45 protein-coding genes and 1 pseudogene are annotated in these 57,433 nt (G+C 74.1%); 26 read left to right on the top strand and 20 right to left on the bottom strand.

Features of this window, described 5'->3' with window-relative positions; all coding sequences use genetic code 11:
* Nucleotides 1-7: 7 nt before the first annotated feature.
* Together ACIGXE_RS18185 and ACIGXE_RS18180 are read right to left on the bottom strand one after the other, a co-directional pair.
* A complete protein-coding gene (locus ACIGXE_RS18185; protein WP_399748442.1) occupies nt 8-1,495 on the bottom strand; it encodes a serine/threonine-protein kinase in 1,488 nt (495 codons plus the stop codon).
* Entirely contained in the window at nt 1,492-2,280 is a 789-nt protein-coding gene (locus ACIGXE_RS18180) for a serine/threonine protein kinase (protein ID WP_399748440.1), read from the bottom strand. The genes ACIGXE_RS18185 and ACIGXE_RS18180 overlap by 4 nt, the downstream gene beginning before the upstream one ends.
* A 267-nt stretch (nt 2,281-2,547) precedes the next feature.
* Between ACIGXE_RS18180 and ACIGXE_RS18175 the strand changes: the two are divergent.
* Nucleotides 2,548-2,952: pseudogene (locus ACIGXE_RS18175) on the top strand (ATP-binding protein); the annotation flags it as partial.
* Between the two features lie 20 nt (nt 2,953-2,972).
* Nucleotides 2,973-3,722, top strand: coding sequence for a ZIP family metal transporter (locus ACIGXE_RS18170; protein WP_399748438.1), 750 nt, complete (start codon nt 2,973-2,975; stop codon nt 3,720-3,722).
* A 280-nt stretch (nt 3,723-4,002) separates the two neighbouring features.
* Here the strand turns inward: ACIGXE_RS18170 and ACIGXE_RS18165 are convergent, their stop codons facing one another.
* Entirely contained in the window at nt 4,003-4,269 is a 267-nt protein-coding gene (locus ACIGXE_RS18165) for a DUF4235 domain-containing protein (protein WP_399748436.1), read from the bottom strand.
* A gap of 202 nt (nt 4,270-4,471) precedes the next feature.
* Between ACIGXE_RS18165 and ACIGXE_RS18160 the strand changes: the two genes are divergently transcribed.
* From ACIGXE_RS18160 to ACIGXE_RS18135, 6 genes are all read left to right on the top strand, one after another.
* Nucleotides 4,472-6,154, top strand: a complete 1,683-nt coding sequence (locus tag ACIGXE_RS18160) for a SpoIIE family protein phosphatase (protein WP_399748434.1) — start codon at nt 4,472-4,474, stop codon at nt 6,152-6,154.
* A gap of 442 nt (nt 6,155-6,596) precedes the next feature.
* Nucleotides 6,597-8,021, top strand: a complete 1,425-nt coding sequence (locus ACIGXE_RS18155) for an ATP-binding protein (protein ID WP_399748432.1) — start codon at nt 6,597-6,599, stop codon at nt 8,019-8,021.
* A gap of 28 nt (nt 8,022-8,049) precedes the next feature.
* Nucleotides 8,050-8,430: a roadblock/LC7 domain-containing protein gene (locus tag ACIGXE_RS18150; RefSeq protein WP_399748430.1), complete on the top strand. Its 381-nt coding sequence runs from the start codon at nt 8,050-8,052 to the stop codon at nt 8,428-8,430.
* Nucleotides 8,427-8,783, top strand: a complete 357-nt coding sequence (locus tag ACIGXE_RS18145; protein WP_399748428.1) for a DUF742 domain-containing protein — start codon at nt 8,427-8,429, stop codon at nt 8,781-8,783. The genes ACIGXE_RS18150 and ACIGXE_RS18145 overlap by 4 nt, the downstream gene beginning before the upstream one ends.
* Nucleotides 8,764-9,384 (top strand): GTP-binding protein, encoded by a 621-nt coding sequence (locus ACIGXE_RS18140; protein ID WP_399748426.1) that lies wholly within the window; start codon nt 8,764-8,766, stop codon nt 9,382-9,384. Before ACIGXE_RS18145 ends, ACIGXE_RS18140 begins: the two co-directional genes overlap by 20 nt.
* A complete protein-coding gene (locus tag ACIGXE_RS18135; protein ID WP_399748424.1) occupies nt 9,381-10,844 on the top strand; it encodes a cytochrome P450 in 1,464 nt (487 codons plus the stop codon). The genes ACIGXE_RS18140 and ACIGXE_RS18135 overlap by 4 nt, the downstream gene beginning before the upstream one ends.
* Nucleotides 10,845-10,849: 5 nt before the next feature.
* Here the strand turns inward: ACIGXE_RS18135 and ACIGXE_RS18130 are convergent, their stop codons facing one another.
* Both ACIGXE_RS18130 and ACIGXE_RS18125 read right to left on the bottom strand, forming a co-directional pair.
* The gene (locus ACIGXE_RS18130) at nt 10,850-11,956 is read right to left on the bottom strand and encodes a hypothetical protein (RefSeq protein WP_399748422.1); all 1,107 of its coding nucleotides are present in this window, start codon (nt 11,954-11,956) and stop codon (nt 10,850-10,852) included.
* A gap of 377 nt (nt 11,957-12,333) precedes the next feature.
* A complete protein-coding gene (locus ACIGXE_RS18125; protein WP_399748420.1) occupies nt 12,334-14,595 on the bottom strand; it encodes an FUSC family protein in 2,262 nt (753 codons plus the stop codon).
* A gap of 174 nt (nt 14,596-14,769) precedes the next feature.
* Here ACIGXE_RS18125 and ACIGXE_RS18120 point away from each other — a divergent pair, with 174 nt between their 5' ends.
* Nucleotides 14,770-15,282: a GNAT family N-acetyltransferase gene (locus ACIGXE_RS18120; protein ID WP_399748418.1), complete on the top strand. Its 513-nt coding sequence runs from the start codon at nt 14,770-14,772 to the stop codon at nt 15,280-15,282.
* Nucleotides 15,283-15,335: 53 nt separating this feature from the next.
* Here the strand turns inward: ACIGXE_RS18120 and ACIGXE_RS18115 are convergent, their stop codons facing one another.
* From ACIGXE_RS18115 to ACIGXE_RS18105, 3 genes are read right to left on the bottom strand one after another with little or no spacing between them, the layout of a single operon-like run.
* Complete coding sequence (locus ACIGXE_RS18115) at nt 15,336-15,749, bottom strand: STAS domain-containing protein (RefSeq protein ID WP_399748416.1); 414 nt, start codon at nt 15,747-15,749, stop codon at nt 15,336-15,338.
* Entirely contained in the window at nt 15,746-16,873 is a 1,128-nt protein-coding gene (locus ACIGXE_RS18110; protein WP_399748414.1) for a B12-binding domain-containing protein, read from the bottom strand. The genes ACIGXE_RS18115 and ACIGXE_RS18110 overlap by 4 nt, the downstream gene beginning before the upstream one ends.
* Nucleotides 16,870-18,558 (bottom strand): SpoIIE family protein phosphatase, encoded by a 1,689-nt coding sequence (locus tag ACIGXE_RS18105; protein WP_399748412.1) that lies wholly within the window; start codon nt 18,556-18,558, stop codon nt 16,870-16,872. The genes ACIGXE_RS18110 and ACIGXE_RS18105 overlap by 4 nt, the downstream gene beginning before the upstream one ends.
* 273 nt (nt 18,559-18,831) lie before the next feature.
* Here ACIGXE_RS18105 and ACIGXE_RS18100 point away from each other — a divergent pair, with 273 nt between their 5' ends.
* Nucleotides 18,832-19,635, top strand: coding sequence for a restriction endonuclease (locus ACIGXE_RS18100; RefSeq protein WP_399748410.1), 804 nt, complete (start codon nt 18,832-18,834; stop codon nt 19,633-19,635).
* 31 nt (nt 19,636-19,666) lie between these two features.
* Here the strand turns inward: ACIGXE_RS18100 and ACIGXE_RS18095 are convergent, their stop codons facing one another.
* Nucleotides 19,667-20,497 carry a DUF1206 domain-containing protein gene (locus tag ACIGXE_RS18095; RefSeq protein ID WP_399748408.1) on the bottom strand — a complete coding sequence of 277 codons (831 nt, stop codon included), beginning with the start codon at nt 20,495-20,497 and terminating at the stop codon, nt 19,667-19,669.
* Nucleotides 20,498-20,648: 151 nt separating this feature from the next.
* Here ACIGXE_RS18095 and ACIGXE_RS18090 point away from each other — a divergent pair, with 151 nt between their 5' ends.
* On the top strand, nt 20,649-20,906 hold the full coding sequence (locus ACIGXE_RS18090) for a WhiB family transcriptional regulator (protein WP_399748406.1): 258 nt from the start codon (nt 20,649-20,651) through the stop codon (nt 20,904-20,906).
* 170 nt (nt 20,907-21,076) lie between these two features.
* On the opposite strand, the gene ACIGXE_RS18085 is transcribed toward ACIGXE_RS18090, so the two are convergent.
* Nucleotides 21,077-21,586 (bottom strand): ATP-binding protein, encoded by a 510-nt coding sequence (locus ACIGXE_RS18085; protein WP_399748404.1) that lies wholly within the window; start codon nt 21,584-21,586, stop codon nt 21,077-21,079.
* Nucleotides 21,587-21,704: 118 nt separating this feature from the next.
* Nucleotides 21,705-22,919, bottom strand: coding sequence for a PP2C family protein-serine/threonine phosphatase (locus ACIGXE_RS18080; protein ID WP_399748402.1), 1,215 nt, complete (start codon nt 22,917-22,919; stop codon nt 21,705-21,707).
* Nucleotides 22,920-23,026: 107 nt separating this feature from the next.
* Here ACIGXE_RS18080 and ACIGXE_RS18075 point away from each other — a divergent pair, with 107 nt between their 5' ends.
* Nucleotides 23,027-23,539 (top strand): MarR family winged helix-turn-helix transcriptional regulator, encoded by a 513-nt coding sequence (locus ACIGXE_RS18075; protein WP_399748400.1) that lies wholly within the window; start codon nt 23,027-23,029, stop codon nt 23,537-23,539.
* A 118-nt stretch (nt 23,540-23,657) separates the two neighbouring features.
* On the opposite strand, the gene ACIGXE_RS18070 is transcribed toward ACIGXE_RS18075, so the two are convergent.
* From ACIGXE_RS18070 to ACIGXE_RS18055, 4 genes are all read right to left on the bottom strand, one after another.
* On the bottom strand, nt 23,658-24,833 hold the full coding sequence (locus ACIGXE_RS18070; protein ID WP_399748398.1) for a PP2C family protein-serine/threonine phosphatase: 1,176 nt from the start codon (nt 24,831-24,833) through the stop codon (nt 23,658-23,660).
* A 60-nt stretch (nt 24,834-24,893) separates the two neighbouring features.
* On the bottom strand, nt 24,894-25,262 hold the full coding sequence (locus tag ACIGXE_RS18065) for an STAS domain-containing protein (RefSeq protein ID WP_399748396.1): 369 nt from the start codon (nt 25,260-25,262) through the stop codon (nt 24,894-24,896).
* A gap of 46 nt (nt 25,263-25,308) precedes the next feature.
* A complete protein-coding gene (locus tag ACIGXE_RS18060) occupies nt 25,309-27,723 on the bottom strand; it encodes a SpoIIE family protein phosphatase (protein WP_399748502.1) in 2,415 nt (804 codons plus the stop codon).
* Nucleotides 27,724-28,140: 417 nt separating this feature from the next.
* On the bottom strand, nt 28,141-32,172 hold the full coding sequence (locus ACIGXE_RS18055) for a HAMP domain-containing protein (RefSeq protein ID WP_399748394.1): 4,032 nt from the start codon (nt 32,170-32,172) through the stop codon (nt 28,141-28,143).
* Between the two features lie 362 nt (nt 32,173-32,534).
* Here ACIGXE_RS18055 and ACIGXE_RS18050 point away from each other — a divergent pair, with 362 nt between their 5' ends.
* Complete coding sequence (locus ACIGXE_RS18050) at nt 32,535-32,762, top strand: DUF5133 domain-containing protein (RefSeq protein ID WP_399748392.1); 228 nt, start codon at nt 32,535-32,537, stop codon at nt 32,760-32,762.
* A 72-nt stretch (nt 32,763-32,834) separates the two neighbouring features.
* Here ACIGXE_RS18050 and ACIGXE_RS18045 read toward each other — a convergent pair whose 3' ends face one another.
* Nucleotides 32,835-32,996, bottom strand: a complete 162-nt coding sequence (locus ACIGXE_RS18045) for a DUF5670 family protein (protein ID WP_399748390.1) — start codon at nt 32,994-32,996, stop codon at nt 32,835-32,837.
* Between the two features lie 216 nt (nt 32,997-33,212).
* Nucleotides 33,213-33,602 (bottom strand): hypothetical protein, encoded by a 390-nt coding sequence (locus ACIGXE_RS18040; protein WP_399748388.1) that lies wholly within the window; start codon nt 33,600-33,602, stop codon nt 33,213-33,215.
* A 217-nt stretch (nt 33,603-33,819) separates the two neighbouring features.
* Between ACIGXE_RS18040 and ACIGXE_RS18035 the strand changes: the two genes are divergently transcribed.
* Nucleotides 33,820-35,412, top strand: a complete 1,593-nt coding sequence (locus ACIGXE_RS18035) for an FMN-binding glutamate synthase family protein (RefSeq protein WP_399748386.1) — start codon at nt 33,820-33,822, stop codon at nt 35,410-35,412.
* Nucleotides 35,413-35,528: 116 nt separating this feature from the next.
* Here the strand turns inward: ACIGXE_RS18035 and ACIGXE_RS18030 are convergent, their stop codons facing one another.
* Complete coding sequence (locus ACIGXE_RS18030; protein WP_399748384.1) at nt 35,529-35,906, bottom strand: PRC-barrel domain containing protein; 378 nt, start codon at nt 35,904-35,906, stop codon at nt 35,529-35,531.
* A gap of 62 nt (nt 35,907-35,968) precedes the next feature.
* On the bottom strand, nt 35,969-36,193 hold the full coding sequence (locus ACIGXE_RS18025; RefSeq protein ID WP_399748381.1) for a DUF6458 family protein: 225 nt from the start codon (nt 36,191-36,193) through the stop codon (nt 35,969-35,971).
* A 302-nt stretch (nt 36,194-36,495) separates the two neighbouring features.
* Here ACIGXE_RS18025 and ACIGXE_RS18020 point away from each other — a divergent pair, with 302 nt between their 5' ends.
* Nucleotides 36,496-37,503, top strand: coding sequence for a serine/threonine-protein kinase (locus tag ACIGXE_RS18020; RefSeq protein ID WP_399748379.1), 1,008 nt, complete (start codon nt 36,496-36,498; stop codon nt 37,501-37,503).
* 212 nt (nt 37,504-37,715) lie between these two features.
* Here the strand turns inward: ACIGXE_RS18020 and ACIGXE_RS18015 are convergent, their stop codons facing one another.
* Entirely contained in the window at nt 37,716-38,318 is a 603-nt protein-coding gene (locus ACIGXE_RS18015) for a TIGR03086 family metal-binding protein (RefSeq protein WP_399748376.1), read from the bottom strand.
* Nucleotides 38,319-38,619: 301 nt separating this feature from the next.
* Here ACIGXE_RS18015 and ACIGXE_RS18010 point away from each other — a divergent pair, with 301 nt between their 5' ends.
* The 11 genes from ACIGXE_RS18010 to ACIGXE_RS17960 all read left to right on the top strand — a co-directional run bounded on the left by ACIGXE_RS18010 (nt 38,620) and on the right by ACIGXE_RS17960 (nt 57,314).
* On the top strand, nt 38,620-40,119 hold the full coding sequence (locus tag ACIGXE_RS18010) for an MFS transporter (protein WP_399748374.1): 1,500 nt from the start codon (nt 38,620-38,622) through the stop codon (nt 40,117-40,119).
* Entirely contained in the window at nt 40,116-40,757 is a 642-nt protein-coding gene (locus tag ACIGXE_RS18005) for a TetR family transcriptional regulator (protein ID WP_399748372.1), read from the top strand. The genes ACIGXE_RS18010 and ACIGXE_RS18005 overlap by 4 nt, the downstream gene beginning before the upstream one ends.
* 111 nt (nt 40,758-40,868) lie before the next feature.
* Nucleotides 40,869-41,015, top strand: a complete 147-nt coding sequence (locus ACIGXE_RS18000) for a hypothetical protein (RefSeq protein WP_399748370.1) — start codon at nt 40,869-40,871, stop codon at nt 41,013-41,015.
* Between the two features lie 188 nt (nt 41,016-41,203).
* On the top strand, nt 41,204-41,437 hold the full coding sequence (locus ACIGXE_RS17995) for a hypothetical protein (protein ID WP_399748368.1): 234 nt from the start codon (nt 41,204-41,206) through the stop codon (nt 41,435-41,437).
* 202 nt (nt 41,438-41,639) lie between these two features.
* On the top strand, nt 41,640-41,981 hold the full coding sequence (locus ACIGXE_RS17990; RefSeq protein WP_399748366.1) for a YkvA family protein: 342 nt from the start codon (nt 41,640-41,642) through the stop codon (nt 41,979-41,981).
* Nucleotides 41,982-42,246: 265 nt separating this feature from the next.
* Nucleotides 42,247-43,524 carry an extracellular solute-binding protein gene (locus tag ACIGXE_RS17985; RefSeq protein WP_399748364.1) on the top strand — a complete coding sequence of 426 codons (1,278 nt, stop codon included), beginning with the start codon at nt 42,247-42,249 and terminating at the stop codon, nt 43,522-43,524.
* A gap of 315 nt (nt 43,525-43,839) precedes the next feature.
* Nucleotides 43,840-44,706: a DUF4132 domain-containing protein gene (locus ACIGXE_RS17980; RefSeq protein WP_399748362.1), complete on the top strand. Its 867-nt coding sequence runs from the start codon at nt 43,840-43,842 to the stop codon at nt 44,704-44,706.
* Nucleotides 44,703-49,616: a DNA-binding protein gene (locus ACIGXE_RS17975; RefSeq protein ID WP_399748361.1), complete on the top strand. Its 4,914-nt coding sequence runs from the start codon at nt 44,703-44,705 to the stop codon at nt 49,614-49,616. Before ACIGXE_RS17980 ends, ACIGXE_RS17975 begins: the two co-directional genes overlap by 4 nt.
* Before the next feature lie 284 nt (nt 49,617-49,900).
* On the top strand, nt 49,901-51,055 hold the full coding sequence (locus ACIGXE_RS17970; protein ID WP_399748359.1) for an AAA family ATPase: 1,155 nt from the start codon (nt 49,901-49,903) through the stop codon (nt 51,053-51,055).
* Entirely contained in the window at nt 51,052-55,257 is a 4,206-nt protein-coding gene (locus ACIGXE_RS17965) for a DUF5682 family protein (RefSeq protein WP_399748357.1), read from the top strand. Before ACIGXE_RS17970 ends, ACIGXE_RS17965 begins: the two co-directional genes overlap by 4 nt.
* Nucleotides 55,254-57,314 carry a hypothetical protein gene (locus ACIGXE_RS17960; RefSeq protein ID WP_399748355.1) on the top strand — a complete coding sequence of 687 codons (2,061 nt, stop codon included), beginning with the start codon at nt 55,254-55,256 and terminating at the stop codon, nt 57,312-57,314. Before ACIGXE_RS17965 ends, ACIGXE_RS17960 begins: the two co-directional genes overlap by 4 nt.
* Nucleotides 57,315-57,433 lie beyond the last annotated feature (119 nt).

Here is a 57,433-nt window from a genome sequence, read left to right as displayed (position 1 = left end):
CGGCCCCTCAGCGCGTCCCCGCGGGGACCGCGGTCGTGGTGGGTGCGCGGGGCGGGCAGTCCGGGAGCGACGGGCGGTCCTGCGTCCGTACGGCCGGCAGCCATGCCTCTCCCCCGCCGCCCTGGTCGGGGCGGCCCGGAAGCCGGACCCGGTACCAGTCGACCGACCGGCGCCCGGCCTCGTCCGTGATCGCCTCCCCGTTAGGGAGGCGGCAGAACGCGGGCAGGACGTCGCCGTGCCACACCCGGGTGGGGACCACGTTGTCCAGCGTGTACGCCTTGGCGGGGTCGATGGCGAGGCCGAGGCTGCACAAACGGTCGCGGTCGGTGCGGTCCCTGCAGTGCGCCTCGGCGTTGTACACCCGTACCGGCGCGGACGTGGCGGAGGGCGTGGTCCGGGCCGTCGTCCGCCCGGCACCGTCCTGCGCCGCGCCCGGCTCGTCCGCGGAACGGAGCAGCCAGGCGCCCAGTGCACCGCACACCGCCGCGAGCGCCAGCGCGGCCGCGGTGAGCCGGGCGGTCTTCGTCCGCCGGGGCCGCCCTCCGGTGGCGGGAAGGCGGTCGAGCTCCGTGCGGATCCGCGCCAGGAGCGCCTCGGCCGGATGGGCCAGCCGTTGCTCGTGCGTGGCGGACAGGCAGTCCGCGGCCAGTTCCCGCCAGAACGGGGGGAGCGCCGGGTCGAGCCGGAGGGCGGCCCGGCCCTCCGCGTACTCCTGAACGGCCGCGGCCCGGGCCGCCGGTGTGGCCCCGGCGAAGGGTGACGCGCCACCGGTGAAGACCTGGTGGACCAGGATGCCGAAGGCCCAGATGTCGGCGGTCGGCCGCACCCGCACTCCCTGCTCGGCGAGCGGTGCCCGCCAGCGTTCGGGCGGCAGACAGTCCGGGGTGCCCATGGGGGCGGTGTAGCCGTGCGTTCCGTCCAGCTGCACCGCGAGGCCGAAGTCCGACAGGCGCGCCGAACCGTCGTGCGCCACCAGGACGTTGCCGGGCTTGAGGTCGCCGTGCACCCAGCCGATGGCGTGGAGCTGGGCCAGCCCCTCGCAGATCTCGGCCAGCAGCCGCCCCGCCTCGGCCTCGGTGCGCTCCCGGGTGAGGACGCCGGCGAGGCTGGACTCGGCCCGTTCCATGACGAGCACCACGGCACCGTCCAACGCGGGGTGCCGCGGGTCGTGGATCACGACGGAGTCCAGCATCCGCACCAGGCGGGGATGGCGTACCAGGCGGCCGAGTTCGGCCTCGCGGCGGGCGCTGTCCACCAGGTCCCGGGCCTGCCGGGGAGCCAGTCCGACCGTCGGCAGGAACTTCAGCGCCACGTCGTCCGGCGCGCCGTGCGCCGCCACGGCGTCCGGTACGTCGTCCGTACGGCTGCCCGGCGGGCCGACCGCGCGGGCCGCGTACACCGTGCCCCAACCGCCCTGGCCGAGCAGCTCGGTGACCTCCCAGCAGCCCACCCGGTAGCCGCGAGGGACCGTCACCGACGACCCGTCGTGGCTCACCGTGCCGTTCCCGGGGCGGGGCAGGACCTGCCGCGGCGCGGCAGCAGCGCCAGGTGCTCCTCCCGGACCAGACCGAACCGCAGCGCCACGCCGACCACGGCCTCGCGCTTCCCGGTGCGGCGGGACGCGGTGTCCGGGAGCCGGACCCGGAGCTTCTCCTCGGCGAGGTAGTCCAGGTGCGCCGTGACCGCGCGGGTGGTCAGTCCCCCGCACGCCGGGTGTCCGGCGAGCCGTTCCACGACCTGCGGAGTGGTCGGTACCCCGACCGCCGACTCGTCCCGCAGCCGCGGTTCGCACAGGGCGACGAGCACCAGGAAGTAGGTCGCGGCCTCGTCCAGGGAGTACGCGGTGAGGGTGCGGGTCCCCCGGCGTCCCTCGTGCAGGGACGAGGGATCGGCGTACACGTGGTCGGGCGCGTAGACCTGGAAGGACACTCCGGCTCCGCGGGACGGCAGCACCACGCGGGCGAACTCGAACGGGACCGGCGTGCCCATCCGGCGCGGCGCCACCCGCAGATACTCGCCGGCGCCCTCGGGATTCTCGACGAGATAGCTGTGGGTGGTGCTGTAGTTGGTCAACTGCCAGTGGTCGTCGGTCGCTCTGATCTCCCCCGCGACCCGTGACACCGCCGGATCGTCGAACCGCAGCTCGACCCTTTCCGCCTCCTTGCCGCCCCCGCGCCCGAACCGGACCACCTCTCCCGGTCCCAGCCGGAACGACGTTCCCCTGCCCGCGCCGCCCCCTGCACCGCCTTCCGACGGCACATGGACCACCACGCCACTCATATCCCCTCCGCCTCACATGCGACCGGACCACGGGGACCACCGCGCGGGCCACGGTGGTCGACCCGCCACCCGCGGCACGTGATCCCTCCTCACATCCCACATCCCGTACAGTCCGCGCGGGGTGACCTGGTTCCCGCGCGGATCGGGAGGCCAGGATGGCACGCCCGGGCGGGGCGGCCGGACCGTGAACTTCCGGGTTCCTCCGCCGATCGGGGGGCAGACGGGACCTGCATGCGGGACGTGCATGTGATCGGTCGGAGGAGAGACATGGCGCGAGATCCCTCACTGAGAGCTGTCGGATGGGCGCGACGGCTGCCCGTCGACAGCGGCGTGAAGACGGCCCGGGACTGGACCCGCGGGCATTTGGCGTCACTCGGCTGGGACCGTACGGCGCCGGAACTGGTGGATTCCGTCGTGCTGACCGTCTCCGAGCTGGTGACCAACGCCCACGTCCACGCCCACAGCGACGCGCAACTCATCCTCACGTGGGACGAGGAGTGCCTGCACGTGACCGTGCACGACGCGTCGTCCCATGTCCCCGAGCCGCGCCACCCCGACGACGGAGCCCTCGGCGGACGCGGTCTGCTCCTGATCGGAGCCCTCGCCGACGACTGGGAGACCCGCCCCTGCCCCCGCGGCAAGGACGTCGTCGCGTGCTTCCGCCCGCCCGCTACGAACGCATAGGAGTTGCCGTGGCAGGAGCATGGGCGGCGGGTGGTTGGGGGCTGTTCGCGGGCGCGGCGCTGCTGGTGGGGGCTGCCGTCGGTTCGTCGGTACGGGTCCCGCCACGGCTGATCGCCCTGGTCATGGCCTTCGGCAGCGGGGTCCTGATGGCGGCGGTGTCGTTCGAGCTGATCGCGGAGGCGTACGAGCGCTCGGGCATGCCGCCGGTGGTGGTCGGTTCGGTCCTCGGGGCGGCCGTGTACTCGGGAGCCAACGCCCTGTTGGCGCGGCACGGCGCCCGGCACCGTAAGCGTTCCGGGCGGCAGCAGCCGTCCGAGGCCGACGAGCCCGGGTCGGGAAACGCCATCGCGCTCGGTGCGCTGCTGGACGGCGTCCCCGAATCCGTGGTCATCGGCACCAGTCTGCTGGGAGGCGGACAGCTCGGGGTGGCGACGGTGGGGGCGGTGTTCATCAGCAACCTTCCCGAGGGACTGGCCAGCTCGGCCGGGATGCGCGAGGCCGGGCGCAGCCGCCGCTACGTGTTCACGCTGTGGGGAGGCATCGCCGTCCTCAGCGGACTGGCGGCGCTGGCCGGGTACGTGCTGCTGGGCGGCGCGTCCGACCGGGTGATGGCGGTGATCACGGCGGTGGCCGCCGGCGCGATTCTGGCGATGATCGCCGACACGATGATCCCGGAGGCCTACGGCAGGGTGCACCTGCTGACCGGGTTGGTCACCGTGGTCGGGTTCCTGTCCGCGTTCGCCCTGTCGCACCTGTGACGGCGGGACCTGCCGCACCTGTGACGGCGGGACCTGCCGCAGCTGTGGCGGCGGGGCGGGCGGGGCGTTCTTCTCGGCCGCCGCCGCACGGCAGGGCTCGGTCGCCGGCTCCGAGTCGGATACGAGCGTGGTGCCGCGAACGGAGAAGGGGTGCCACGAACGGGGAATGCCGCGAACGAAGGGCGGCGCCGCCCCTGTGCCGGGTCGGCGCCGCCCTGACGGCCCTGATGACAGCCCTGACAGCCCCAACGGCCTGCCGGCCCTGTCGGGACGGCGCCCGTCAACCGGGCCAAGTGCCCGTCAGGCGCCGCGTAGTGACGGCTCCACCACGCTGCACCATGGCTTTGACGACGGCGAAGATCGCGCCCTGTACAGCTGCGGCGAGCAGGATCTCGCGCCAGGTGCGGTCCTCGTCCATGGCGTCGGGGGCGTCGCTCTCGTGCCCGATCACCTTCCACGCCTGCTTGAAGGCCACCCCCGCGAGCATGCCGCCGGTGGTGCCGAGCACGAGGCCGATCGGCTTGTAGGCGATCTTGGATTTCTTCATCGGCACCTCCGGAGAACCTCCTGTGCGTCATCCCGCTGTCCTGGCGCGCCTACCCCGCGCCCCGCCGCTCACTCGCCGGCCGGTGGGGGCAGCAGGTGGCACGACGCCGTCCCCCGCCGGGCGCCGGGCATCATCCCGGGCCGAGGGGGCACTCGCGGGAGCTGAGGAAAGCCCCCAGGAGGCTCCGACGACGGGAGGCGCCATGACGGGCTCGAGCGGTCCGCACGACGCCGTGGCCGCCACGCTCGACAGGCTCGGTTCAGGTGCCTACCTGGCGGACGAGCAGGGCCTGATCCTCGCCGTGAACAGGCACGGCGAGAACCTGCTCGGCCGCCGGTCCGCCGAGCTGCTCGGGCAGGACGCCCACGACCTGCTGCACCGCACCAGAACGGGGGCGCCCATGCCGCGAGCGCAGTGCCGGATGCGGGAGACCGTCCTCGACGGGGGCACGGAGCAGGGCGAGGGCGAGTGGCTGGAGCGGGGCGACGGCACGCTGCTGCCCGTGTCGTGGCTGGCCACCCCCTGCCGCATCGGCCCGGGGGCCTCCGCCACGCTCGTCCTCTTCCACTCCACCGGGTCCCCCGGCAGCCCCGACCGGCGGGCCCGGGCCGGTGCCCGGCTCTCGGAGCTGGAGCGGCTCGCCCTGCTCGCCGAGACGACCACCCTGCTCACCTCCACCCTCGACATCCACGAAGCCCTGCGCCGCCTGATCGGTCTCGTGGTGCCCCGCCTCGCCGACTGGGCCGTCGTCGACCTGATCGGGGAGCGGGACGAGGTGTGGCGCTTCGCCGTCGCTCACGCCGAGGACGGCGGCGTGGCCTTCCGGGAGGACCTCCAGGGGCCGATGCCGCCGGTGCCCCAGGAGTCCTCGATGCCTCTGTCCCGTGCCCTGCGCGGGGTCGCCTCCTCCTTCGCCGGCCCCGAGACCTATCAGGGGCCGCCCGACTCCGGTGTCGCGGTCGAGCAGCGGCGTCTGTTCCAGGCGACGGGCATGCACTCGGCGATCGTGGTGCCGCTGCGCAGCCTGCACCAGGTGCTGGGCGCCCTGACCCTGGGCCGCGCCGCCCAGCCCCAACGGTTCACCACGACCGACACCGTTCTGCTGGAGGACATCGCCCGCCGGGCCAGCTTCGCCCTGGAGAACGCGCGCCTCTACCAGCGGCAGCGGAAGGTCGCCGAGACCATGCAGCGCCACCTGCTGCCGAAACTGCCGTACACCCCCGGCCACACCATGACCGCCCGCTACCTGCCCGCGCCGGACGCCTCCCAGGTGGGCGGCGACTGGTACGACGCGTTCACCCTGACGGACGGCGCGACCGCCCTCGTCGTCGGCGACGTGGTCGGCCACGACCTGGACGCCGCGGCCGGCATGGCCCAGCTGCGCAACATGCTGCGCGCCTACGCCCTGTCCCAGGGGAGGCCGCCCAGCAAGATCGTCGAACGGCTCGACCGTGCCACGCTGAACGTCGCGGAGGTCTCCCTGGCCACCCTGGTCTTCGCGCGCATGACGCGTCGGGACGGCCGCTGCGTGCTGACCTGGACCAACGCCGGCCACCCGCCGCCCCTTCTGGTCACGCACGAGGGCGTCGCCCGCTACCTGACCGACGGTCACGGAATACTCCTCGGCGTCGTCCCCGACCAGGACCGCCCCGACGCGACGACCGAACTGCCGCCCGGGTCGACCCTGATCCTCTACACCGACGGGCTCATCGAGTCCCCGGGCCGCAGCCTGGACGAAGGTCTGACCCGGCTCCGCCGCCACGCCGCCTCACTGGCCCACCGCCCCCTCGAGTCCTTCACCGACGAACTGCTCGACCGCGCCCGCCCCCCGGACAACGAGGACGACGTGGCCCTCCTGGCCGTCCGCCACACACCGAGCCCGTGACCACCGGGGCCCCGTCCGGCGACGCCCCCGACGTGCTGTCCCCGACCTGCCGCGCCTGACTTACAGCGCCCGCCCAAGGCACACAGCGCCACATTCGATCATTCGATGTCATTTTCAGTGCACGAATCTGCCCATTCATGGGGCCGATTTGATTGATGGAAACCTTCCTTTCATCGAGGTCACACGGGAAACATCAACTGACTATGCTCCGCACATGTGTTGCGCCGCGCCTCACCGCGACCAAGCACGGAGACGACCTCCTGGCGGCCGCATTCGAGAATGCTTACGCATTCGATCGAAATAATGTTCCTTCGGCGCTGCGCACTACTTCAGTCCGCTCATTCCAGACTGTTTAGGGACACCCTTCATGGTTCGTGCAGGTTCAACCTCCAGAGCCCGGCCGCACGCGACGGCCCCGGTGTGGCTCGTCCCGCCGGGAGCCGTGGCCTGTGCCCTCGCCATAGGGTTGATCGTCTCGCAGGCGCAGATACGGATGTCGCTGGCCTGGTGGGGCTTCCTCGCGGTGTCCCTCGCGGCCCTCGGCTCGCTGGTGACCGTACGTCTGTCCCGTTCGGCGGAAGCGGCCCGTCACACACAGGCGGCGGCGCAGGCGCACCAGGCCCACGCGGAACGTGAGGCCGCGCTGCTCGGACGCCTGGCCGACCAGCGCACCACCACCGTCTGGATGGCCGAGTCGCTCCTTCCCGCGGCGGTCGCGCGGCTGCAGAAGGGTGACCCCGCGTCCGAGATCCTGCAGTCGGTCTCCTTCGGAGTGCATCTCGACGAGGAGTTCGCCGACGCCCTCCGGGCGGCACTGCGCACGCTCCTGGAGGCCGTCGAGGCCGAGGAGAACACGCGGGACTCCTCCCAGAGGGCCCTCGTGGCCGTCGCGCGCAGGGTCCAGGCGATCGTGCACCAGCTCGCGAAGGACCTCCGCGCCATGCAGATCATCCACGGCACGGACCTCGTGCTCTCCCGTGGCCTGCAGGACATCGACCACCGCAACGCGCTCATCGGCCGCCTCGCGGCCAGCATCGCGGTCCTGGGCGACGCCCGGCCCGGCCGGCAGTGGTCGAAGGCCATTCCGCTCTACGACGTCCTGCGCGGGGCCATGTCGCGCATCGTGGACTATCCGCGGGTGAAGCTGCAGGCCGTCACGGAGGCGGCGGTGATCGGTCCCGGCGCCGAACCGCTGATCCACCTGCTCGCCGAACTGCTCGACAACGCCACGACGTTCTCGCCCCCGCACACCCCCGTGGAGGTGAGCGCGATCGAGGTGCCGTCCGGCATCGCGATCGAGATCGAGGACCGGGGGGTCGGGCTCACCGAGGAGGTCCGGCAGCGCATCGCCCGGATCATGGCGGACGCGTCGTCGGGACGCTTCCTGGCGGGTCTCGGCGAGGTGACCCAGCTCGGCCTGCCGGTCGTGAGCAGGCTGGCGCGCGAGCACGGCTGCGAGGTGGACCTGCGTACGTCCGCCTACGGAGGCGTGCGGGCCGTGGTCCTCGTGCCCCGGCGCCTGATCACCACGGTGGAGCAGCCCGTGGTGAGAGCCCCGGAACCCGCTCGGAGAGGCATCGGGGGACCGATCCGCCCGCGGCCGGTGCCGACCGTCGTGAGCGACGGCCCGGCGCGTTCCGTCGAGGTCGCGAAGACCGTCAACGGACTCCCCCGCCGGCGCCGGGAGTCGCCCGTCCCGCCGCCGGTCGTCCGCACCTCGCCCGTTCCTCCCGCCGCCCCGGTGTCCCGGGGAACGTCCGGCGCCTCCCGCCAGCCGGGACTGATGTGGGAGGCCTTCAACGGGGACAGGACATCGGGCGCCGAACCCTCCACTCCGCACAGCGAGCCGTCTGATGAGGTCGACTAACATGCAGCCACTGCCCAACATTGACTGGATGCTCAACGAGCTCGTGGGCGGCGTGCCGCACGTACGACACGTCGTCGTCCTGTCCTCGGACGGCCTCTGCATCGGCCAGGCGAACACGGCGTCCGACACGGCCGACGCGATCGCCGCCGCCTGCTCCGGCATCCAGAGCCTGGCGAAGGCCATCGCGCAGATGTTCCCGCACGGGGACGGTTCGACGCGCATGGTCGGGATCGAGGCCGACGGCGGGTACTTCTCGCTGATGGCGGCCGGCCCCGGCGCGTACCTCGCCGTCCTGGCGGACGCGGAGGTGGACGCCGGTCTGCTCGGCGACCGGATGCGGACTCTGGTGGTACGGATCGGTCAGCACATGACCAGCCCGCCTCGAGATGACGTCCGGCAGGCGATGTGACCTCGGAGAGCAACTCCCCCTGGGACGAGGGGACCCCCGTTCCGCTCTACGTGATCACCGGTGGCACGGGGCCCTCGGCCGAGGCCTTCGACCTCGTCACCCTGATCGCGACGAGGTCCGAACCCGAACCTTCGATGCAGCCGGAGCAGGCGGCCATCCTCTCCCTGTGCCAGTACCCGCTGTCGGTGGCCGAGATCTCGGCCTACCTCAGCCTGCCGTTCAGCGTCGTCACCACGCTGCTGTCCCAGCTTGTCGAGGACGGACGCGTCGAGGCGATCGCACCCGTGCCCGTCGCGGCCTGTCCCGACCGCGGCCTGTTGGAGGCGGTGATTCATGGACTACGCAAGCTCTGACGGACCCAGGACAGGACCACGCGACACCGACGTGCTGCTGGCTCCCGGTGCCAGGGGGGTCAAGCTCGTCGTCGTCGGCGGCTTCGGCGTCGGCAAGACGACCATGGTCGGCACGGTGAGCGAGATCCCTCCCCTCACCACGGAGGAGACCATGACGCAGGCCGGCGTCGGGATCGACCACAATCCCGGCGCGGCGGGCAAGCACACCACGACCGTCGCGATGGACTTCGGCCGGATCAGCATCAACCGGGAGCTGGTCCTGTACCTGTTCGGGACTCCGGGACAGGAGCGCTTCTGGTTCCTGTGGAACGGAATCTTCGAAGGCGCGCTCGGCGCCGTCGTCCTCGTCGACACCCGCAGGATCGAAGTCTGTTTCGAGGTCGTCACCCGCCTCGAGGACCGCCGCGTCCCCTTCATCGTGGCCGTCAACGCCTTCCCCGACGCACCGCAGTACCCCGAAGAAGAACTGCGCACGGCTCTGGCCCTCAGCGACTCCGTACCCCTCGTCACCTGTGACGCGCGGGACCGGGCGTCCTGCCGCGACACCCTCCTCTCGCTGATGGTCTACCTGTGCACCCTCGCCGCCCAGGAGACCGCATGACCGTTCCACCCCCCGAACACACCACGGAGAAGTCCGGAATGCTGCCGCCGCCGGGGTGCCCGGCCCATGCCGCCACCGGGCCCGGCGGAGCGGTCCGGCTCTTCGGCTCCGCCGCGGAGACCGACCCCATGGGCCTGTACGAGGAGTTGCGCGCCGCCCACGGTCCGGTGGCGCCCGTCCTGCTGGACGGTGACGTACGCGCCTGGCTCGTCCTCGGCTACCTCGAGAACCGGGACGTGGCCACCCGGTCCACCCAGTTCTCCCGCGATCCGCGGCTCTGGCACGGCTGGACCAGCGGGGAGATCGACGCCGCCACCTCGCCGCTCGTGCCCATGATCGGCTGGCGTCCGGACTGTGTCTGCGCGGACGGCGAGGAGCACCAGCGTCTGCGCAGCGCCGTCACCGCCTCGCTCGACCAGTTCGACCACCGTGGCCTGCGGCGCCACATCAACCGCTTCGCCCACCAGTTGATCGACGCGTTCTGCGAGAGCGGCGAGGCCGAGCTCGTCGGTACGTTCACCGAGCTGCTGCCCATGCTCACCCTGACGCATCTGCTCGGCATGTCCGACGAGGGGACCCCTCGGCTCGTGCACGCCGCGCGGGACCTCTTCAAGGCCACCGAGACCTCGCTCGCCAGCAACGCGATCGTGGTGGAGAGCCTCGAACAGCTCGTCAGGGACAAGCACGTGAGGCCGGGCCAGGACATCGCCTCCGCCCTGCTGGCCCACCCGGCCGGCCTCACCGACGAGGAGGTGGTGCAGCACCTGCGCCTCATCCTGCTCGCCGGGTACGAGACCACCGCCAACCTCATGTCCAACGTGCTGCGCATGGTCGTGACCGATCCGCGGTTCCGCGGCTCACTGGCCGGTGGACAGATGACCCTGCCGGAAGCGGTGGAGCAGGTCCTGTGGGACGAGCCCCCGCTGATGGTGTGCCCGTCCCGGTACGCCAGGGGGGACACCACCCTCGGCGGGCAGTCCATCAAGGCGGGAGACATGCTGCTGCTGGGCCTGGCCGCGGGAAACGTCGACAAGGCGATCCGTCCGGATCCCTCGACGCCCGTGCACCACAACCGGGCCCACCTGTCCTTCAGCGCCGGCAGCCACGAGTGTCCCGGCCAGGACATCGGCCGCATCATCGCCGACACCGGCATCGACATCCTGCTGACCCGGCTTCCAGACATCGCCCTGGCCGTCCCGGAGGAGGAGCTCACCTGGCGCTCCTCGACCTGGGCCCGGCATCTGACAGCCCTGCCCGTCGCGTTCGCCGCGCGTCCCCCGCGGAACCAGCAGCTTCCGGTGCCGCTCCCGGCGCCGCCGCCGCGGAGCGGCCCGCCGTCGGCGACGGCACCGGTGCCCGCCCCGCCGGCCGCGCCGGGAACCGTCCCCGCGTCCGACCGCGGGCCTGACGCCCGGCCCCCGTGGTGGGCACGCCTCGGACGGCTCCTGCTCAGGCGATAGGCGCGTCAGGGCCGGGCTTCCGCGCCCAGCCCGACGGCCGAAGGGGGTGCCGGCGCACGCGTGTCGGCACCCGCTCGGTACCCCGGTTCGGGCGGCGCCTCGGCGGAGACGTACCGGGGAGCCCCGGTGTACCAGGCGTAGAGACCTGACAGGAAGCCGCAGGCGCCCTCGATCCACGTCTCCAGCTCGGCGCTCTCCTCGGGGTGCGGGCCGGACGCCCGCGCCGGCAGCCGGACCGCCTCCCGCCGGAGCTGCTCGAAGTCGCGCATGCGGGTGTTCACCAGATGGACGGCGGCGGGTACGGCCTCCCGGAGGGGAATCCCCAGTGACGCCGCCATCACCACCACGAGGTTGTTGACGTCACGCTCCTCGTGCACCTCCCGTTCGTAGGAGGCGATGTCGTTCGCCAGCCCCATGACGTCCATGAACGCGGCGAGTAATCCGCGCATCGTCCGGCCGCTCCGGATCCGCTCGGGTATTCGCGCCCCGGTGGAGAGCTCGACGGAGTAGGGGGCGGTGTGAGCGGCGAAGCTCTCGCGCCGGAACGGCGCGTAGTCGATCAGGTGGGGAACACGACCGGCACGGCTGTTGGCCAGTTCCTCGACCCCGGCGTCGATGTATCGCGCCACCGCCCGGTTGAACTCCTGTCGCCAGTGCGCCAGTTTCGGGGGGAACAGCTGTCGCTGCAGGTCGGCGATGCCGCGCTCGACGGCATTCACGGGTTCCGGCTGTCCCTGCCCGCGTTGCGGGCTCAGGAAGGCGTGCAGCCGGGCGGTGAATTCCAGTGCGCCCCGGAGGTCGCCGGTCCTTTTGAAGGTGGCGGCGAAGTAGTCGTCCCACGCCAACGCCCAGATGTTGAAGCGGTGGTTCAGACGCAGGTCGTCCGGGGCGGCGTCGGGGAGCGTCCACGCGGTGAGCGCGTCGACCGTCATGGCCTGGAACTTGTGCCGGGTCCATATGGCGCGGTGGGACGGCCCGCCCTCGTCGTCGATCAGCATGCCCATCTCACGAGCCCAGCTCTCGCTCTCCGCCCGCAGAGCCGGCAGGTGCGGATTGACCCGCAGGGGATGAGGCATCCACAGCTCCGGGAGTTCGACGGCACGCACGGTCATGGTCACTCCATCTCCCTCGAGGCACAGGGCGGGCCGGGGGCTCCTCCCTGCCGTCCGAGTCGACTGCCGGTTCGGCGGCAGGCAGGGCAGATGTCGCCCGCACCACCGACGGCCGGAAATGCCCCCCTGAGCAACGCCTCAAACCTGCCCGCGTGGCGGGATCCGCAACCCCTCTCCTGCCGAGCGGCGGCCCTCGCGGTCGTCCGTCGGGACGAACACGCCGCGACAGACGGAGGGAGGGCCGGCGGAAGGAGCGTCGAAACCACGAGAACCGGCCGTCGGGCGAGAGGTGCGCAGGTCGCCCGGGCGCCGCCGCGTGCGTACCGCGCCGCGCGCGCCCTGCTCCCCCGCTGCGCCGTGCGCGCCTGCCTCCCGCACTACGTCACGCGCCCCGGCCGCCGCGCACGCCGGCCGCCGACGGACGCTCCGGCGCCGGTGTCGGCACCCGCACCCGCACCCGCACCACTGTCGTCGGCGAGCCGTTCCAGGTCTGTCGTCAGTGAGGCCAGCCAGGAGACGGTCGCGTAGTACCCGCGGGACGCGCCGGGCGGGTCGTCGGCGAGGGTGGTGTACGCCGTCGGGGCGTGGAGCGGTACGGGCGTCTGCGCGGTGTCCCCCGTCGGGTCCATACGGGCGGAGACCAGCAGCATGCCCGCCGCCACCCGGTCGCCCGCGCGGACGACGGACTCCGCGGCGTCCGGCCCCAGCGGCGGGGCCACCAACGGTTCGGGCGGTACGAGGAGCCGGTCGGCGCCCCACAACGTGTGGTGCCCGGCGATCAGCGCGGCCTGCCAGTCCTGACCGGCTCCCTGCGGGGCGGGCGCCCCGGGTTCGCTCTGGTACTGCGCGTACGCCGACTCCGCCAGGACGAGCGCGTGTTGCAGCGAACGGTGGCCCGGGGCGGTGACCACCGGCGTGCGCCGCCCGCCCGCCGCGATCTGCGCGGTCGTGGACACGACGATCTCCGCGGCGATCCGCAGCAGCACCGCCACCGACCGCCGCAGCTCGTCGTGGGCGCCCCGCGGCCAGGCCAGCAGCCCGAAGACGGCACCGATCGCGCTGCCGGTCAGCACGTCCAGCACCCGGAACTCGGCGAGCTGCCAGGTGGCCGGTGCCAACTGCGCGAAGACCAGGGCGACCACGACGGTGAACAGCGCCTGGGCCCAGCCGACGCCCTTCACCGGCCCCAGGGTGAACGTGACCAGCATCAGCGGCGGCAGCGCGACCGCGTACACCGCGATGTCGGTGCCGACCAGGGCCAGCAGCGCCGCCGCGACGAACGCCCCGACGAGCGTGCCGGTCAGCGCCACCCGCTCCGTCTTCCGGGTCTCCCGCACCGTCGTGCGGGTCAGCGTCAGGGTGGCCAGCAGCACCCAGAAACCGTGCGGAAGCGTGTCGAGGCCCGCGATCAACCGGGCCGCCGCCAGCGCCATGCTGATCCGCACGGCGTTCTGGAAGAACACCGATCTTCCGCCGGCGTGGCCCGACAGGCGCCGCCACCACAGCCGGGGCGCCCGCTGCCGCGCGTACCAGAAGCGGCCCGGCGCCGGCACGTCCGCCGCCCGGCCCCGTACGGCGATGTCGGCGGCGGTGGACATCGCGAGCGCCGCGTCCGCCACCTCCAGGAGCGCCGCGTTGCGCCGCAGCACGGCGGGGGTGCCGTCCTCGGCCGCCGTCAGGGCCTGCCGGGCCTGCCCCAGGTGGCCTCGCGCGCGGTCGTCGGGGGCTCGGCCCCGCAGCCGGGCGGCGGTCTCCCGCGCCACCTCCGCGATCGCCCCCAGCGGGTCCGCATCCCTGGCGCCCGCGGCCCCGGCCGCGCCCGCCGGGCCCGCCCCGGCCGCCTCTCCCCCGTCCCCGGCCAGGCGGGGCGGCACCGCACCCGGAGGAGGAGGCGGCAGCACCGTCAGCCGGCCGAGCAGGGTGCGCGTCGCCAGGCCGGTGTGGGCCAGTGCCCGCTGCCGTACCCCCGCTCCGGCCGGCCGTTCCGCCTCCGGGACCCGGGAGGAGCGGAGCCCCGAGCTCAGGGCCTGGGCGGTGTGCCGGGTGGCCTCCGAAAGCGTGTACGGCGCGGAGCGCAGGGCGTCCGCGCAGCGCGCCGCGCCGTCGGCGGCCCGGGCGGCCCGTTCGCGGTAGGGCAGGGCCGCGGGTTCGGGGAGCAGCGTCAGTTCCACGAGGACGAGCAGGACGAGCCCCAGGGTCGCCCCCGCCAGCCGTTCGCCCAGCGAGCCGGGGTCGTACGGCGGGAACGACGGCAGGATGTACATCAGCTGCAGACCCGTGGCCGCGCCCGCGAAGCGCGGCCCGCCGACGCCCATGAACGCCAGCGCGAACCCCACGACCAGCATGCCGACGACCGCGGTCCAGGTCCGCACGGACAGGTAGGTGCCCAGCGTGATCAGGAACCAGCACACCGGGATCACGCCCACCAGCAGACGGGCCCGCTGGCGCCCGGAGCCGGGGAGGTGGGACAGGCCGGCCATCGCGATCGCGCCGAACAGCGCGTACGTCGCGCCGACCGTCGAGTCGAAGCCGTACAGGAGCAGGTAGAACCCGGCACCGGCGGCGACCGTGACGCGCAGCGCCCTGCGCGCCGCCGCCCGGTAGGCGGGCGGCGGGCGTCGCCGGAATGCGCCAGCCATGCCCCCAGCATCACCCGCCGGTCCGGACCCGGCACGGCGGGGGTCGCGGTGAGCGGCTGTGTCCCGGCACGGCGGGGCGGTAGGGGGCCGCGGTGAGCGGCTTTCGGCCGGTGAGGTGGTGGAACGCGACGCGCGGGTAGCCCTCGGCCCGGCTCGCGGGGCAGGCTGGTGCGCATGAACGAGTTGCGTGGTTCGGTCGTCGTCCTGCGTCCTTCCGTCCCCGGAGACGTCCCCGCCCTGGCCGCTGTCCGGGCCACCCCCGAGGTCCGCGCGCGGTGGCGGGGCGGGGACGACATGGCGGCGGAGGTCGCCTCCGATCTGGCGGACCCGGACACCCACTGCCTGACCGTTCTTCACCTCGACCGGATCGTCGGGATGATCCAGTGGTACTCCGAGGAGGAGCCGGACTACCGGCACGCCGGGATCGATCTCTTCCTCGACCCCTCGGTGCACGGCAAGGGCCTCGGCACGGACGCCGTCCGCACCCTCGCCCGCCACCTGGTCGAGGAGCTCGGCCACCACCGGCTCGTCATCGACCCGGCGGCCGACAACCACGCGGCGATCCGCTGTTACGAGAAGGCCGGGTTCCGGCCGGTCGGCGTGATGCGGCAGTACGAGCGGGGCGCGGACGGCAGCTGGCACGACGGACTGCTGATGGACCTGCTGGCCTCCGAGCTGACGCGGTGACCCCGCGCCCGGCCGCCCGGCGGACACCGGGCCGGCCGGGGTCGGGGGCCCCGTCAGGGGTACGGCAGCGGGGGGCCGTCCGCCTCGCCGCCGGGGGCGGTGCCGTCGGGGCCGCTCGCGCCGGCCGCCTCCGGCCGGCCTGTCAGGTGCTCGTAGGTGCCGGTGAGCAGCAGCAGCCTGTCGAGGAAGGGGGGTCTGCGCTCCAGGTGCAGGCGCACTCCGGCCGCGGCGGTGTCCCGGTGGAGGGCCAGCAGGGCGGAGAGGCCCATCGAGTCGCAGAGGGTCATCCGGGCGCAGTCGAGGCGTATGTCCGAGGGGTCCGGGGCCGCGGAGAGGTGGGCGCGGGCGACGTCCAGCAGTTCGTCGGTGGCGTCCCACGCGAAATCGCCGGCGAGCTCCGCGTGGAGGACGCCGTCGACGCCGGTGGCGGCCTTGAGTTCGAAGGTGTTGTCGGAGGATGTCGTCATGCCTGGGGTCCGGGGGCCGATGGCGGGGGGACGCGGGTGAGGGCGCGGCGTCCGGCGGTGAGGTGGGCCTGTGCGCGCGGGAAGTCGCGCTGCGCGTCGGCGAGGAGGTCGAGCGCGGCGAGCAGGGCGGCGGTGGGGACGCCGCGCACCCGGAGGACCTCGGCGGTCCAGGTGAGGAAGCCGGTGAACAGCTCGGCGTCGTCGGTGTAGAGGGAGGCGGCGAGGAAGTCGACGATGTGGGCGATGTCCTCGGCGGTCCGTTCCCGCTGCTGGTCGGTGTACGCGGCCATGGCCGGGACCCTGTCCTCCAGGCCCTTGAGGACGTCGCTGGTGAGCCGGGCCCGGGTGCGGGTGACGAGGGTGTACTCCTGGTCGAGGAGATGGGGCAGGTCGTGGCCCGGGGCGGGCAGAGGTGTCTCCGGGCGCCGCAGCCCGCCGGCGAGGAGGTCGGCGGCGGCCCGGGCGTCGGGCGCCCACCCGTCGGCACCGAGCAGACGGGCGTACCGGCCGTCGGGGCCGAAGGCGGCTCCGCCGACGAGGACGGGGATCCCGATGGCCTGGACGGCGGTGACGGCGGCGTGGGCCGCCGGCAGGCGGACGGGCAGGGACGAGGAGAGCGCGACGACGTCCGCACCGTTCTGGTGGAGATGCGCGATCAGGTGGGGGGTGGGGACCTGGGCGCCGAGGTAGTCGACCACGAAGCCCCGGGCGCGCAGGACCTCGGCGAGGAGGCGGGCGGGCAGGGCGTGCCATTCGCCGGGGACGCAGGCGACGGTGACGCGCCGCGGGGCTCTGCCGCCTTCCCGTCGGGCGGGCGGTCCGGCGGGGCGGTGTCGGGGGGTGCGGTGGGCGAGGGCGGCGATGACGCGGTCCTGGATGGCCGTCGCGGCGTGTTCCTGGGCGACGGTGAGGCGTCCGGCGGCCCATTCCCTGCCGACCCGGGCCTGGACGGGACCGATCACGTCGAGCAGGACGTCCTCCAGTGGGACCCCCGCTTCGCAGGCGTCGAACACCGCTGCCGCGGCCGCCCCTTCGTCCCTCTCTTCGAGGGCCGCCCACAGGCGCTCGCGGGTGTCGACGAGACCGGCGGCGTCGGTGGACGAGGGGGTGGTGTGCGTGGTCATCCGGTGTACCTGCCCCGGGTGTGGCCGTTCACCGCGGTCAGATGGTTGGAGTGCGGTGCGGTGATCGCGACGACCGCCATGTCGTCGTGCGGACCGCTGCCCACCCAGTCGCCGGCGAGCATCTGCAGGCGCTCGACGACGGCCTCGGCCGGGAGTCCGACGCATTCGGCCAGGGCGGTCCGGAGCCGTTCCTCGCCGAACATGGCCGACCCGAGCGGCCCGCCCCGGGCCTCGGTGATCCCGTCCGTGTAGAGCAGGCAGGTCTCCCCGGGCGCCAGGTGCACGGTGGCGGACCGGGAGGTGACCTGGGGGAGCGCGCCCACCAGGGTTCCGCGGGTGTTCGCCTCCTCCACCTCGCCCGTGGTGCGCAGGATCAGCGGTCCGGGGTGGCCGGCGCTGGTCAGCCGCAGCCGCACCCGGCCGCCCGAGCGGCGCACCGAGGCCAGGACCAGCGTGGCGAAGCGGGTGTGACGGGAGGTCAGGAGCGCGCCGTTGAGCAACGTCAGGACCTGCTGGTGGTCGCCGGCGAGCGGCAGCAGCGCGTGGAGGGTGCTGCGGATCCGGCCCGTCAGCACCGCGGCGTCGAGCCCCTTCCCGCACACGTCGCCGAGGACCGCGAGCGATTCCTGGTCGGCGTCGGCCCCGGCGTGGACGTCGTAGAAGTCGCCGCCGATCCGCTCCGTCTCCTGGGAGGTGCGGTAACCGCCGGCGAAGTCCACGCCGTGGACGTGGTGGAGTTGCGGCGGGAGGAGTTCGGCGATCAGCGCGCGGGTGATGCGCGCCTGTTCCGCGTACATGCGGGCGGCCGAGAGCGCGGCGCCCGCGCGGGCGGCGAACAGCCGGGCGAACAGTTCCTCCGACGCGTCGAAGGCCGTGTGGCCGCTGCGCCGCAGCAGGATCAGCACGCCGGCGGGCACGCCGTGGCCGGGGAGGGGTGTGACGGCGACGGATCCGACGGTTCCTTCGAGGCCTTCGGGTACGGCCCAGTCCGGCAGATCCGCCGGGTCGATCCACCGGGCTGGCACCGGGGGGAAGCCCTGGAGGGCCTCGGCCAGGCCGGGCATCGCCGTGGGATCCATCGCCACCTGGCGCCGGGTGACCCGCTCTCCGATCGCGGTGACCACGCCGTACCGGTTCCGCACGGGTGGCGCGATCGCCAGCGCCACGTCGGCGAGGTGGGCCGCGGCGAGCTGGGCCGCCTTCTCCAGGCACCGGTCCGGGTTCAGCGAGGCCAGCAACTGGGTGGAGGCGTCCGCCAGGAGCGCGGTGCGCTCCTGCTCGGTCCGCAGGGCCTCCTCGGCGGCGACCAGGTCGGAGTCGTCGACCAGCCACCAGGCGACGTCACCGTGCCCGGACCGGGTGGGGTGGGCCCGCAGGAGCCGTCCCTCGTGACGCCCGCGCAGAGCGGGGTGCGCCGCCCGGGCGGAGGCCGCCGGGGGCCGCGTCCGCTGCGGCGCCGGACGGGCCAGGCGTCGATGCGCCTCGGCCAGCCAGGGCGGGACCACCTCGTCCAGGCACGAGCCGACGCCCATCGCCGGGAAGAGGTCGGCGGCGGCGTCGTTGAACTCCACGACCTCGCCCTCGTGGTCGGCCACCACCGCCGGATGGGGCGAGCGGAGCCAGGAGGTGCTCACCGCCGCGGATGTGCCCCTGGTCCGACCGGACTCGTCTTCGAAAACAGTCATATGCGTGGCCGCCTGTCGTGGCCCGCCACCTTCCCGCTCGACGACAGCTCGTCCTTCCAGCCTTCCTCAGGCCACGCCGCACATCAAGCGAACCCCTCTCCCGGTGGGCCTCGGGGCGGCGCTGTGCCCATACCCTCACGTTCCCGGCACATCGGCTTCACGGAAGGATTACTTTCCCGGCCCCGGATGGTCGGAACTCGTGGCCGACGGAGGCGTTTCGGCGCCGTGTTCGCGGTCACCCGGTTCTGACACACCAGTCGGGAAGGGGGCCGCATGGCGGCGAACGGTGGTCGGGAGCGGGGCGTGTTCCGGGGCGGTCCGGTGGCCGTCGGACGGGACGTGGTGCTCGCGGTCGGTCTCGCGGGGGCGGTCGTCGGCGGAGCGGCGCTGTTCCTCAAGACGGCGCGGGCCGCGGGCGTGCACGCTCCCGTCGTGCTGGTGATGCTGCTGACGGTGCTCGGTGTCGGGGTGGCGATGGCGCGTTGGAGCATCGCGCCGGGGCGCGGCGGAGTGCGTCGGCGGCCCGGCGACGGCGGTGACGGCGGCTTGCGGCGCATACCGGGGGAAGCGGCGGGCTCGGTCGCCGTACCCGCGCGGGGCGATGGAGCCGTTGCCGGTGGAGGAGGCGTGCCGGTCGAGGCGCCCGTCGTGGACGCCGAAGCGCTGGACCACTCCGCCGCCGACGCCGACGGGTTCGAGCACACCGTCGCGGCGCTCTGCGTCCGGGACGGCTGCGGGGCCGTGGAGGTGGTCGGCGGGGCGGGTGACCTCGGCGCCGACGTCGTGGCGACCACCGCGGACGGCCGGCGGGTCGTGCTCCAGTGCAAGCGGTACGCGCCGGACCACCGCGTCGGTTCCCCGGACCTCCAGCGCTTCGGCGGCACCTGCTTCACGGTTCACGGTGCCGATGTGGCGGTGCTGGTGACGACCAGTTCGTTCACCGTTCCGGCGCTCGAGTACGCGGCCTCGTGCGGGATCCTCTGCGTCGACGGCACCGCTCTGGACGCCTGGACCGCCTCGGTCTCCCCTGCACCCTGGGACGCCGTTGCCCCGGAGCCGGAGGCGGCCCCCGACTGACGGAGCGGGCCGGGCGTTCCCGGGGGGCGGGTCAGACCTGGCGCCACTTCGCCTGGCCGAAGGAGAAGACGCCGAAGAGCACGAGGCCGAGGGCCACGGCGAGCAGCAGCCAGGGGCCCGCCGGGGTCTGCGCGAAGGAACGGATCGTGTCGTCCATGCCCTTGGCCTGACGCGGGTCGAACGCGGTCGCCGCCTTCAGGCCGGAGAGGCCGAGCGCGGCGAGGACGAGACCGCGTCCGATGCCGCCGACCACGCCGGTCACGTCCATGAGGCGACGCTGATACGTCGTCAGCCGCCCCCACTCCAGACGGTCCCGGTACGTGCGGAGCACCGCCCGGCCCGCGATCCACAGCCCGGCCCCCAGCACGCCCACCGCCACCGCGCCGGTCCACCACCGGCCGCCGGGCAGTTCGAGCAGGCGGGCGGTGACGTCACGGCTCTGACGGTCGGTCGAGCCCGCACCGCTCCCCCGCTCGCCCGCCGCGAAGGAGAGGACGAGGAAGGCGGAGCCGGCGTAGAAGAGGGAGCGTCCGGCGGACAGGGCGCGCTTCCAGGTTCTGTCGCCCTTGGGGCCGGACGCGCCGAAGACCGCTTCGGACAGCCGCCATGCCGCCATCCCGGCGAGGCCGGCGCCCAGGGTCCAGAGGAGGACGGCTCCGAAGGGGGCGGCGGCGACCTGCGCCACGGCGCCTCCCCGGTCGGCCTGTTGGTCCGCGCCCGTCAGGCCGACCCGTACCGCGAGTGCTCCGACGAGGAGGTACAGCACGCCCCGCGCCGCGAACCCCGCCCGGGCAGCCGCCCGTACGGCCTCGCCGCGCACCGCTCTCCCCGTCCCGGCCGCGTGCGGCCCCGCTGTGGTCATGTCCCTCGCTCCTCTCGATCGACCCTCCGGGTGCCCCGTCCTCGTCGGACGAATCCCGCGCGGACGAATCCCGGCCGCGCCGTTTCAAGTGCGGAGAGGCGGTGACCCGAACGAAGACGATTCCCGACGCATCCGTCAGGAGGAGAAGCACATGGACAGCTGGCGCATGGCCGCGGCCTGCCGGGAGGTCGACCCCGATCTGTTCTTCCCGGTGGGGGCCGGTTCCCCCGCTCTCGCCCAGGCCGAGGAGGCCAAGAAGGTCTGCCGGCGCTGCCCGGTGCGTGACCAGTGCCTGCGCTGGGCCATGGACGAGTCCCGGCAGGTGACGGGTGTGTGGGGCGGCCTCACCGAGAACGAACGCCGTTCTCTGCGGCGCCGGTTGCGCCGCGGGGCGGAGGAGAGGCGGTGAGCGCCGACCGGGCGGGCGGCGTACCGCCGGGCCTGCGCGGGTGACTCACCGGGCTTACGCGCGTGCCTGAGGGGCCGGCGGGCCGACGCCGGCGCCTTGGGGACCGGCCTACGCTCGGGCGCCTCAGGGGTCGGCGCGCCCCCGCGGGCGCCTCAACTCGGGGAGCGGGCCTACGCGGGCGCCTCAGGGGCCGACGTCTGCCGGCGGGCGCCGGACTTCCCGGTCCCGCGCCCGGCGGCCCCCGGCAGCAGGGAGAGGCACGCCCGGACCCGCTTTCCGGTGGGGTGCGGCTCCACGGTCACGCTCTCGCAGACGGCGACGACGATCTCGACGCCGTGCTGTCCGATGCGGCGCGGGTCGTGGCCCCGGGGTACGGGGGCGGCCGCCGCGCGGTCGATCACCGAGATCTCCAGGGTGTCCTCGCGCAGCTCCAGCACCAGGCGACACGGGCCGGGTGCGTGCCGGACCGCGTTGGTCACCAGCTCGCTGACCACCAGCTTCGCCAGATCGACGCGCTCGTCCGTCAGCGGTGCGGGCCGGACGGCCGAGGCCGCCGCGAGGAAGTCAGTGGTGAAGGCGCGGGCGGACGCGATCGCGCCGCCGTCGGCGTCGTCGTAGACGGCACCGGCGGACAGCAGGGGCTCCGGTGCGGCACGCTCCGCCGTGATCGCGTCCGTCATGGCCCTGGTACTCCCCTCGTCAGGCGTGGTGGGCGCGCTGGGCACCTCGTACTCCGCCTTTCCCGTCTTGGCGGTTCCCACACCGACGGCATCCGGGGCCACGCGCACCACCACCTTCTCAGCCCAGCGCGGGCGGCGGGAGGGGGTCCCCGGCCCTGTGGGTGACCGCACCGGAACCACCCGCCTCGTGCCCGCGCCAGTCGAGGCAGAGGACGAGGACGGCGTCCGGTACGTCCCCGGGCGTCTCGCGCAGCGCCCGTACGACGGCCCCGGGGGCGTCCGCGCAGCTCAGGTGGCTTGTCCGGGTCAGGGCCCGGAGGACGGGACCCTCGGGCGCCTCGTCGTCCCGGCCGGTCGGGGACTCGTCCCGGTCGCAGGCGACGATGACGAGCCGGTCGCCGGGCAGGAGGCTCAGCCGCTGCGTGGCGTAGACGGTGTCCTCGAACATGCCGAGGGGCAGCTGGCGGTCCAGCTCGATGCGCTCGGTCACGGCCCCGCGGGTCCGCCAGACCGTCGGCGAGCCGGCGTCGACCACCTCGAGATCGCCCGTGGCCAGGGCGAAGCCGAGCAGCAGGGCGGCGAGGGGGCTCTTTCCCCGGTACTGCCCGTAGAGCGCCTGGTCGGTGAGGCTGGCCTGTCCCACCAGGTCGAGTCCGGCCCGCCGGGCGTTGCGGATCGCGCTCAGGGCGAGGGTGCTGACCAGCGCGGCCGGGGTGCCGGGGCCGGCGCCGTTGGCGACGACCACCTGGAGCTCGTCCTCGGTCACGCTCCAGTCCAGGACATGTCCGCCGGAGGTGTAGGCCGGCTCCCAGTAGGCGTGCAGGTCGAATGCCGGTCCGGTGCAGGCGCGGCCCGGCAGGGTGTCCCACTGGATCTCCCCCGCGACGCTGAGGGCGCGTGTCCGGCGGGTTCTGCGGTACAGGTCGGTGTGGCGGTCGGCGACGCGCAGGGCGTGGCCGAGCATCTCGGCGACGTGGCCGAGGCCGTCGGTCGCCTCCGGGGTGGCCCGCCCCGCGGGCAGGACGACCACCAGGACGCCGAAGCGGTCGCCGCGGACCGTGACGGGAAGGTACGCGGTCGCCGTGGGCCCGTCATCACGGAAAAGATATGGTTGCTGAGTGCGGAAGACGCGACCGGCGGGCCCGGTGTCCACGGGCCCGTGCCGCACCGCGGCCGGTGTCTGTACGGGCTCCACGGGCCGCAGGGACGTGAGCCCGTAGTCGATGAGCAGCAGGTCGGCGGATGACGCGGCGTAGTGCCGCGCGAGACTGACACGGAGGGAGTCCAGAAGGAGGTGTGGTGCCGCCCCGCGCAGTGCGCTCTCCACTGTCACGTGTCGATCCACCGAATCCGTACCGCCTTCTGGAGAGATGTGGAGATGACCGGTCCGTCGGAAGGCCGACGACCTCGGCCCCGGACGCCCGAGGAGTGTGGGCAGGCATGAACACCGACCCCGCCCCGTCCCCGCGGGAGCCGCAGCAGACGACTCAGGCCGCCCGGGAGCTCATCGAGCTCCTGGAGGTGCTGTGGGAGCGCGGCCGGGACATGGTGTCGCCGACGCCGGTGTCGGCGAGTCAGCTGCGGGTGCTGTACAGCCTGGACCGGGAGGAGGGCATCAGCCTTCGGACGCTGGGCGACCTGCTCGGTTCCGCGCCGCCTTCGGTGAGCCGCATGTGCGATCGGCTGGAGGCGCTGGGCTTTGTGCAGCGGTTGCCCAGTCCGGTCAGCCGGAGGCAGCTGGAGCTGCACCTGACGGCCCACGGCAAGGCGTACCTGCGGGACCTCCGGGCCCAGCGCGAGGAGGCCCTGCTCGCGGTCATCGGCGCGATGTCGCCGACGAGCCGCAAGGCGCTGCTGCGGGGGCTCACCGGGTTCCAGGAGGCACTGGAAGAGGGCGCGCCGGCGGCCTCGTCACGCCCCGGCACGCCGCTGAAGGACGTCAGTTCGGCCTGATCTCCGCGCGCCGCCGGCTCCGGCCGGCCGCCCATCCCCTGTCCCCATCGCCACCCTCCGGTCATCCTCGCTGCGTTCAACCGGGCACGAGCCAGGTGTTGCCCCAAGGATACAGTTGTCACACGGCAACTGTTGACGGGGGCCCGTGCCAGTCGAGGCAGACGACGAGGGCGTCGTCCTCCAGCGGGGTGCCGCCGTGGTAGGTGGCGAGCTCCCGCAGCACCGCCTGCGGCACGTGCGTGGGCGGGAGCAGTCGCGTCCCGCTGAGCGCGCGGGCCAGCGCCCGCTCGCCGTAGCTCTCCCCGTCGGGGGAGACGGCGGCGTAGACCCCGTCGCTGCCGAACAGCAGGCGGTCGCCGGGGAGCACGGTGAACCGCTCGGGCACGTAGTGCGAGTCCTCGAACATGCCGAGGGGCAACTGCGCCTCGAAGGAGACGGACTCGACGGCGTGGCCCCGCAGCCGCCACAGCCGCGGCGACCCCGCGTCCACGGCCTCCACCTCGCCCGTGGCCAGGTCGAAGCACAGCAGGAGCACCGACACGAAGGCTCTGCCCCGGTACTGCGCGTACACGGCCTGGTCGGCCAGGGCGGCCTGGTCCGCGAGGCCCAGACCGGCGCGGCGGGCGTTGCGGAGCGCGTTGATCGCGAGGTTGGTCAGCAGGGCGGCCTCGATGCCCTCTCCCATGCCGTTGGTGACGGTCAGGGTCAGCCGGCCCTCCGAGACGGACCAGTCGTAGTTGTCCCCGAAGATCGCGTAGGCAGGTTCCAGGTGGGCGCCGAGGGCGAACTCCGGGCGGGCGCACGAGCGGCCGGGGAGGAGCTGCCACTGCATCTCGGCGGCGAGGGTGAGCCGCGTCGCCCGCCGCGCCAGGACGTACAGGTCCGTGTCCCGCTCGGCCACCAGGATCTCGTGGCCGAGCCCCTCGCAGATCTGGCCGAGTCCCGGCAGCAGAGCCCCGAGGTCGGCCCCCGAGGGCAACTCCGCGGTGAGGACGCCCAGCCGGTCGCCCCGGACGGTGACGGGAAGGTGGACCAGGACGGAGCCGGACCCGTGGGTGACGTACGGCTCCTGGGCACCGAAGGCGCGCCCCTGCGGACTGTCGTGGATCGGCACCGACGGCGCCGCCCCGGGTGTGCGCTCGACGAGCTGGAGCGTCCGCAGTCCGTAGTCGGCCAGGCGGAGTTCCACCCGCCGGGCGCCGCAGTACTTCCGCAGGGCGTCCTCGACGACATCCACCAACCGGTGCGGAGCCGCCCGGCGCAGCGCCTGCTCGACGTCGGCGATCTCGTGCACGTTCTCCCGCTTCCTTCCTCCCGGGCGCGGTCCCGTGCCCGGGGCCGCGCCGGCCTTCGTCTACCTCGTGCCGTCGGCCGCGGCCAGCGCCTCGGCCAGGTCGGCGTGCGGCGGGGTCGTCGTCGTGACTCCGGTGATCTCCAGGATGCGTCGCACCGCGGGTGTGGGCGCGGCGAGGTACAGGTCGCCGCCGATCTCGCGCGCCTTCTGGAACGCCCTGATGAGGACGTTGAGGCCGGAGGAGTCCATGAAGCCGAGCGCGGACAGGTCGAGGACGAGGTGGGACCGTCCCTGCCGGAGCTGCTCCGTCAGGTGGTCCTCGAGCCGGTCGGCCGTCTCCATGTCGAGCTCACCTCCCACGGACAGCACCGCTGTGCGGGCGTCGCGGACCGTGACGTCGACATCCAGGTTCAGTTCTCGCTCGGACATGTTCCCTGCTTTCCATGATGGGGACGGGCGGTGGGGCGGGCGGCGATCAGGTCATCTGGACACCGACCAGACACGTGTCGTCGTCCGTGTCCGACTTGCTGCGGGCCAGCATCAGGTCCAGGCGTCGTTCGAGGCTTTCGGCCGGCATCCGGGCCGTGGCGAGGAGCTGGGCGACGGAGTCGTGGACCGAGGTGTCCCGCCGTTCGACGAGGCCGTCGGTGTACATCAGCACGGTGTCCCGGGGCTGCAGCCGGATCTCCGCCTCCTCGTACTCGGTTTCGGCGAGGGCCCCCAGCAGCATCCCGCTGAGCAACGGCAGGTCGGCCGCCTCGCTCCCCCGGACGAGCACCGGCGGGAGGTGTCCGGCCCGGGCCCAGCGCAGGGTGCGGCTCTCCGGGTCGAAGATCCCGCAGACGGCGGTGGCCGTGACCTGGGCCGTGAGGTGGTGGGCGACGCTGTTCAGCCAGGACAGCAGCTGTCCCGGCCCCGCGCCGGTGACGGCGAGGCCGCGCAGGGCGTTGCGCAGGACGACCATCCCGGTGGCCGCCTCTATGCCGTGGCCCGCGACGTCCCCGACGCAGAGCAGCACCTTCTTGGAGGGCAGCACGACGGCGTCGTACCAGTCGCCGCCGACCAGGGACTCGGACTCGGCCGGGCGGTAGCGCACGGCGACGTCGAGCCCCGGCGCGTCGAGCGGCGGTTTGACCGGCGGCATGATGGCGTGCTGGAGCTGGAGGGTGAGCCGGTTGCGTTCCGCCGCCTCCTCCTCCGTCGCGGCCAGCCGGTCGCGGGTGGCCGTGAGGGCGACCTCGGTCCAGTGCTGCGCCGAGATGTCCTGGTAGGCGCCCCGCACGGCCTGAAGTCCGTCGTCGGCGCCCAGGGCGGGTTCGGCGATCACCCGGATGTGTCGGGTGACCCCGTCCCGGCGCAGCAGGCGGAAGGCGGCGGAGCCCGCCCGCCGCTGGTGCAGCACCGAGTGGAGGAAGCGCCTGATCGTGTCGGCGTCGTCGGGATGGGCGTGGGCCGCCAGGTCACGCAGCGAGACGGGCGGCTCCGTCCGCTGCCGCCCGAAGAGATCGAAGAGCTGGCCGTTCCAGGTGATGTCTCCGGTGAGGAGGTCCTCCTCGAAGGCGCCGAAGCGGCCGAGCCGCTGGGCGTGCTGCAGCAGGCTGGCGAGGCGGGCCGACTCGTCCTCGACGCGCCAGATGAGCAGGACGCTGCCGCCGTGCCGGCTGATGCTGATGTCGGCGAGCGAGGAGAGCGGCACCTGGTCCACGAGGGCGGTCAGCCGGGTCCGCCGGGAGCGGAAGGGCTCGCCCGTGGCGTAGACCCGCTCGATCCGCTCGAAGAGTTCGCTCTCCCCGGCCGTCGCGGGGTACGCCTCCAGGAGCAGCGCCCCGTCGACGGCGCTGCGGGGGCGGCCGGCCGGGTCCTGGAAGTGCGCGTTGGCGTGCCGGATGCGGAAGTCGGCGAGCCTCCCCGCCTCGTCCAGGTGGGGGGTCAGCACGAGGGCGGGGTCGTAGAGGCCCTCGGAGAGTTCGGCCAGTTCCAGCGGTCCGTCCCCGGCGGGGACGAGGGGAGGTGCGGGCACGGCCTGCGCGGGGAGTGCTTCCAGCGTGTGCGCGCAGAGCTCGGCGAGGGCCTCGATCTGGCGCTCCACGGCCTGCGGCTGGGGGTCCAGCGGGCGGGCCCAGCAGATCTCCAGGACGCCGTGGATGCGGCCGCCGGTGCCGGCGGGGACGACGACCCGGCCGCCGTCGGGGTGGCGTGCGCGTCCGATCGAGGGGATGCCGGCGGCCGCCAGCGAGGGATACCAGACCGTGCGGCGGCCGGTGAGCGCCTGCCGGGCCGCGGTGGTCACCCCGGGCGGTACGTAGTGCCAGCGGGCCGCCTCGTCGGAGCCGAAACCGGCGTGGCCGCGCAGGCTCAGCGAGGCGTCCGGGCCGGTGGTCCAGATCGCCACCGCGACAGCGCCCAGGGGTTCGAGGGCGTGGGCGAGCAGCGACTCGGCGACGGACTGGGTGTCGCCCGCGCTGAGCGCGGCGCTCTCGGCCGTACGCAGGCGCACGGCGACCGAGGCACCGGACGGGGCGACCGGGCCGGGAGCGCCGGGCTCGCCGACGGTCGTCCTGACGAACTCGCCGGCGACCTCGGCGACCCGGTCGCGGGCCGCCTGGTTGATGATGTCCGCGGCCAGTTCCAGCTGGGACAGCCCGGCCTGGGCGGCCAGCTCGGCAAGTTGCCGCGCCGCCTGGGCGGGGCCGCACCCCAGGCGCTCGACGATGACGCCCTTGGCGAGTTCGACCAGGGCACGGCCCTCGGCCGCCGCGTGCGCGGCGCGCACCTCACCGCGCAGGCGTTCCACCGTGGCGGCCAGCCGGCCGACCGCCAGACGGTCCTGCGCCGCCTGGGGGTCCGGTGCCGGCAGGGGGTCCGGCGTCACCGGGGGATCCGCCGGCAGGGGGTCCGGCGTCGCCGGGGAGTCCGGCGTCGCAGGGGGGTCCGCCGCCAGGGGGTCCTGCGCCCCCAGAGGGTCCGGCGTCGCCAGGGGGTCCGGCGTCGCCAGGGGGCCCTGCGCCCCCAGAGGGTCCGGCGCCGCCAGGGGCTTCCGGGCCGCCAGACGGTCCTGCGCCGCCTGGGGGTCGCCGTCGGCGTGGTGAAGGAACGGGGCGTCCGCCGCGGGCACCTCGAGTGCCGGAGCGTCTTCCCCGTCGGGGCCGGAGGTCGTGTCTCCGCCCCGGAGGTGGGGACCGGTCACTGCGACGACTCCTCGGGGAGGGCGGCCGCAGGGCCGCCGGACGGGCGGGGGCAGGGCGCGCCGGGAGGGCGCGGGGCCCGCCGCGGGGTGCGGTGCGGGCCGTTGATGGCGTTCACGGGGCTATCCGTCGTTCAGCCAGCGACTGACGCAGGCGATGAGTTCGTCGGCGTCGACGGGCTTGGTCACGTAGTCGCTGGCCCCCGAGGCGAGGCTCTTCTCCCGGTCGCCCGGCATGGCCTTGGCGGTGACCGCGATGACGGGCAGGTCCGCGTACTGCGGCATCTCCCTGAGCCGTGCGGTCGCCGTGTAGCCGTCCATCTCCGGCATCATCACGTCCATGAGGACGAGGTCGACGGCGGGGTGGGTGAGGAGCGCCTCGATCCCCTTCCGGCCGTTCTCGGCGTGCAGCACCGTGATGCCGTGCAGTTCCAGGATGCCGCTCAGGGCGTAGAGGTTGCGGGCGTCGTCGTCGACCACGAGAACGGTACGGCCGTGCAGCGTGGTGTCGACGGTCTGCGCCGCCGGGGCACGGTGTTCCCCGCGGACCAGGGGCACGACGTCGCCGGGCTGCTCGGCGGACAGGTGCAGGGCGATCCGCTCGCGCAGTTCGTCGAGGCTGGAGAGGAGCTCCAGCGGCCGACGGGCCGCCAGCTCCTGGAGGGCGCGCTCCCGGTCGGCGGCGAGCCGGCGGTTGTTGTGGGCGAGGACGGGGACGGTACGCAGGGCCTCGTCGCCGTCCATGGCGTCCAGGAAGCGCAGGGCGTCGCCGTCCCCCATGTCGACGTCGAGCACGACGCAGTGGAAGGGCTGCGTGGCGAGGGCGGTGGCGGCCTCCTGGGGCCCCACGACCGCGATCAGCTCGATGTCCTTCCGGTCGTCGGAGTGCCCGCCGTCGGCGGCGAGTTCCGTGACGGCGTTCTCCGCGACGAGCGCGAGGAGCCCCCGCGGACGCTCCTCGATCACGAGGAGCCGCCTCGTCGGCCGGGTCGAGGAGGTGCCGGTCCGGGCCGGGAGGGCGGGGGTGCCGCCCTGCTCCGGCACGGTGACCGGGGAGACCACCTGGGCGTCCGTCGTCGGGCCGGGAAGGGCGGGCGGTTCGGAGAAGTCGGGGCGGGTGACGGGCAGGTAGAGGGTGAAGGTGCTGCCCTCGCCGGGCACGCTGGTGACCGTGAGCCCGCCGCCGAGCAGATAGGCGATCTCCCGGCTGATGGACAGGCCCAGACCGGTGCCGCCGTACTTCCGGTTGGTCGTCCCGTCGGCCTGCTGGAAGGCGCCGAAGATGGCCTCCAGGTTCTCGGGGGCGATGCCGATGCCGGTGTCCGTGACGCGGAAGGCGACGACCGGGCCGCCCCGGTGGACGGTCGCCGGGAGTTCGTCGTCCGAGGCCGGTTCGATGCGGAGTTCGACGCTGCCGTGCTCGGTGAACTTGACGGCGTTGGACAGCAGGTTGCGCAGCACCTGCCGGAGCCGGGAGTCGTCGGTGACCAGGTCGACCGGCACACCGGCGGCGGTGGAGACCGTGAAGGCGAGGCTCTTCTGCGAGGTCAGCGGACGGAAGGTGGCCTCGACGTAGTCGAGAAGCCTGCGCAGTGCCACCCGCTCCGGGTTGAGGTCCATCTTCCCGGCCTCCACCTTGGACAGGTCGAGGATGTCGTTGATCAGCTGCAGCAGGTCCGATCCGGCCGAGTGGATGATGCCGGCGTACTCCACCTGCTTGGCGGTGAGGTTGCGGGTCGGGTTCTGGGCGAGCAGCTGGGCCAGGATCAGGAGGCTGTTGAGCGGGGTGCGCAGTTCGTGGCTCATGTTGGCCAGGAACTCGGACTTGTACTTCGAGGCCAGCGCGAGCTGCTGGGCGCGGTCCTCGAGTTCCTGCCGGGCCTGCTCGATCTCGAGGTTCTTGCCCTCGATGTCGCGGTTCTGCGTCGCGAGCAGGGCCGCCTTCTCCTCCAGCTCGGCGTTGGAGCGCTGGAGTTCCTCCTGCTGCACCTGGAGTTCCTCGGTGCGCGAGCGCAGTTCGCCGGCCAGTCGCTGGGACTCTTCGAGCAGTTCGTCGGTACGGGCGTTGGCGACGATCGTGCTGACGTTGACGCCCACCGCCTCCATGAGCTGCTCCAAGAAGTCCCGGTGCACGGAGGTGAAGGGGCTGAAGGACATCAGCTCGATGACGCCGAGGACCTGGTCCTCGACGACGATCGGCAGCACCACCAGGCTGCCCCGGGACGTCCGGCCGAGCCCCGAGGAGATGGTGACGTAGTCGCCGGGGACGTTCTCGGCGGCGATGGTGCGCCGGCTGCGGGCGGCCTGTCCGACGAGCGACTCGCCCAGCCGGAAACGGTCCTGGTCCTGGTCGCCGACGGGTCGGCCGTAGGAACCGACCAGCCTCAGCTCGACCCCGTCCGCTCCCTCCTCGGCCAGGTAGAACGCGCCGTACTGGGCGGACACGAGCGGGGTCAGCTCGTCCATGACGAGTTCGGCGACGACCTCCAGGTCGCGGTGGCCCTGCATGAGCGCGGAGATCCGGGCCAGGCTGGACTTCAGCCAGTCCTGCTCCTGGTTGGCCCGCGTCGTCTCGCGCAGCGAGCCGACCATCGCGTTGATGTTGTCCTTGAGCTCGGCCACCTCGCCCGAGGCCTCGACGGTGATCGAGCGGGTCAGGTCGCCCTCGGCGACCGCGCTCGCGACCTCGGCGATGGCGCGGACCTGGCGGGTGAGGTTCCCGGCGAGCTCGTTGACGTTCTCGGTCAGCCGCTTCCAGGTGCCGGAGACGCCTTCCACCTCCGCCTGTCCCCCGAGCCGGCCCTCGCTGCCGACCTCCCGGGCCACCCGGGTCACCTCCGCGGCGAACGAGGACAGCTGGTCGACCATCGTGTTGATGGTCGTCTTCAGCTCCAGGATCTCGCCGCGGGCGTCGACGTCGATCTTCTTGGACAGGTCGCCGTTGGCGACGGCGGTGGTGACCTGGGCGATGTTCCGGACCTGTCCGGTCAGGTTGTTCGCCATGGAGTTGACGTTGTCGGTGAGGTCCTTCCAGGTGCCGGCCACGTTCGGCACCCGGGCTTGGCCGCCGAGACGGCCCTCGGTGCCGACCTCGCGGGCGACCCGGGTCACCTCGTCGGCGAAGGCCGACAGGGTGTCGACCATGATGTTGATGGTCTCGGCGAGGGCGGCGACCTCGCCCTTGGCCTCCACGGTGATCCGGCGGGAGAGGTCGCCGCGGGCCACGGCGGTGGCGACCTGGGCGATCGAACGCACCTGCCCGGTGAGGTTGGACGCCATCACGTTGACGTTGTCGGTCAGGTCCTTCCACGTGCCCGAGGCGCCGCGGACGGTGGCCTGGCCGCCGAGGTTGCCCTCGGTGCCGACCTCGCGGGCGACCCGGGTCACCTCGTCGGCGAAGGCCGAGAGCTGGTCGACCATCGTGTTGATGGTGGTCTTCAGCTTGAGGATCTCGCCGCGCGCGTCCACGTCGACCTTCTTGGACAGGTCGCCGTGGGCCACCGCGGTGGCTACGTGGGCGATCGCCCTCACCTGCGCGGTGAGGTTCCCGGCCATGGAGTTGACCGAATCCGTCAGATCACGCCAGGTGCCGGAGACGCCCTTCACGTCGGCCTGGCCGCCGAGGATGCCCTCGGTGCCCACGTCCCGGGCCATGCGCGTGACCTCGTCCGCGAACGAGGAGAGCTGGTCGACCATCGTGTTGATGGTGTTCTTGAGCTCCAGGATCTCGCCGCGCGCGTCCACGTCGATCTTCTGGGAGAGATCTCCCTTGGCGACGGCGGTGGCCACCTGGGCGATGTCACGGACCTGCCTGGTGAGGTTGCCGGCCATCGCGTTGACCGAGTCGGTCAGGTCGGCCCAGGTGCCGGAGACCCCGGGCACCACGGCCTGCCCGCCCAGGGTGCCTTCCGTGCCGACCTCGCGGGCGACCCGCGTCACCTCCGAGGTGAACAGGGCGAGCTGGTCGACCATCCCGTTGAACACACCCGAGATCTCGCCCAGCAGTCCGCCCGCCTCGTCGGGCAGGCGGGTCCCGAAATCACCGTCGCGCACGGCCGTGAGACCGGCCAGGAGCTGTCGCAGCTCGGGCTCTCCCACCGCGGCCGGTCCCGGCCGCCCCCCGGCAGAGGAGCCCTTGATCGTGGTCTCAGACATGCCTCATCCTCGTTCGCCATCAGGCATTCGCTCACGGGCCATACGGACACGAGCACGCGCCGAAACCGCCTGTCCTCCCACACGGCTCCGGCCTCGACCGTTGCCGTGCGGCAATTATGACGACACTACCCCTCCGTGATCGACAGGAGGAGATCGGTGCTGGGTCAAGCGGCCGGAACCCGCCGTCGGCCGGGCCTCGGACGAGCCGGGAACAGGGGTGCGAAGCCCGTCTCGGCGGGGCGCGAGAAGCCGGCCGCCCGGCGCGCTGCGGGCCGCGGTTCCCCCGGAATACACCGCGGGAGCCCGGGTAAACGGCGCGTCGAGCCGGGCGGCCGACGCCCTGACGAAGAGGGGAAGAGCACGTGTTGATGGCCCATCCCGCGGTCCTGCGGAATCTCATCGATCAGTACGAGACCCTGAAGGTGCTCCACGCGGAGAACGGCGGCGCGGAGGTACGGCGGCGCATGGACGACCTCGCGTACACACTCTGTGTCGCCACCGGAACACGTGACGTGGACGCGGCACTGATCGCGGCCCGTCATCGACTGCCGGGCGCACGCCCCGAGGACGACTCGGTGCTGACCTCCTGAATACACGAACGAGCCCGGCACGCCCCTCGAAGGACGTGCCGGGCTCGTTCGTACCGGGGCGGGGAAACCGCCCTACCAGCGGTACCAGCGGGCCGTGCCGCCCTTCGGCCGGGCCACGAAGCCCAGCAGCCATACGACGAGCACGATCACGGCGATCCACCAGAGCGCCTTGACCGCGAAGCCGACGCCGAAGAGCAGCAGCGCGAGCAGGAGAACCAGCAGCAGGGGGACCATGTGCATCAACCTCCGGGATCACAGGTACGGGGGTATATACGGGGGGTGGCTACGGGGGGCGGCCTCGGGCAGCGCGGACGAAGGCGCTGGGGAGGGGGCGCCCCTCGGGGTGGGGTTCCTCGGGGAGGGCATCCTTGGGAAGGGTTTCCTCCGGGAGGGCTTTCTCGGAGCGCTTCCTCGGGGAGGGCATCCCCGGGGAAGAGCGACCCTGTCGCCTCAGAAACGGCGTCCGAGGAGCCGGGCCACCGGGCCGCGGCTGCGTCGCCCCGACCGTCGTCCCAGCGCGTACGCACCGGTGATCGCGGCCGTCGCACCCATGGCGGCGCCACCGGTCACCGCCTTGTGCGAGCGCACGGCGGTCCAGAGCGTGCCCCCTGTGCCGCGGGTCACCTCCAGGGCCGTACGGGCCTTCTCGGCGAACGGCGCCGGAAGGACACGCAGGGTGCCGGTGGCCGCCGGGCGTTCTCTCTCCGCCGCCCGGAGGCTTCCCTCCTCCGCCGGCCCGGCGCGGCGGTCCGCGCCGTTCGGCGGGCCGGCGCCGTCCGACGCGGCGGACGTGTCACTCCGACGGGACGGGTTCTGGTGGCTGTTCTGCGAAGCACTCATGGGGATCGTCTGGCCCGGTCCGGCCCGAACAAACCCGCGAGCCTCGTGCCGCGCCGGACTGCTCCGTGATCCTCCGCCTTCCCGTGGGGCCGCGAGGGGCGGGCGGCACCCCTCCTCCGCCGGCTCCTGCTCCTGCTCCTGCGGGTGCGCGTGCCGACGGGCGTGGGCACCGCCCGTGAGGCGCTTGGCCGGATCGATCGGGGACAGAAGGCCGGGCATGGTGACGTTTCTTCTCGTGGCCGTTCCGGCCCTGATCGCCCTGGCCACCGCGCCGGCGGCCGTCCTGGTGTCCCCCTGGTGGTGGTGCGTGGCGGGCCCGGCCCTCCTGCTCGTCGCGGTGGCGTTGCACGACCTCCTGCAGCGGCGCCACTCGGTCCTCCGCAACTACCCGGTCCTGGGGCATCTGCGGTTCGCGATGGAGGCGATCCGTCCCGAGGTGCAGCAGTACTTCGTCGAGCGGAACGTCGACGGCGCGCCCTTCGACCGGGACACGCGCTCCATCGTCTACGAGCGGGCCAAGGGCACCGACGCCGAGGACCCCTTCGGGACGGAGCTCCAGCTCGACCGCACGGGCACCGAGTACCTCGTCCCCTCCATGGCCCCGCGTCCGGTGCCGACCGAACCGCCCCGGGTCCGGGTCGGCGGCCCCGGCTGCACGAGGCCCTACGACATGGCCCTGCTCAACGTGTCGGCGATGAGCTTCGGCTCGCTGTCGGACCGGGCGATACGTGCCCTGAACGAGGGGGCCCGGCGCGGCGGTTTCGCCCATGACACCGGTGAGGGCGGGATATCGGAGCACCATCTGGCCCCGGGCGGGGACCTCGTCTGGGAGATCGGCACGGGATACTTCGGCTGCCGCACCGAGGACGGCGACTTCGATCCGCGCCGGTTCGCCGAGAAGGCCGCTCTCGACCAGGTCGCCTGCGTCCTGCTGAAGGTCAGTCAGGGAGCCAAGCCCGGCATCGGGGGCGTCCTGCCCGGATCCAAGGTCGGCCGGGAGATCGCCACGGTCCGGGGCGTCCCGGAGGGCCGCACCGTGATCTCGCCGCCGTACCACCGGGTCTACCGGACCCCTCGGGAGCTCGTGCGCTTCCTGGACCGGATGCGCGACCTCGCCGGGGGCAAGCCGGTCGGGTTCAAGCTGTGCGTCGGGTCGCGCCGTGAGTTCCTCGCCGTCTGCAAGGCGATGCTGGAGGAGGACCTCACGCCCGACTTCATCGTGGTGGACGGGGCCGAAGGCGGCACCGGTGCCGCGCCGCTGGAATTCGCGGACACCGTCGGTCTCCCCCTCACCGAGGGCCTGACGACGGTGCACCGGGCCCTCGTCGGCGCGGGACTGCGCGACCGGATCCGGCTCGGCGCCTCGGGCAAGATCGCCACCGGCGGCGACATCGTCAAGCGCCTGATCCAGGGGGCCGACTACGTCAACTCCGCCCGGGCCATGATGTTCGCCCTCGGATGCATCCAGGCCCAGCGCTGCCACACCAACACCTGTCCCGTCGGGGTCGCCACCCAGGATCCCCGGCGGGCCCGGGCCCTGGACGTCGAGGACAAGGCGCGACGGGTCCAGCGCTTCCAGGAGGCGACCGTCAAGAGCGCCCTGCAGATCATGGCCGCCATGGGCGTCGACGACCCGAGCGGTCTGACGCCCGGGATGCTCATGCAGCGGGTCGGCCCGGACGACGTACGGTCGCACGCCGACCTGTACGAGCCGCTCGCTCCCGGGCAGCTCCTCGCGTCCGCGTCGGTCCCGGCTTCGTGGGAGGACGACTGGACGTCGGCCCACCCGGACCGGTTCGCCCTCGGGTGAACGGGCGGAGAAACCCATCGGCCCGGGCAGAGCGGAGGCTCTGTCCCGGGCCGAGGGACCGTCGAGGCCGGTCGAAAGGCCGTCGAAAGGCCGGTCGAAGGACCGTCGAGGGGGCGTCAGGCGGCACCCATGCCGCCGCCCGAGAACGGACCGCCGGTCCGGTAGTACGCCGCGATCTCCTCGCGGTACTGCCGGTCGGCGAGGTGCTTGTCGGAGTGGAACTCGGGTGAGTTCTTGACCTGTTCCTTGACCAGCCCGAGGTGGACCGTCTGCGCTTCCAGGTCCACGCCGGTCACCGCGCTCGCCGGGATCAGCACCTCCTTGCCGAAGATCCAGACTCCCGTGTCCACCACCAGGTAGGCGTCGCCGACCTCGTCGGAGTGCTTGTCCACCTTTCCGATGTGGCCGTCGGCCGCCTCGACCCGCCATCCGGTGAGGTCCGTGCCCGCCAGGTGGCCGGATTCCGTGGTGTAGGCCCACTCGTGATTCGTCATCGCTGTCACTCCTCTGCTTCTCGGCATCGTGCGTGTCGGGGGGATCGAACGTCTGACCCACGTCAGAGCAGGTCGCGCCGGTCGTCCTCGGTGACCGTCGGGGCCACGGGCGGGACGACCATCCGGCGACGGCGCAGAACGCTGGTGTAGACGGCGGTGCCGATGATGCCGACCGCCATCAGGATGAGCCCGACCAGGTCGAGGTCGACCGCCTCGAGCTCCCAGTCGGACGCGAAGGTGAGAATGGCTCCGACCGCGATCAGAATGATGAACAGTCCTAGACCCATGGCTGCTCCCTCCCATGCCAGTTGGACTGCGTCCGCGTACCCGTGTTCCCCGCCTTCATGCGGACCGCCGGCGGACGCTCGCGCTCCGCCGGCCCCCGCTCCCCCGCCCGCACAGGGATGTTCACGGCCCGACGGGGCACATGGGAGCCGCGGGCCCTCGCACCGCGACGAAGGCTCACCCACCCCGCCCGTGGGGCCGGCCCCGGAAGGCCGAAGAACACCGCCAGGGAGAACCGATGCAGGTTCGAGAGAGGCTTACCCATCCCACCCGTCCCGCCCGTCCCGTCCGTCCGGATCTCCGGATGCCGGCTCGCTACGTCGCCGGCCGCTACCGGATCGACGGCCTGCTGGGCCAGGGCGGCGCGGCCGACGTGTACGAGGCCGTGGACCTGCGGCTGCGGCGGGCCGTTGCGGTGAAGATGTTCCGGCCCACGGGCAGCCGCCGGCCGACGGAGCAGTGCGACGAGGAGGGCCGGCTGCTGGCGCGGATGCAGCACCCCGGCCTGGTGACCCTCTACGACGCGGGCCTCGACGAGGACCGCCCGTACCTGGTGATGCAGCTCGTGCGGGGGACGACCTTGCGCCGGCGCATCGCCCGGGGCCCCCTCACCCCGGCCGAGACCTGCCGCATGGGGGCGGACCTGGCCTCGGCTCTCGCCCATGTGCACGCCCGTGGCGTCGTCCACCGCGACGTCAAGCCGTCGAACATACTCCTGGACCACGCGGACGCCCCGCACCTCGCCGACTTCGGCATCTCCCGCCGCTTCGACGCGCCTGTCCGCGACGATCGCGGCTCCGGCATCGCTTCCGCGTGCGGGTCGCCCGCCGATGCCGACGTGCTCATAGGCACCGCCTCCTACATGGCTCCGGAGCAGGCCTTGGGTCGGTGCGCGGGTCCCCGCGCGGATGTGTACAGCCTCGGTCTGGTGCTCCTCGAAGCCCTGAAAGGCGAAGCGGAGTACGGCGGAGCGCCGCTGGAGGCGGCGCTCGCGCACCTTGACCGCCCGCCCGTGCTTCCGCCCGGCCTGCCGGCGGAACTCGCCGAGCTGCTGAGGACGATGACGGCCCGGAAGCCCTCGGAGCGGCCGCGAGCACACACCTGCGCCCGGGCCTTGGCCGCCCTGCGGACGGCGCCGCCGCCGGTCCGCCCCGCGACCACCCCACCCACCGTCGCGCGGACCACCGGTCGTACGACCGGACGGACCGTCACACGGGAACTCGGGAACCTGTCGCCCCGCGCGAGCGTTCCGCCCGGCCCCACCGTGCACGGGCGATGGCGGCGACCGTGGCCACGCTCGGACTCACGCTGACCGGTTCCCTGGGCGGTGCCCCCGACGGAGGCGAGGCGGCCGCGTCACCGCCGGCGCCCCACGCCACGGTCGAACCCCCTCCGAGTCCGTCCGGCCGTCAGTCCGGGACGTCAGGGGTCCGGGGACCCTCGTCACGCCTCGCACGGACGGGCCGCCGCCCCGAGCCTGACGCCGTCCGGGCCGGCCGTCGCCGCCTTCACCGGCCGCTTCACTCACCGCTCCGCCTGGCCCGCGGACCAGTTCGGGTCGCGCCCGCTCAGCCCGACGGCGCGGTCGAGGAGCGGCGCCTGCTCCGGGACCTGCACCACGGTTCCGAAGATGCCGCCGCCGTCCTGCTCCTCGGCCACGGCCAGCAGGAAGGTGTGCGAGGCCCGCAACGCGGCCAGGTCGGGGGCGTAGTCCTGGCCGGTCGCCCGGGCCAGGTCCCAGCCATGGATCACGAGTTCGTCGGCGGCCACGACCCCCGCGACGTCGCCGGGCAGGTCCACGCCGCCGGCGCGGGTGAGTCCGGTCCACGCCGCGGGATCCCGCCAGGCCTCGGCGAGCTCCTCGAGGAGCCGGGGCAGCTCCGTGCGCCAGTCGGCGGGCAGGACGGGCTTGGCGCTTCCGGGAGCGACGGCCGTACTGGGCCCCAGGTCCTTGCGCGCGGCGTCCCGGAAGGCCAGGGAAAGCCCCGCCAGGTGACCCAGCAGGTCGGCCACCGCGTAATCGGGGCAGGGCGTCCGGTCGCCGAGCCGGGCGTCCGGGACACCCTCCGCGAGACGCGCCACGATCAGCGCCTGGGGTCCGAGGTCGAGCTCGGTCGTGTGGGTCATCTGCCGCTCCTCCGAGGCGTCCGCTCCGAGCTCGGTCCGGGTGAATCCGCGCTCGGTCTGCAGGGTGGACCGGCGGCGGTGTGCGAACTCATCGGTGGCTCGGGCAAGAGATCTCCCGGAGCGCCTTCAAGTTGCCCGGGGCATCGGCCTTGGCAGAGGGTGCACGCTTGTTTACCCTAGGGGTGAACGCTTGTGCACCCTCGTACACCGCTTCCCCGGATCCGCCCCAAGCCCCGCCCGCGCCGGCTCCCGGCCCCCCTTCACCGCCTCCGCAGCCCCTCCCGACCGCCTCTGGAGCACGATGGCCTCCGCGAAACCCGCGTCCGGCACCGCACCCGGCCCCGCTCGTCGGCGGCTCGTCGTCCCCGTCCTCGCCTTCTGCGGCGTGGTCGTCGCCGTCATGCAGACGCTCGTCGTGCCACTGCTGCCGCACGTGCCCGAGCTGACCGGGGCGAGCGCGAGCGCCGCGGGCTGGCTCGTGACCGTCACCCTCCTCACGGGCGCGGTGTTCACGCCCCTGCTCGGCCGCGTCGGCGACATGTACGGCAAGCGGCGGGTCCTGCTCGCCTCGCTCGGGGTGCTGACGCTCGGTTCGGCGCTCTGCGCGATCAGCTCCGACATCGGCGTCCTGATCGCCGGCCGGGCCCTCCAGGGCACGGCGCTCGCGGTGATCCCGCTCGGCATCAGCATCATCCGCGACGAGCTCCCCGCCGAGCGCGTCCTGCCCTCGATCGCCCTCATGAGTTCCACGCTCGGCATCGGCGCGGCGATCGGAATGCCCGTGGCCGCCCTCGTGACGGAGGACTTCGACTGGCACACCATGTTCTGGGCATCCGCCGCGCTCGGCCTGACCGACCTGCTGCTGGTGCTGTGGATCGTGCCGGAGTCACCCGTGCGCTCCCGAGGACGCTTCGACGTGCCGGGCACGCTGGGCCTCACCGCCACCCTGGTCGGTGTGCTCCTGGCCATCACACAGGGCTCGGGCTGGGGCTGGACCTCCGCGCTGACGCTCGGTCTGCTCGGCGCCTCCGTGGGCGTGGGGCTGATATGGGGCTGGTACGAGCTCCGTACCCCGTCCCCGATGGTGGACCTGCGGGTGTCCGCCCGGCCCGCCGTGCTGCTGACCAATGTCGCGGCCCTGCTCGTCGGCTTCTCGTTCTACGCCAATTCGCTGGTGACCGCCCAGCTCGTGCAAGAGCCCACGAGCACCGGGTACGGCCTCGGCGCGTCCATCGTCGTCAGCGGACTCTGCCTGCTGCCCGGCGGGCTCGCGATGGTGGCCCTGTCCCCCCTCTCGGCGCGGATGTCCGCCGCGTACGGGCCCCGCACCGCGCTGGCCGTCGCGGCGCTGGTCATGGCCGTGGGGTACGGGGTGCGCTTCTTCACCAGCCACAGTCTCTGGCTGATCGTCTCCGGTGCCACCGTGGTCTCCTGCGGCACCGCCCTCGCGTACTCGGCGCTGCCCGCCCTCGTCATGCGGGCCGTGCCGGTGAGCGAGACCGCGTCGGCCAACGGCCTCAACACCCTGATGCGTTCCGTGGGCCAGGCCTGCTGCAGCGCCGTGGTCACCGCCGTGCTGGCCCGCCTCACCTTCCTGACGGAAGGGGGGTCGGCACCGACGCTCCACGCCTATCTGCTGATCTTCCTCATCGCGGCGGGAGCGGCCCTCGCCGCCCTCGTCGCCGCCCTGTTCCTGCCCTCCGACCGGCCGCGCCAGGACACCCCGTGCGACGCCGACGCCCGCCCTGGCGTTACGGTCGCGGTGTCACCGCCCACCAGCGCCGCCCCGGGAAACGCATGAACACCGCCGACGAACCCACCCCTTCGGCCTCCGACGGAGCGGAGGGAGCCGACCGCCGAGAGGCCGGGGACGCCTCCGCGGACGGAGGGGAGGGGAGCCCGGAGACGGGACGCGAGGCCATCGTCCGCGCCGCACGACGGGCGTTCACCCTCAAGCCGTACGCCGAGGTCACCATGCGCGGCATCGCCGCGGCCGCCGGGGTGAGCCCCTCCTTGATCGTCAAGCGCTTCGGCAGCAAGGAGGCGCTGTTCAACACGGTCGTCGACTTCCGCCCCGCCGCCGATGTTCTCTTCGCCGCCCCGCTTCCCGGCCTCGGCCGGCACCTGGTCCTGACCATGGTCGACCTCCGCGACCGGCTCCGCGGCGATCCGCTGCTGCGGGTGGTGTTCTCCCTCGGCATCGAGGACGAGCGCACCCTGCTGCGCGCCCGCTTCCGCGAGCAGGTCACCGACCGCCTCGCCGGCGTCCTCACCGGCCCCGACGCGCGGCTGCGCGCCGAACTCGTCGCCGGCCAACTCCTGGGCCTGGGCGCCACCCTGAGCCTCCACCGGCCCGACGGCGCCACCGCCCACACCTCCGCCGAACGACTCGCGGACCTCTACGCGCCGGGCATCCAGCACCTCGTCGACGGGAGCTGAGCAGCGCCGGAAGGCGCCAGGCAGCGCGTGTGCGCTCCGGACGGAGCGGGCCGGGCATCGTTGCGGCGTCGCCGGGTAAGCGGTCCGTACGCACGGCCCGAGGAGGATGACATGTCCGGATTGATCACGCGTCTGATGCGATACACCCGCACCCCGCAGGGGCAGCGGGCGGTCGCGACGGTCCGCCGCGCCGCCGCCGACCCGCGGAAGCGCGCCCAGGCCCGCAGCCTGCTCGGACGGCTGCGCGGGCGCAGGTAGCGGTCGCGGTCGCGAGGCGGGAAGGCCCTCGGTGAAGGTCTCCCGGCAGCAGCGCGCGCCGGTCACGACGCGGCCCGCCGCAGAACGCCGGCCTCCCCGCATCCGACCGGACCGGCCTGGCCCGCATCCCGCCGGTCCGTCCCTCGTTGGGCACGCCGTACCGGTTGTGACATTCGGAAGGCGGACCCATGAAGTCCAGGATCGTCGGTAGCGTGCTGTTGGCCGGGGCTTTCGCCCTCGGCTCCGCCGGGGTGGCCATGGCCGACGGCCCCGGCGACGGTGACGCACCCGCGCCGCGGCCCGCGGCGGCGGGCGACCTGTCGGACGCGCCTGTGACGGCGTCGCAGAGCGTCCCCACGTTCAATCAGGTGCCCCTGTCGGGCAACTCGCTGTCGCCGCTCGGCACCCTGCTCGGCGGCTGACCGCTCGTCATACGTCGTCGCGAGCCTGGCTGTCCGGCTCCCCGCCGCTCCGACGGTCCACGGCGAACCACGTCCGTGCCGCCGGGGCGGGCGGGCCGGCGGGTCCGACGAGGCCCGGGCAGCAGCCGGCCTCGCGCCCTAGCCTGGAAAGCCGCCGCCGCCGATCGGCGCGGACGGGACGTCACGAGGCCAGGAGAGCAGCGTGGACAAGACCCTGTGGATCGCCGTGGCCGTGGTTCTCGTGCTCGTGGTGGCGGGACTCGCGGTCTTTCTGCTCGTACGCGTCTTCCAGGCCCGCAAGCTGCTGCTGGACGCCGGTGTCCCGTTGCAGTCCAAGGCCCTTTTCTGGGCGGCCGTCGTCTACACGGTCTTTCCGGTCGACCTGATCCCCGACCCCGTCTACCTGGACGACATCGGCGTCCTCCTGGTCGCCCTGCGGGCGCTGCACACCGCGGCCGCCAAGAGCGGGGTGGGGACGGAGAGCTGGCCCGAGGACCCGGACACCCCGACAGGCGGTGCCGCGAGGGTGCGGCCGCCTCGGTGAGGGTGGTCTCCGTCGGCGGCCCGCACGGTCGGCAGCTGCCGACGGCTCCTTCGTCCATGCCTTCGTCAATGCTCCTTACCGGAGTCTCGCTGGACATCGTGGCGGGTTCTACGCGCGTCGAAATCAGCGGCCGTATATCGGAAGACACCATTCGGAATTGACCGAGTTGGAGCTAGCGCACAACCGCTCGGTAGGGGGCGAAATAGGCCTCGGAGCAGGAGAGAATTTCGGACGCACTGTCGAGAAAAGATCAGAGGAAACACCCGTGCGACCAAGACTCTTCGGCCTGACCGCCTCCGTGGCCGCAATCGGACTGCTGGGTTCCCTCGTCACCGCCTGCGGCTCGTCCGAGAGCGACGGGACGACGCTGCGTCTCGTGGCCCCCGAGTACGGCGACGGCCCGGCGACCAGCTCCAAGGCGTACTGGAACAAGCTGACCACCGCGTTCACCGCCGCCCACCCCGGCAAGAAGGTGGAGGTCACGCTGTACCCGTGGGCGGACGTCGACCGCGAGGTCACCCGCATGGTCCAGGAGGACAACGCCCCCGACGTGGCCTTGATGGGCGCGTACTCCGACTTCGCCGCGCAGGGCCGGCTCTACGCCGCCGGTGAGCTGCTGTCGGTCAGGGCGGAGGCGAACTTCCTGCCTCCGCTCGCGGAGGCGGGTTCGGTCGGCAACACCCTGTACGGCCTGCCCTTCGTGGCCAGCAGCCGTCTGCTCTTCTACAACGAGGAGCTGTTCGACAAAGCCGGGGTGAAGGCGCCGAAAACCTGGTCGGAGCTGAAGAACGCGGCCAAGGCGCTGAAGAAGGAGGGCGTGCTGTACCCGTACGCTCTGCCGCTCGGTCCCGAGGAGGCCCACGCCGAGGCCCTGATCTGGGAACTGAGCAACGGCGGCGGCTACACCGACATCAGCGGCGGCTACAGCATCGCGTCCGAGTCGAACACGGAGACGTTCCGCTGGATCAAGGAGAACCTCGTCGTGCCGGCGCTCACCGGCCCGGTCCCGCCCGCCGAGCTCAACCGGCAGGACGCCTTCGCCGCCTTCCTGCGCGGTGATGTCGGCATGGTCAACGGCTATCCCTCCCTCCTTCACGAGGCGAGGGCCAAGGGCATGAAGGTCGGCACCGTGAGCATGCCGGTGTCGGACACCCTGAGCAGCGAAGCGGCCCCGCCGTCGGCGGGCGTCGCCGACTGGATGATGGCCTTCAGGCACGAGGGCAACCGCGAGCTCGTCGGGCAGTTCCTGGACTTCGTCTACGAGGACAAGAACCTCATCGAGTTCGCCGGGCGCTACCACCTGTTGCCCGCGACGGTGTCCGCCACGGAGGCCTCCGAGGACGCGGCGGCGGATCCCAGCGCCGAGCAGTTCCTGACCGCACTGCGCGTCTCCCGGCTCTACCCGGTCAACGAGCCGTCCTGGCTGCAGGTCAGCGACACCATCAAGCGGAACATCGGCAAGGCCGTCGCGCCGTCCGCCGACCCGAAGATCGTGCTGGAGGACATCGCCCAGCAGGCCGAGGACATCGCGAAGCGGAGGTAGCGGGCTCCCGGATCTGCGGTGACGACCTCCTCCCCTCCCCGCCCCCACTCCGGGATCCCTCCAGACGCACCCCTGCCCGCTCCATCCGGCGCCTCTCCGCCCGTCCGTTCTCCCCCCTCCCCCTTCCCCTCCCCCTCCCCCTCCCCCGTGCCCCCGCCCTTGCCCCCGCGCCGGACTCCCTGCCCGGCTCCGGGGGCCGATCTGCGTTGTCAGTGGCCCTCGTTAGTCTCCTCACATGTCGCAGCTCAGGGGCTTCCTGCCCCTGGTTCGGGCTGCGCCGGCATCTGAGGGACGAAGGGCGGAGGGGCACGGCTGATGGCGTGGCTGGCAGCGGGTGAGGGGTACGAGATCACCCTCGAGGACGGGCGTGTGGTCGCACGGCGCGTCGGGGGACGGCAGTTGAAGACGCTGCCGAAGGCGTTGCGGGACAGTCCCGAGGTCGACAGACTGCGGCAGCTCGCCGAGTGGCTGGACCGGCACGCGGCCTCGTGCGTGACCCAGGTGGACGCCTGGATGGTGTCGTCGCTCCCGGTTCCGACCGAACTGATCGCCCGTGTGTGGCCGGACGAGGCCTGGCAGGCGGCGCTGCGCGACATGGCCGTCGTGGGCGACGACCCGGACGAGGTCGGCTTCCTGCGTGACGTCACCGCCGACGGCGAGCTGAAGGTGGTCGACCTGGACGGCGAGACCGTGCGGCTGTCGCCGCGCACGGTGACGCTCCCCCACCCCGTGCTCCTTCCGGATCTGGACGACGTACGGGACTTCGCCGCCGACCTCGGCATCACCCAGAAGGTGGAGCAGATCCACCGGGCCACCTGGGCCAGGCCGGAGGGGCCGGACGCCGCGCGTCCGGAGACGGCCACGGAGGTACGGGACTACGCGGGCGGGAAGTTCGCCTCGCGGTTCGGTCTCGCCGCGCGCGCCACCGGCCTCGGCTACCGGGTGTCCGGTGGCTACGCCACGTGCAAGGTGCGCGACGGGGGCCGCAGCACGGAGGCGTCGGTGTGGATCGGCGAGCCGTACTGGGACGGGGAGTCCGAGACCGGCGCGCTGAGCTGGCACGACGAGGACGGCCGCGCGGTGCGGCTGCACGAGGTCGGGCCGGTGGCCTGGTCCGAAGGAATGCGCATGGCCGCCGCGCTCTACGCCGGCCGCACGATCGAAGAGGGTGGGGACGCGTGACCGGCACGGGCGACAACGACAACAAGGCGCTGCTCGCGGCAGGGGCGGTGCTCCCCGCCGACGCGCGGGGAGCGGGCCCTTCGGCGGTCGAGCTGACCGCGCGGGCCTACCGTCACGCGGTGCTCGGCGAGGACCGGGTCGTCGTGCGGCTGGCCGCGGCCGAACTCGGCGCCGCCGAGGACCTGGCCGCCGGCTTCCTCGGCCTCGAACCCCAGGGCGAGCCGGCCGTCGTCGGTCTGGGCCGGCGCCAGGAGCTCGGCTTTCCCGAGTGGGTGCTGGTGCACCGCCCGGAGGACGGCCACCACGCGCTGGCGGTCGTGCCGGAGCTGGACCGGCTGGCCCGGCAGGCCAAGAGCAAGCCGAAGGCCGCCCTGGACGCCTGCCACGAGCTGGCCGGGCGGCTCGCCTCGGCCGTCCCGCACTTCCTCCCCGTCTTCTACGAGCAGGCGGCGCGGGTCTTCCTGCGGGTCGAGAACCCCACGTACGCCGGCCAGCTGTTCGGCCGCGCCCGCACGAGCGAGGCGCAGCACGGGCTGACGGTCGACGAGGACCGGCTCGACGCGGTGTTCCTGGAGTTCGCCCTGGCCGGCGCGCTGCCGGTGAAGGTCCTGACCGGCTACGGCAAGGACCTGTCCGCCCGGCTCGCGCCCGTCGAGGCGTACGAGCGGTTCCGGCGGCTGTGCGTGCGTCGGACCGCCGGAGGTCTCGCGCCCTCCGCCCAGGCCGCTACGGAGCTGAAGCGGCTCGCCCGCGCCGCGGCCCTGTCCGGCAACGAGGCGGAGCAGGACTACCTCGCCGAGCTCCTGCCGCTGCCGGCCACGCTGCGGGCCGCCGCCGGCTGGTGGAAGTCGCACCGCGGCGCGCTGGTCGCGCTGGCCCGGCGCGTTCCGTCCGTGCGGGGCACGCTGCTGTCGATGACCCCGCCGGGGGACAACGGGGACATGAGCGAGCTGTGGCTGGGCATCCTGACGGAGTCCGGCGCCGTCGCCGGCCTCGCTGACGCGGACCTGCCGCAGGAGGAGCAGTGCTCCGACGGCGCGGCGGGCTGGCTGGAGCGCTTCCACGCTGCCCGGCACCGCGGTTGGGGGCCGCGTCCCACCCAGTCGGGCCTCCTGGAGCTCGTGGAGCGGGTGGCCGGCCGGCTGCGTGCCGACCTCGCGGCGCGGCCCGAGGGCGAGCGGTTCCTGCGGATCGGCGTCGAGGACGTGAACCTGCTGGACCTCCTGCTCTCGCTGGAGATCCCGGTCGCCGACCCCGAGGAGCGGCCGGCCGGCAACCGGCGCGGCGACGCCATGAACCTGTCGGACTGGGCCCGCGGCGAGAACCCGCGGGATCTGGTCGCGCTGGCCGCCGACCCGCGCTTCCGGCCCGCCTTCCGCCGTGGGGCGAACAGCTACAACAGCGCGTCCTCGGGTGCGGACGTGATGCGGCGGCTGGCCGCCTCGGCCGGCGGGCGCCCGATGCTCGCCGAGTGGGTGCGCGAGGTGGCCGACTCGTCGGTGGCGGCCGGACTGCCCGGACTGCCGAGTGCGATCGAGCGGCTTTCGTGGCTGCCTTCCGAGGCCCTCGTCCTCGCGCCGCGGGAGGTCGCGGCCGCGGCGGGCGCCGATCTCGGCGAGACCGTGGCGCGTACCCTGCGCGGCGGCCTGTGGGAGGAACTGCGGTGGCCGGCCTGGGAGGAGGCGCTCAAGGAGCTGTCCCCGGGCCACCAGGGCACCGCGGGCCTGACCGTGTCCGAGGCCTGGCCGTACCTGATCGTGGCCAACGCGACGCAGGCACGCGTCATCGACGCCGACTCCACCGTCCTCGTCCACGATCTGCGGGTGCCCTCCACGTCGGTGTGGCGGACGGGCTTCCACTACGTGGACGGCGCGCTGCTGGTGTTCTGGAGCACGTACGGCCGTGGCGAGCCGCAGGGCTACTGGCACACCTCGCCCGACACGGTGTTCGCCCTTGACGGTATGGACTACTGGACGGCGCGTTCGGAACACCCCAGCCTGCAGCTGCCCGGCGGCGGCCGCACCACCGGCGGCGGGGTCCTGCACAGCGGCGACACGAAGCTGCCCGGGGAGCGCGCGCTGCTGTCCGACGGCACGTCGTACTGGGTGTGGCAGAACGGTGACGGGCAGGACAAGGGCGGCTGGCTCGAGTACGACCCCGTGGGCGGCTCCTACGGCCGGCGCTCGCAGCCCGGCTTCCTCGCCGACGCGCTGCGGGGGCACGCGCCCGGGGCCGCTTTGTCCGCCCACTCGTCCTGGCTGCGGCCCGCGCCGGCGGTGGAGGGTTCGGCCCAGGGGACGTCCGCGGACGGGCTCCTCGGCTGGCGTGTCGTGCGGCTGCCCGACGGTGGCCTCCACGGCGAGGACACCACCGGACGGGTCGTCACCCTTCGGAAGGGCGCCGGTGCCCCGGTCGCCGCGCTGACGTTCCCGGGCGACGACCGGCCGCGGGCGCTGACCCGGCAGTGGCGCGAGCTGTCGCTGAACGACCCGGAGGGCGTGGTCACGACCACGGCCCAGTGCGACCACCGCAACGAGCTGTACGGGACGGCCGGGCACGCCCTGCCGCCGCTGCCGTACCTGCACATGCTGCGCGCGCGTGATCCCGAGGGATCGGCGGCCCTGCGGGAGGCCGACGCCGAGTCGGCCGGGGTCCTGCTGAAGGCGGCCGTGGCGGCGGAGCGGGCGGCGGACCTGCCCGAGCTGGTGAGCGCCGCGCTGCCGCAGGTCTCGGCGCCCGAGCTGATCGCCGGCGTGGTGAAGGTGCTGCGGTTCGCGGTGCGGCAGCGGAAGGCGCTGGACGCGGTGGCCGCACGGCTCGATCCGGCCGGGCAGCCCGCGGAGGTCCGTGTCCAGGGCCCGAGCGACCAGCTGCTCGCCAAGGCGCTGCACGGGATCGTCGGCACCGGCTACTACCACTACGGCGCGGACAGCGACGTGACCCACCGTTACCTGGAGGCGCTGGCGTCCGTACGGGCGGACACCGCCGCCACGACGCAGCCGGGCCGGCTGCACTTCGACCTGCCGTCGCTGCCGTACACCGGACTGCCGTTCGTCTCGCTCCTGGACGAGCCCGCCGCGCTCGCCTACCGGGCCGTCGCGCCCGGCAGCGACCCGGCGCACCGGGACGCCCTGCTCGCCGTCCTCGGCCAGGTCGACGCGCTGGGGCTGGCCTCGACGGCGGCGTCGGCCGGTCACTGGCGCCAGGTCGTGGTCCACCTGACGGAGCCCCACCTGCACACTCCGGACGGGCAGGCGCGCAACGCGTCGCACCGCAGCGTGCTGCCCCTCGGCGGTGGCGCGGCGCTCGGCTTCACCGAGCACAACGCGAGCGTCCCCGACGGGCGGGAGTTCGGTGCGCTGTTCCACGACCCGAGCGGGCGCTTCGAGGTGCCCGGCCCCTACACGCTGCGGGGCGAATCGCCGGTGGGCGACCGGACGCGCGGCGCCGACTGGCTGTCCGCCTTCCTCAAGGAGGCGCGATCCCGTGCGGAGGCGCCCTTCCTGGCGGAGGCCGCGGACGAGTTCAGCCGGCTCACCGGCGTGTCCGGGGCACTGGCCCGGATCGTTCTCGTGGGCATGCCCGACGTGGACAGCTGGCAGAACAACTTCCTGCCGGCCGAGCTGCGCAAGACGCTCGGCCTGAAGGTGACCGAGGCGGGACACGCCCGCGACGAACTGCGCGCGCTCACCGTCGAGGTGCGTCGAGCGGTGCTCGCGGCGCTCCTGCCCGCCGACCCGGCGCGGCTGTGGAGCGAGGGCCCGGACGTGGCGTCGGCGGCGGCCGTGTGGAACGAGAAGGTGGGACGGCGGCGGCAGGTGCCCGACTGGCTGGCGGCGGAGGCCGCGCGCGCCGCCCGCAGTGGCTGGCCCGTGCACCGGGCGCTCCCCGCGCTGCTCGACCCGGCGTCCTCGCCGGAGCTCGGCGTCGACGTGCCGTGGCACATCGAGGGCGACCATGCGGCGACGGTGACTCCCACGGAGGCGCCGTTCACCTCGGCTGTGCTGGCCGGCTCGATGAGCCTGACGGCCTGGCTGGCCCACCGGCTGCCCGCCGGCGACCCGGTGCGGGCGGCGCTGCCGGGTGCGCTGACCGCCGTGCGGCAGCGGTTGGCGGCGCCCGAACTGCTGCTCCCCGTGGGGCACTACACCAGCCTCGCGGACTTCCGGAAGGTGGCCGGGGCGCCGACGGAGACGGCTCCGGACCACGAGCGGTACGGCGCGGTGCTCATGGCGACGCAGGACGGCCAGCCCCGGCCGGCCGTACGGCCCGCCCTGCTGGACTCCACCGGGTCCGACCCCTATCTGGTCGCGCTGCGCGGCGCCGATCAGCAGCCTTCCGGGGTAGAGACGGCCTTGCGGCGGGCGCACGACCCGGCGTTCGCACGGCTCCTGGCCGACCCGGGCGCGCCCGTGGCCGGCGAGGCGGACGACGAGGGCATGTGGTGGCCGCAGGATCCGTCGCGGTCGGTTCCGGAGCTGGTGGCCGAGGTGTCCGAGGCTCACGGTCTCGGCGCCGACGCGGCGACGCTGTACCTGATGCTGCTGGCCATGCCCGACCCGACGGACCGCAACACCGCGCGGTGGACGGGCTGGAAGCCGGCCCGTCTCAAGGCGGCGCGGGCCGAACTGGCGGACGGCGACCTGGTGGTGTCGGCCGTACGGGCCCGGGCCGGCCGCTCGCTGTTCCTGCCCGGGGCCTGGGCCGAGCAGTCGTCGCCCGTCCTGCCCGTCGAGCAGTGGAAGCTGCCGATGTACGGCGTGGTCGCGGGCACCCGCCCGGTCCTGGGCGCTCTGGTGCCGATCGAACCGGCCGCGGAGCTGTTCGCCCGGGCGTGGCAGCGGATCCTCGACGGCGACGTCCCGCGCTTCGAGGAGCTGAAGGTCCGGCGTACGAGGCGCCGCCGCTGAGGGCGTGCCGTTGGTGGCCCCCGCAGATGGCCTCGAAGGCATCTGAGCCGACGCTCTTGGGGCCGCCGAACGGCACCGAGCCAGCTGGGCCGCCGCGGGGGGGCCGAGCGGCCCGAAAGCCACCTGAGCCGCCTCGGGGCGCCGAACGGCACCCGAGCCACCTGAGCCGCCGCTGACCGGCCCCTCCCCCGCGCCGGCACGGCGCGGCGCGCCCTCCCCGGGTGCGCCGCGCCGGCCACCCGTCCCCGTCCGCACGCATGTCGAACCATGACGAAGGAAACCGAATGACCGTCACCGAACAGACCGCCCCGGCCCGGCAGGGCCAACCGGCCGAGGAGCGCCACGCGGCCGAGCTCGCCTTCCTCGCCGCCCAGGACCCCGGCCCGCGGCCGCCCGGCTGGGCGCTCACCCCGCGCGCGGTCGTCACGTTCGTCTGCGGCAGCGACGGCGTGGAGCTGGCCCTGCCCGGGCGGCGCGCCGGTCTGCCGTCGAAGCTGGCGATCGCCCCGAAGTTCGTCGGCGAACGCGCGCTGGTCGAACGCTGTGTGGTCACCCTCGCCGGAGAGCGCGGCCTGCTGCTGACCGGCGAGCCCGGTACGGCCAAGTCGATGCTGTCCGAGCTGCTCGCGGCCGCCGTCAGCGGCACCAGCGCGCTGACCGTGCAGGGCACCGCGGGCACCACCGAGGACGCCTTCCGCTACGGCTGGAACTACGCCCTGCTGCTCGCCCAGGGGCCCACCCCGCAGGCCCTGGTGGACTCGCCCGTCCTCGCCGCCATGCGGGCCGGTCAGGTGGTACGGGTCGAGGAGATCACCCGCTGCCTGCCCGAGGTCCAGGACGCCCTCGTCTCCATCCTGTCGGACCGGCGGATCAGCGTGCCCGAGCTGACCTCCACCGAGGACGCGGTCGTCCGCGCCGCCCCCGGCTTCACCGTCATCGCCACCGCCAACCTGCGCGACCGGGGCGTCTCCGAGATGTCGGCCGCGCTGAAGCGGCGCTTCAACTTCGAGACCGTGGACCCGATCGCCGACGCCGACGCCGAGGCGGTCCTGATCCGCCGCCAGGCCGTCGCCGCCGTGCAGCGGGCGGGGGCGGCCTTCGCCGTCGACGACGCCGTCCTCGACGCCCTCGTCACCGTCTTCCGCGACCTGCGCTCGGGCCGCTCCACCGAAGGCTGGGACGTGGAGCGACCGGGCACGGTCATGTCCACCGCCGAGGCCGTGCAGGTGGCGGCCTCGCTGGGAGTCGCGGCCGCCTACCTTCCCGACGGCGACGTCCTGGACCTGCTGCCGGGTCATCTGCTGGGCGTGGTCCGCAAGGACGATCCGGCCGACCACGCGCGGCTGCTCGGCTACTGGGACGGCCCGGTGCGCCGCCGCGCCGAGAGCGGCTCGGCCATGTGGCGCCGGCTCTGGGACCTGCGCGGGAGCCTGCGTTGACGACCGTCGATCCACGGGCGGCCGTGGAGGCGCTGGCCGCGTCGCGCGCGCCGTACCTGCTGGGAGTGCGCCACCACAGTCCGGCACTCGCCGCCGTGGTGCCCGCCCTGCTGGAGGAGGCACGGGCCGAGGTGGTCTGCGTCGAGCTCCCGGCCGACTTCCAGCCCTGGCTGGAGCACTTGGCGGACCCCGAGACCGTCGCCCCGGTCGCCCTGGCCGGGGCGAGTGAGGACGGACGACTGTCGTTCTACCCCTTCGCGGACTTCTCTCCGGAGCTCGCCGCGGTCCGCTGGGCCAGGAGCCGCGGGGTCGAGGTCGTGTGCTGCGACCTTCCCCTGGGGGACCCGGGGTGGTCGGCGACGGAGACCTCCGGGTCGACGCACGAGCCGGACGGGACGGGGGCCGTACGGCCGGACGCCGGTGCGGCGTCGGGTGACGGGGCGGCGGCGACGAATGCCCGTACGTCCGGAGGTGGCGGGGCAGCGTCGACGGGTGCGAGGTCGGCGGCGGGCGACGGTGCCGCGTCGGCGCATGCCGGTACGTCCGTGAGCGACGGGCCGCCGGCGGCGGGTGCGGGGTCGGCGGCGGGCGACGGTGCTGCGCCGACGGACGCCGGTGCGTCCGTGGGTGACGGGGCGCCGGCGGGGGCCGCCGGCAAGGGCGGACCATTCGCCGATGCCGACGCGTCCGCGAGCGACGCGACGGCGTCGGCGGGGGCCGATGCCTCTGCGGATGGCGCGGGTTCTCCTGACGTCTGCCCCGGCGACGGGAAGGCGCGGGAGCGGCGTTCGTACGCCGAGGCGCTGGCCGCCGCCGGGACCGGCCGGGACGGTGACGACCTGTGGGACCGCGCGGTGGAGGTGCTGGCGCCGGGATGCGCCCCGGACGCGGTGCGCCGAGCCGCGCTGGGCGTGGGCTGGGCGCTGCGCGCCGACGCCGCCGTGCCGGCCACGGACCTGGCGCGGGAGGAGCGGATGCGGCAGGTGATCGCCGCCGCCTCGGCGGACGGCCGCCGGGTGGCAGCCGTGATCGGAGCCTTCCACGCGCCCGCGCTCCTCGCGTGCGCGCAGGCGGGGGCCGGCGCGGGCACCGAGGCGGATGCGGATACGGGCGCAGGCGCGGCTTCGGAGACCGAGGCAGATGCGGGCACGGACGCAGGCGCGGCCTCGCGGACCGAGGCCGAAGCGGGCACGGACGCAGGCGCGGCCTCCGAGACCGCCGCGTCCCGAACGGACGCGGCGACGGCGGAGGCGGCCGGCAGGAACGGGCACGTCGGGCGTGCGGGGAGCGAAGGCTCGGCGGTGACCTCGCTCGTCCCGTACTCCTTCGACCTGCTCGACTCCCGGTCGGGCTACCCCGCCGGCATCCGCGACCCGTTGTGGCAGCAGGCCGTGCTCACCGCGGCGGGCGACCCGGAACGGATCCGGGAGGCCGCGGCACACGCGGTGACCGGCCTGTGCCGGGAGCTGCGCCGCGCGGGTCACACCGCGGGAACCGGCGAGGCCGCCGAGACCCTGCGCCTGGCGTGCGACCTGGCGGCTCTGCGGGGACTGCCGGCGCCCGGGCGCGGCGAACTCCTGGAGGCCGTCACCACCGTCCTCGGCCAGGGCGAACCCCTCGGCCGGGGCCGGGCGCTGGCCCGCGCGATGGAGGCCGTGTTCGTCGGTGCCCTGCGCGGCCGGATCAGCCCGCACGCTCCCCGGTCCGGGCTGGGCCCCTCGGTCGAGGCCGAGCTCGCGGAGCTGCGACTGCCTCGCCCGGACGACCCCGACCGCCGCGACCTGCGCCTCGACCCGCTTCGTTCGCCCCTGGACGGCCGCCGCGAGGTGCTGCTCCAACGCCTGCTGGTGATCGGCGCCTCGTACGGGGAGCCCCTCGCCGTGGCGAGCACGGGCGACGGCACCGCGCTCGGTACCAAATGGCGCGTGACGTGGACGCCGTCCGTGCCCGCGCGACTCGACCTCGCGGGAGTGCGCGGGGTGACGGCCGCCCAGGCCGCCGCCGGGACGCTCTCCGCGACCGCGCGTCGCGAGGCCGCCGAGGGCGGCCCCACCCCGGACCAGATCCTGACGGGGCTGGCCGCCGCCGCGCGCTGCGATCTGCCCGAACTGGTCGACGCCCGCCTTCTTGAGGCAGCCGCCGTGCTGCCCGGCAGCGCCGGCCTGCCCGAACTCCTCCAGGCCCTGGACCTGTTGGAAGGACTCCAGCGCGGCCATTACCCCGGCACGACACAGGCCGCCCGCACGACGGCCGGCACGCTCGCCGAGGAACTGCTGGAGGCCGCCGTCCGTTCCCTGCCCGGTCTGGCCGGGAGCGACCGCCCCGACGACGCCGCGGCGCTGGTGTCGCTGGCCGACCGGACCGCAGCCCGTCACCTCGGCCTCCGGCTGGACCGGTCCCTCGCCGAGCTGGCCGCCGAGGGATCGCCGCTCATCCAGGGGGCCTCCCTCGCCGTGCGGGTGCTGCTCGACCTGGACAACGCGGCCGCCCTGGGCGAGCGCACGGCCGGCTGGATCGACGGGGCCACGGCTCCCGACACGCGCCGCGCGCTGACGAAGCGTCTCGCCGGGCTGCTCACGGCCGCCGGACCCCTGCTCCAGGCGTCACCGGACGCGCTGGCCCCGCTCATGGACCGGGTCGACGCCCTGGCCGACCAGGACTTCCTGGACCGGCTTCCGGCCTTGCGCGGCGGCTTCGACGCGCTGGCCCCGGCCGCGCGCGACCGGCTGCTCACCACCGTGACGGAGCGGCTCGGCGACCGGCTGGACCTGTCGCTCGACGCCCCGCCGGAGCTGCTCGCCCTGTGGGCGGCGGCCGACGCGGCCGGTGCGGCCGCGCTGAAGGCGCTGGGCCTGCCGGGCACGGACGCGGCGGACGGCCCCAGCCACTCGCCCACGTCCACGCGCTCCGCCGCGCCCCCGCCCCCGTCCTCCTCCGACACCGCCTCCGCCTCCGATACGGCCACCCATACCGCAACCGGCCCCGCGCCCGCGCCCGAAGGTCCCTTCACCGGGACTGCGGCCGATGCGGCCCCCGGTGTTCCTTCGGCGGACGCCGCTGCCGCGGGCGACGCGGACCGGCGGCTCGGCCGTGCCGACCGCTGGCGGCTGCTGCTCGGCCGCCACAAGGAACGGCTCACCGGCGACGCGCGCCGCTACGCCCACGCCCTGGACGAGCTCTACGGCCGGGGGCGCGGCGAGGGCGCGCAGGACCTGGACGGCGGTCCGGCCGGTCAGGGCGGCGGCCAGGACCCGAGCTTCCCCACCGCCCGGGAATGGGCGCAGGAGCTGGAGGCCCTCTTCGGCGCCGACGTGCGCGAGGAGGTCCTCGCGGAGGCCGCGGACGCGGGACGTTCCGACGTGCTCGCGCAGCTCGATCCGGCGGCCGTACGCCCGTCGGTGGAGCTGCTCGGTTCGGTGCTGTCTCTTGTCGGCGGCATGCCGGAGGCCCAACTCGCCCGGCTGCGTCCGCTGGTGAAGCGGCTCGTCGACGAGCTGGCCCGGGAGCTGGCGACCCGCCTGCGCCCGACGCTCTCCGGTCTGGCCACCCCGCGCCCCACCCGGCGGCCCGGCGGGCGCCTGGACCTCGCCCGTACCCTGCGCGCCAACCTCGCCCACACCCGACGCACGGAGGACGGCCGGCTCGTCGTCGTACCGGAGCGCCCGGTGTTCAGCACGCGGGCGAGCAAGGAGGCGGACTGGCGCCTGATCCTGGTCGTCGACGTCTCCGGCTCGATGGAGGCCTCGGTGATCTGGTCGGCGCTGACGGCGGCGGTCCTGGGCGGGGTTCCGACCCTGTCCACGCACTTCCTGGCCTTCTCCACGCAGGTGATCGACCTGACGGACCGGGTCCAGGATCCGCTGTCGTTGCTCCTGGAGGTCCGGGTCGGCGGCGGTACGCACATCGCGGCCGGTCTCGCGCACGCGCGCTCGCTGGTCACCGTCCCGAGCCGCACGCTCGTCGTCGTGGTCAGCGACTTCGAGGAGGGCGCACCGCTCGGCGGGCTGCTGGGCGAGGTCCGTGCCCTGGCGTCCTCCGGCGTCCATCTGCTGGGCTGTGCGGCACTCGACGACACCGGCACGCCGCGCTACTCGGTGTCGGTGGCACGCCAACTCGTCGCGGCCGGCATGCCGGTGGCCGCCCTCAGCCCGCTCGCCCTCGCCCGCTGGGTGGGCGACCGCCTCCGTGGAGAACCCCGTTGAGCACCGAACTCCTGCCCCCCGTCGCCCCCGACGTCCTTGCCGACGCCGTGGAGCAGCTCAGCGCACGGCTGCGCAAGAAGCTCGACGCGGCGATCGCGGACTGCGCCGACCGGGCCGCCCCCGGGGCCGACGGGTCGGTGGAGGTCCGCTTCGGCGAGGACGCCATGGTGACGCTGCGCCCGGGCCCGTCCGGCGCCGTCACCAGCGCGGAACAGGCCGCGTGCAGCTGCCTTCTGGCCCCGCGCTGCCTGCACCGTGCGGCGGTCCTGGGCGCGGCGCCCCTCGCCGACGGGGAGGGGGAGGTCGACGGAGACCCCGGCCCGGACCCGGGTGAGGCCACCGCCTGGGGCGGAGACGAAGCCGAGGGCGCAGGCCCGGGCGAAGCCGTCGGCTCGGGCGCGGGCTCCGATACGAACGCCGGGTCCGGAACGGGCTCGCCCCGTGCCGCCGACGGCGCGGCGCCCACCGCCTCCGGAGCGCCCGTCGAGACGTCCGCGGACCAGGCCCCAACCCGGCCGCACGTCGAGACGTCCGCGGGCGGCCGGCGCCCCGCGGCTCGCACGGCCCTGCCCGTTGCCGGCGCGGCCCCGGCCGTGGGCGCCGCGGCCGCGGGCGTCGCCCCGGCCGCCCTCACCCCGGCGCAGACCCGCGCCGCCGCGGCGCTGTGGGAGGCCGCCGCCGAGGCCCTGTCCGCAGGCGTCACGGCAGGGGGCGCGGTGGTGCAGGCGGAGCTGCTCCGTGCCGCTCACACGGCCCGGCTGGCCGGACTGCCGCGGGCCGAGGCCGCCGCGCTGCGCGTCGTACGGGGTCTGCGAGCCGCGCGGGAGCGGAAGGAGGGACAGCGCCTCGGGGACCTGGCGGGGGCCTTCCGTACGCTGCTGGCCGGCGCGGCGCTGCTCGCCTCGGGATCCGCCGACGCGGATGCGGCGGGCTCGGCGCGCCGGTTCTACGCAGAGGGCGGCAGCCTGCGGGTGTACGGCCTGTGCCGGGAGCCGGTGCTGACGGCGACCGGGTACGGCGGTGTGACCACGCACCTGGTCGACCCGGACGGGACCGGTTACACGGTGTCCGACGTGCGCCCCGGCGGTCTCGGCCGCGTGAAGGGCGCGGGGTCGGCCTCCGTGGCCCTCGGCGGCGCCGTCCTCGACCACGCCGGACTGGCGCGCGGTGGCCTGCGGATCGTCGGTGCGACTGTCTCGGCCGACGGACGCCTCGGGGCGGGGCGGGGCGTCAGCGCGACGCCGCTGCGCGGGGTGGACTGGTCCGAGGAGCCCGTCGCCGCGCTCTTCGCCCGGCCGGTGCGGGAGGCGATGGCCGCCGTACTGGCGGATGGCGCATCCGAGGCGGGCGGGCCCGACGGAACGGCGACGAAGCTGCTGGGCTGCGACGTCGAGGTGATCGGAGCGACCGGCGACTGCGTCGTCGTCCGCGTCGCCGGGGAGGGACCGCTGCTGCGCCTCCGCCCCGCACACCCCCATCCTGGACTGCCGCACACCGCCAACCTGCGCCGGATCGCCGAGCACCCGGGGCTCACGCTGCGCGTGCTCGGACGTCCCGACCTGGACCGGGCCGCGACGCTCCGGCCGCTGGCGGTCGGGCCGGTGCCGGGGGCGCCGGCCACGCTGCGGCTGCCGGACGCGTGGAAGGGCCGTGCCGACCTGGGCTACGACCGGCTTCAGGGCGAGCACTTCCCCCGCGAGACGACCGGAGCCGCGGGCCGGGGCCTGGTGACCGCGTTTCCGGACCCGCTGGCGGACGCGCCGCTGTGGCGGGTGAGACGCCTGCTGGAGACGGGCGTGGCGGGCGGTCGCCGCGCCGTGGCGGAGGCGGGCCGGGGGCAGGACGCGGCCTCGCTCGCGGCGCGGCTGACGCGGGCGGGCCTCGGCGGCGCGGCGCACCTCGCGCAGGCCCTCACGGCGGAGGCGGGCCGCCGTCCTCGCGACGCCTTCGGCCGCCTGACCGACGCCTCGGCCGACGGCTACGCACGGGCCTGGCTCGCCTCGGCCGTCCACCTGGCAGCCGCGGAACGCTCCTTGGTGGCCGCGTCCTGGTCGTGAGCGGCGTGGGGGGCGCCCCCCCCCCCCCCCCCCCCCCCGCGCCGGCCGCCAAGGCACACCCCCCCCCCCCCCAGCACAGGCCCGCGGTCGACCGCCCCCCACCCCACAACGCGCCGCGC

Source organism: Streptomyces sp. NPDC053431 (assembly GCF_044544925.1).
In the GTDB taxonomy this organism is placed as follows: Bacteria; Actinomycetota; Actinomycetes; order Streptomycetales; family Streptomycetaceae; genus Streptomyces.
The sequence above is the reverse complement of the archived record's forward strand: the minus strand, read 5'-3'. Positions and strand labels throughout refer to the sequence as shown.

Coding starts and splice junctions, on each gene's coding strand:
- ACIGXE_RS18180 (WP_399748440.1), bottom strand. CDS start 2,280: ATGAGTGGCGTGGTGGTCCATGTGCCGTCGGAAGGCGGTGCAGGGGGC.
- ACIGXE_RS18165 (WP_399748436.1), bottom strand. CDS start 4,269: ATGAAGAAATCCAAGATCGCCTACAAGCCGATCGGCCTCGTGCTCGGC.
- ACIGXE_RS18160 (WP_399748434.1), top strand. CDS start 4,472: ATGACGGGCTCGAGCGGTCCGCACGACGCCGTGGCCGCCACGCTCGAC.
- ACIGXE_RS18150 (WP_399748430.1), top strand. CDS start 8,050: ATGCTCAACGAGCTCGTGGGCGGCGTGCCGCACGTACGACACGTCGTC.
- ACIGXE_RS18140 (WP_399748426.1), top strand. CDS start 8,764: ATGGACTACGCAAGCTCTGACGGACCCAGGACAGGACCACGCGACACC.
- ACIGXE_RS18135 (WP_399748424.1), top strand. CDS start 9,381: ATGACCGTTCCACCCCCCGAACACACCACGGAGAAGTCCGGAATGCTG.
- ACIGXE_RS18130 (WP_399748422.1), bottom strand. CDS start 11,956: ATGACCGTGCGTGCCGTCGAACTCCCGGAGCTGTGGATGCCTCATCCC.
- ACIGXE_RS18125 (WP_399748420.1), bottom strand. CDS start 14,595: ATGGCTGGCGCATTCCGGCGACGCCCGCCGCCCGCCTACCGGGCGGCG.
- ACIGXE_RS18120 (WP_399748418.1), top strand. CDS start 14,770: ATGAACGAGTTGCGTGGTTCGGTCGTCGTCCTGCGTCCTTCCGTCCCC.
- ACIGXE_RS18115 (WP_399748416.1), bottom strand. CDS start 15,749: ATGACGACATCCTCCGACAACACCTTCGAACTCAAGGCCGCCACCGGC.
- ACIGXE_RS18110 (WP_399748414.1), bottom strand. CDS start 16,873: ATGACCACGCACACCACCCCCTCGTCCACCGACGCCGCCGGTCTCGTC.
- ACIGXE_RS18105 (WP_399748412.1), bottom strand. CDS start 18,558: ATGACTGTTTTCGAAGACGAGTCCGGTCGGACCAGGGGCACATCCGCG.
- ACIGXE_RS18100 (WP_399748410.1), top strand. CDS start 18,832: ATGGCGGCGAACGGTGGTCGGGAGCGGGGCGTGTTCCGGGGCGGTCCG.
- ACIGXE_RS18095 (WP_399748408.1), bottom strand. CDS start 20,497: ATGACCACAGCGGGGCCGCACGCGGCCGGGACGGGGAGAGCGGTGCGC.
- ACIGXE_RS18090 (WP_399748406.1), top strand. CDS start 20,649: ATGGACAGCTGGCGCATGGCCGCGGCCTGCCGGGAGGTCGACCCCGAT.
- ACIGXE_RS18085 (WP_399748404.1), bottom strand. CDS start 21,586: ATGACGGACGCGATCACGGCGGAGCGTGCCGCACCGGAGCCCCTGCTG.
- ACIGXE_RS18075 (WP_399748400.1), top strand. CDS start 23,027: ATGAACACCGACCCCGCCCCGTCCCCGCGGGAGCCGCAGCAGACGACT.
- ACIGXE_RS18065 (WP_399748396.1), bottom strand. CDS start 25,262: ATGTCCGAGCGAGAACTGAACCTGGATGTCGACGTCACGGTCCGCGAC.
- ACIGXE_RS18055 (WP_399748394.1), bottom strand. CDS start 32,172: ATGTCTGAGACCACGATCAAGGGCTCCTCTGCCGGGGGGCGGCCGGGA.
- ACIGXE_RS18045 (WP_399748390.1), bottom strand. CDS start 32,996: ATGGTCCCCCTGCTGCTGGTTCTCCTGCTCGCGCTGCTGCTCTTCGGC.
- ACIGXE_RS18040 (WP_399748388.1), bottom strand. CDS start 33,602: ATGAGTGCTTCGCAGAACAGCCACCAGAACCCGTCCCGTCGGAGTGAC.
- ACIGXE_RS18035 (WP_399748386.1), top strand. CDS start 33,820: ATGGTGACGTTTCTTCTCGTGGCCGTTCCGGCCCTGATCGCCCTGGCC.
- ACIGXE_RS18030 (WP_399748384.1), bottom strand. CDS start 35,906: ATGACGAATCACGAGTGGGCCTACACCACGGAATCCGGCCACCTGGCG.
- ACIGXE_RS18025 (WP_399748381.1), bottom strand. CDS start 36,193: ATGGGTCTAGGACTGTTCATCATTCTGATCGCGGTCGGAGCCATTCTC.
- ACIGXE_RS18020 (WP_399748379.1), top strand. CDS start 36,496: ATGCCGGCTCGCTACGTCGCCGGCCGCTACCGGATCGACGGCCTGCTG.
- ACIGXE_RS18015 (WP_399748376.1), bottom strand. CDS start 38,318: ATGACCCACACGACCGAGCTCGACCTCGGACCCCAGGCGCTGATCGTG.
- ACIGXE_RS18010 (WP_399748374.1), top strand. CDS start 38,620: ATGGCCTCCGCGAAACCCGCGTCCGGCACCGCACCCGGCCCCGCTCGT.
- ACIGXE_RS18005 (WP_399748372.1), top strand. CDS start 40,116: ATGAACACCGCCGACGAACCCACCCCTTCGGCCTCCGACGGAGCGGAG.
- ACIGXE_RS18000 (WP_399748370.1), top strand. CDS start 40,869: ATGTCCGGATTGATCACGCGTCTGATGCGATACACCCGCACCCCGCAG.
- ACIGXE_RS17995 (WP_399748368.1), top strand. CDS start 41,204: ATGAAGTCCAGGATCGTCGGTAGCGTGCTGTTGGCCGGGGCTTTCGCC.
- ACIGXE_RS17980 (WP_399748362.1), top strand. CDS start 43,840: ATGGCGTGGCTGGCAGCGGGTGAGGGGTACGAGATCACCCTCGAGGAC.
- ACIGXE_RS17970 (WP_399748359.1), top strand. CDS start 49,901: ATGACCGTCACCGAACAGACCGCCCCGGCCCGGCAGGGCCAACCGGCC.